The 55,771-nt window shown below is 73.2% G+C and carries 57 protein-coding genes (2 of these 57 cut by a window edge); 38 read left to right on the top strand and 19 right to left on the bottom strand.

What is annotated here, in order from left to right; genetic code table 11:
* The 3 genes from OG867_RS29895 to OG867_RS29905 form a co-directional block, all read left to right on the top strand.
* Window positions 1-133 carry the end of an ABC transporter substrate-binding protein gene (locus OG867_RS29895; RefSeq protein ID WP_328898839.1) on the top strand. Its footprint begins 908 nt before the window's first position, so 133 of the gene's 1,041 nt are visible here — the last part of the coding sequence; its start codon lies off the left edge, out of view; it ends in the stop codon at window positions 131-133.
* 128 nt (window positions 134-261) lie between these two features.
* Complete coding sequence (locus OG867_RS29900) at window positions 262-1,269, top strand: FecCD family ABC transporter permease (protein WP_406291221.1); 1,008 nt, start codon at window positions 262-264, stop codon at window positions 1,267-1,269.
* Entirely contained in the window at window positions 1,266-2,051 is a 786-nt protein-coding gene (locus OG867_RS29905; RefSeq protein ID WP_406290088.1) for an ABC transporter ATP-binding protein, read from the top strand. Before OG867_RS29900 ends, OG867_RS29905 begins: the two co-directional genes overlap by 4 nt.
* Window positions 2,052-2,136: 85 nt before the next feature.
* Here OG867_RS29905 and OG867_RS29910 read toward each other — a convergent pair whose 3' ends face one another.
* On the bottom strand, window positions 2,137-3,144 hold the full coding sequence (locus OG867_RS29910; RefSeq protein WP_406290090.1) for a PRC and DUF2382 domain-containing protein: 1,008 nt from the start codon (window positions 3,142-3,144) through the stop codon (window positions 2,137-2,139).
* A 234-nt stretch (window positions 3,145-3,378) separates the two neighbouring features.
* On the opposite strand from OG867_RS29910, the gene OG867_RS29915 reads away from it, so the two are divergent.
* From OG867_RS29915 to OG867_RS29955, 9 genes are all read left to right on the top strand, one after another.
* Complete coding sequence (locus tag OG867_RS29915; protein ID WP_406290092.1) at window positions 3,379-4,104, top strand: adenosylcobinamide amidohydrolase; 726 nt, start codon at window positions 3,379-3,381, stop codon at window positions 4,102-4,104.
* A 47-nt stretch (window positions 4,105-4,151) separates the two neighbouring features.
* Window positions 4,152-5,057 carry an NAD(P)-dependent oxidoreductase gene (locus OG867_RS29920; RefSeq protein WP_406290094.1) on the top strand — a complete coding sequence of 302 codons (906 nt, stop codon included), beginning with the start codon at window positions 4,152-4,154 and terminating at the stop codon, window positions 5,055-5,057.
* Window positions 5,058-5,298: 241 nt separating this feature from the next.
* Entirely contained in the window at window positions 5,299-6,216 is a 918-nt protein-coding gene (locus OG867_RS29925) for an NADP-dependent oxidoreductase (protein ID WP_406290096.1), read from the top strand.
* Window positions 6,213-6,956: a GNAT family N-acetyltransferase gene (locus OG867_RS29930; RefSeq protein ID WP_406290098.1), complete on the top strand. Its 744-nt coding sequence runs from the start codon at window positions 6,213-6,215 to the stop codon at window positions 6,954-6,956. Before OG867_RS29925 ends, OG867_RS29930 begins: the two co-directional genes overlap by 4 nt.
* A 159-nt stretch (window positions 6,957-7,115) precedes the next feature.
* Window positions 7,116-8,327, top strand: a complete 1,212-nt coding sequence (locus tag OG867_RS29935; protein ID WP_406290101.1) for a PP2C family protein-serine/threonine phosphatase — start codon at window positions 7,116-7,118, stop codon at window positions 8,325-8,327.
* Between the two features lie 79 nt (window positions 8,328-8,406).
* On the top strand, window positions 8,407-9,075 hold the full coding sequence (locus OG867_RS29940; protein ID WP_406290103.1) for a TetR family transcriptional regulator: 669 nt from the start codon (window positions 8,407-8,409) through the stop codon (window positions 9,073-9,075).
* On the top strand, window positions 9,072-9,842 hold the full coding sequence (locus tag OG867_RS29945) for an SDR family NAD(P)-dependent oxidoreductase (protein ID WP_406290106.1): 771 nt from the start codon (window positions 9,072-9,074) through the stop codon (window positions 9,840-9,842). Before OG867_RS29940 ends, OG867_RS29945 begins: the two co-directional genes overlap by 4 nt.
* An 80-nt stretch (window positions 9,843-9,922) precedes the next feature.
* On the top strand, window positions 9,923-10,963 hold the full coding sequence (locus tag OG867_RS29950) for an NAD(P)-dependent alcohol dehydrogenase (RefSeq protein ID WP_406290108.1): 1,041 nt from the start codon (window positions 9,923-9,925) through the stop codon (window positions 10,961-10,963).
* A gap of 68 nt (window positions 10,964-11,031) precedes the next feature.
* Window positions 11,032-11,346, top strand: coding sequence for a DUF6191 domain-containing protein (locus tag OG867_RS29955; RefSeq protein ID WP_406290111.1), 315 nt, complete (start codon window positions 11,032-11,034; stop codon window positions 11,344-11,346).
* On the opposite strand, the gene OG867_RS29960 is transcribed toward OG867_RS29955, so the two are convergent.
* The 5 genes from OG867_RS29960 to OG867_RS29980 all read right to left on the bottom strand — a co-directional run bounded on the left by OG867_RS29960 (window position 11,324) and on the right by OG867_RS29980 (window position 14,455).
* Window positions 11,324-11,836, bottom strand: coding sequence for an NUDIX domain-containing protein (locus tag OG867_RS29960; RefSeq protein WP_406290114.1), 513 nt, complete (start codon window positions 11,834-11,836; stop codon window positions 11,324-11,326). The two genes, OG867_RS29955 and OG867_RS29960, sit on opposite strands and share 23 nt — an antisense overlap.
* 67 nt (window positions 11,837-11,903) lie before the next feature.
* Window positions 11,904-12,308 (bottom strand): PTS-dependent dihydroxyacetone kinase phosphotransferase subunit DhaM, encoded by a 405-nt coding sequence (locus OG867_RS29965; protein ID WP_406290116.1) that lies wholly within the window; start codon window positions 12,306-12,308, stop codon window positions 11,904-11,906.
* Window positions 12,305-12,910, bottom strand: coding sequence for a dihydroxyacetone kinase subunit DhaL (dhaL, locus tag OG867_RS29970; RefSeq protein ID WP_406290118.1), 606 nt, complete (start codon window positions 12,908-12,910; stop codon window positions 12,305-12,307). The genes OG867_RS29965 and dhaL overlap by 4 nt, the downstream gene beginning before the upstream one ends.
* 28 nt (window positions 12,911-12,938) lie before the next feature.
* Window positions 12,939-13,931, bottom strand: a complete 993-nt coding sequence (gene dhaK, locus OG867_RS29975; RefSeq protein WP_406290120.1) for a dihydroxyacetone kinase subunit DhaK — start codon at window positions 13,929-13,931, stop codon at window positions 12,939-12,941.
* Window positions 13,932-14,059: 128 nt separating this feature from the next.
* On the bottom strand, window positions 14,060-14,455 hold the full coding sequence (locus OG867_RS29980; protein ID WP_328898824.1) for a helix-turn-helix transcriptional regulator: 396 nt from the start codon (window positions 14,453-14,455) through the stop codon (window positions 14,060-14,062).
* Window positions 14,456-14,544: 89 nt separating this feature from the next.
* Here OG867_RS29980 and OG867_RS29985 point away from each other — a divergent pair, with 89 nt between their 5' ends.
* The 6 genes from OG867_RS29985 to OG867_RS30010 all read left to right on the top strand — a co-directional run bounded on the left by OG867_RS29985 (window position 14,545) and on the right by OG867_RS30010 (window position 23,144).
* Complete coding sequence (locus OG867_RS29985; protein ID WP_406290123.1) at window positions 14,545-16,023, top strand: MFS transporter; 1,479 nt, start codon at window positions 14,545-14,547, stop codon at window positions 16,021-16,023.
* 10 nt (window positions 16,024-16,033) lie between these two features.
* Window positions 16,034-17,059, top strand: coding sequence for a glutathione S-transferase family protein (locus tag OG867_RS29990; RefSeq protein ID WP_406290125.1), 1,026 nt, complete (start codon window positions 16,034-16,036; stop codon window positions 17,057-17,059).
* 101 nt (window positions 17,060-17,160) lie between these two features.
* Window positions 17,161-19,380 (top strand): NADP-dependent isocitrate dehydrogenase, encoded by a 2,220-nt coding sequence (locus OG867_RS29995; RefSeq protein WP_328898821.1) that lies wholly within the window; start codon window positions 17,161-17,163, stop codon window positions 19,378-19,380.
* Between the two features lie 77 nt (window positions 19,381-19,457).
* A complete protein-coding gene (gene ctaD, locus OG867_RS30000; RefSeq protein ID WP_406290128.1) occupies window positions 19,458-21,284 on the top strand; it encodes a cytochrome c oxidase subunit I in 1,827 nt (608 codons plus the stop codon).
* On the top strand, window positions 21,281-21,649 hold the full coding sequence (locus OG867_RS30005; RefSeq protein ID WP_406290130.1) for a hypothetical protein: 369 nt from the start codon (window positions 21,281-21,283) through the stop codon (window positions 21,647-21,649). The genes ctaD and OG867_RS30005 overlap by 4 nt, the downstream gene beginning before the upstream one ends.
* 133 nt (window positions 21,650-21,782) lie before the next feature.
* Window positions 21,783-23,144, top strand: coding sequence for an NAD(P)/FAD-dependent oxidoreductase (locus OG867_RS30010; protein ID WP_328898818.1), 1,362 nt, complete (start codon window positions 21,783-21,785; stop codon window positions 23,142-23,144).
* Between the two features lie 24 nt (window positions 23,145-23,168).
* On the opposite strand, the gene meaB is transcribed toward OG867_RS30010, so the two are convergent.
* From meaB to mutA, 3 genes are read right to left on the bottom strand one after another with little or no spacing between them, the layout of a single operon-like run.
* Window positions 23,169-24,167, bottom strand: a complete 999-nt coding sequence (gene meaB / locus OG867_RS30015; RefSeq protein ID WP_406290132.1) for a methylmalonyl Co-A mutase-associated GTPase MeaB — start codon at window positions 24,165-24,167, stop codon at window positions 23,169-23,171.
* Between the two features lie 11 nt (window positions 24,168-24,178).
* Window positions 24,179-26,380, bottom strand: a complete 2,202-nt coding sequence (gene scpA, locus OG867_RS30020; RefSeq protein ID WP_406290134.1) for a methylmalonyl-CoA mutase — start codon at window positions 26,378-26,380, stop codon at window positions 24,179-24,181.
* Window positions 26,380-28,236, bottom strand: coding sequence for a methylmalonyl-CoA mutase small subunit (gene mutA / locus OG867_RS30025; RefSeq protein WP_406290136.1), 1,857 nt, complete (start codon window positions 28,234-28,236; stop codon window positions 26,380-26,382). Before mutA ends, scpA begins: the two co-directional genes overlap by 1 nt.
* A gap of 196 nt (window positions 28,237-28,432) precedes the next feature.
* On the opposite strand from mutA, the gene OG867_RS30030 reads away from it, so the two are divergent.
* From OG867_RS30030 to OG867_RS30040, 3 genes are all read left to right on the top strand, one after another.
* Window positions 28,433-28,861 carry a DUF6325 family protein gene (locus OG867_RS30030; protein ID WP_328898814.1) on the top strand — a complete coding sequence of 143 codons (429 nt, stop codon included), beginning with the start codon at window positions 28,433-28,435 and terminating at the stop codon, window positions 28,859-28,861.
* 49 nt (window positions 28,862-28,910) lie between these two features.
* Window positions 28,911-29,210, top strand: a complete 300-nt coding sequence (locus OG867_RS30035) for an SHOCT domain-containing protein (protein WP_328898813.1) — start codon at window positions 28,911-28,913, stop codon at window positions 29,208-29,210.
* A gap of 182 nt (window positions 29,211-29,392) precedes the next feature.
* A complete protein-coding gene (locus OG867_RS30040) occupies window positions 29,393-30,196 on the top strand; it encodes a tyrosine-protein phosphatase (protein WP_328898812.1) in 804 nt (267 codons plus the stop codon).
* A gap of 83 nt (window positions 30,197-30,279) precedes the next feature.
* On the opposite strand, the gene OG867_RS30045 is transcribed toward OG867_RS30040, so the two are convergent.
* The gene (locus OG867_RS30045) at window positions 30,280-30,846 is read right to left on the bottom strand and encodes a hypothetical protein (RefSeq protein WP_406290139.1); all 567 of its coding nucleotides are present in this window, start codon (window positions 30,844-30,846) and stop codon (window positions 30,280-30,282) included.
* Complete coding sequence (locus OG867_RS30050) at window positions 30,843-31,427, bottom strand: hypothetical protein (protein ID WP_328898810.1); 585 nt, start codon at window positions 31,425-31,427, stop codon at window positions 30,843-30,845. The genes OG867_RS30045 and OG867_RS30050 overlap by 4 nt, the downstream gene beginning before the upstream one ends.
* Window positions 31,428-31,643: 216 nt before the next feature.
* Here OG867_RS30050 and OG867_RS30055 point away from each other — a divergent pair, with 216 nt between their 5' ends.
* Window positions 31,644-32,048 carry a DUF1992 domain-containing protein gene (locus tag OG867_RS30055; protein WP_406290141.1) on the top strand — a complete coding sequence of 135 codons (405 nt, stop codon included), beginning with the start codon at window positions 31,644-31,646 and terminating at the stop codon, window positions 32,046-32,048.
* Window positions 32,049-32,093: 45 nt separating this feature from the next.
* A complete protein-coding gene (locus tag OG867_RS30060; RefSeq protein WP_406290143.1) occupies window positions 32,094-32,585 on the top strand; it encodes a GNAT family N-acetyltransferase in 492 nt (163 codons plus the stop codon).
* Window positions 32,586-32,596: 11 nt separating this feature from the next.
* Here OG867_RS30060 and OG867_RS30065 read toward each other — a convergent pair whose 3' ends face one another.
* Window positions 32,597-33,415: a VOC family protein gene (locus tag OG867_RS30065; protein ID WP_406290145.1), complete on the bottom strand. Its 819-nt coding sequence runs from the start codon at window positions 33,413-33,415 to the stop codon at window positions 32,597-32,599.
* Window positions 33,416-33,548: 133 nt separating this feature from the next.
* On the bottom strand, window positions 33,549-33,881 hold the full coding sequence (locus OG867_RS30070; RefSeq protein WP_328898806.1) for a DUF6479 family protein: 333 nt from the start codon (window positions 33,879-33,881) through the stop codon (window positions 33,549-33,551).
* A gap of 206 nt (window positions 33,882-34,087) precedes the next feature.
* Between OG867_RS30070 and OG867_RS30075 the strand changes: the two genes are divergently transcribed.
* The 7 genes from OG867_RS30075 (at window position 34,088) to OG867_RS30105 (ending at window position 42,959) form a co-directional block, all read left to right on the top strand.
* Window positions 34,088-34,480: a hypothetical protein gene (locus OG867_RS30075; protein WP_073865513.1), complete on the top strand. Its 393-nt coding sequence runs from the start codon at window positions 34,088-34,090 to the stop codon at window positions 34,478-34,480.
* A gap of 93 nt (window positions 34,481-34,573) precedes the next feature.
* Window positions 34,574-35,146: a 2Fe-2S iron-sulfur cluster-binding protein gene (locus OG867_RS30080; RefSeq protein ID WP_328898805.1), complete on the top strand. Its 573-nt coding sequence runs from the start codon at window positions 34,574-34,576 to the stop codon at window positions 35,144-35,146.
* Window positions 35,143-36,129 carry a xanthine dehydrogenase family protein subunit M gene (locus tag OG867_RS30085; RefSeq protein ID WP_328898804.1) on the top strand — a complete coding sequence of 329 codons (987 nt, stop codon included), beginning with the start codon at window positions 35,143-35,145 and terminating at the stop codon, window positions 36,127-36,129. The genes OG867_RS30080 and OG867_RS30085 overlap by 4 nt, the downstream gene beginning before the upstream one ends.
* 18 nt (window positions 36,130-36,147) lie before the next feature.
* A complete protein-coding gene (locus OG867_RS30090; protein WP_328898803.1) occupies window positions 36,148-38,247 on the top strand; it encodes a xanthine dehydrogenase family protein molybdopterin-binding subunit in 2,100 nt (699 codons plus the stop codon).
* A gap of 168 nt (window positions 38,248-38,415) precedes the next feature.
* Window positions 38,416-38,943, top strand: coding sequence for an ATP-binding protein (locus tag OG867_RS30095; protein ID WP_328898802.1), 528 nt, complete (start codon window positions 38,416-38,418; stop codon window positions 38,941-38,943).
* A 180-nt stretch (window positions 38,944-39,123) separates the two neighbouring features.
* Window positions 39,124-40,536 (top strand): NADP-dependent succinic semialdehyde dehydrogenase, encoded by a 1,413-nt coding sequence (locus OG867_RS30100; RefSeq protein WP_406290150.1) that lies wholly within the window; start codon window positions 39,124-39,126, stop codon window positions 40,534-40,536.
* A gap of 44 nt (window positions 40,537-40,580) precedes the next feature.
* On the top strand, window positions 40,581-42,959 hold the full coding sequence (locus tag OG867_RS30105; protein WP_406290152.1) for a phosphoketolase: 2,379 nt from the start codon (window positions 40,581-40,583) through the stop codon (window positions 42,957-42,959).
* A 70-nt stretch (window positions 42,960-43,029) separates the two neighbouring features.
* Here OG867_RS30105 and OG867_RS30110 read toward each other — a convergent pair whose 3' ends face one another.
* Complete coding sequence (locus OG867_RS30110) at window positions 43,030-44,145, bottom strand: chemotaxis protein (RefSeq protein WP_328898799.1); 1,116 nt, start codon at window positions 44,143-44,145, stop codon at window positions 43,030-43,032.
* A 150-nt stretch (window positions 44,146-44,295) separates the two neighbouring features.
* Here OG867_RS30110 and OG867_RS30115 point away from each other — a divergent pair, with 150 nt between their 5' ends.
* Window positions 44,296-44,862, top strand: a complete 567-nt coding sequence (locus OG867_RS30115) for a hypothetical protein (RefSeq protein ID WP_406290154.1) — start codon at window positions 44,296-44,298, stop codon at window positions 44,860-44,862.
* Window positions 44,863-44,895: 33 nt separating this feature from the next.
* Here the strand turns inward: OG867_RS30115 and OG867_RS30120 are convergent, their stop codons facing one another.
* Entirely contained in the window at window positions 44,896-45,714 is an 819-nt protein-coding gene (locus tag OG867_RS30120; protein ID WP_328898797.1) for an endonuclease, read from the bottom strand.
* A gap of 248 nt (window positions 45,715-45,962) precedes the next feature.
* On the opposite strand from OG867_RS30120, the gene OG867_RS30125 reads away from it, so the two are divergent.
* Together OG867_RS30125 and OG867_RS30130 are read left to right on the top strand one after the other, a co-directional pair.
* A complete protein-coding gene (locus tag OG867_RS30125) occupies window positions 45,963-46,163 on the top strand; it encodes a hypothetical protein (RefSeq protein WP_328898796.1) in 201 nt (66 codons plus the stop codon).
* Between the two features lie 84 nt (window positions 46,164-46,247).
* Window positions 46,248-47,390: a methyltransferase gene (locus OG867_RS30130; RefSeq protein WP_328898795.1), complete on the top strand. Its 1,143-nt coding sequence runs from the start codon at window positions 46,248-46,250 to the stop codon at window positions 47,388-47,390.
* On the opposite strand, the gene OG867_RS30135 is transcribed toward OG867_RS30130, so the two are convergent.
* Both OG867_RS30135 and OG867_RS30140 read right to left on the bottom strand, forming a co-directional pair.
* Window positions 47,380-48,297 carry an ADP-ribosylglycohydrolase family protein gene (locus OG867_RS30135; protein ID WP_406290157.1) on the bottom strand — a complete coding sequence of 306 codons (918 nt, stop codon included), beginning with the start codon at window positions 48,295-48,297 and terminating at the stop codon, window positions 47,380-47,382. The genes OG867_RS30130 and OG867_RS30135 overlap by 11 nt on opposite strands.
* 40 nt (window positions 48,298-48,337) lie before the next feature.
* A complete protein-coding gene (locus tag OG867_RS30140) occupies window positions 48,338-48,718 on the bottom strand; it encodes an MFS transporter (RefSeq protein ID WP_406290159.1) in 381 nt (126 codons plus the stop codon).
* Here OG867_RS30140 and OG867_RS30145 point away from each other — a divergent pair.
* Window positions 48,702-49,193, top strand: coding sequence for a hypothetical protein (locus tag OG867_RS30145; protein ID WP_406290161.1), 492 nt, complete (start codon window positions 48,702-48,704; stop codon window positions 49,191-49,193). The two genes, OG867_RS30140 and OG867_RS30145, sit on opposite strands and share 17 nt — an antisense overlap.
* Here the strand turns inward: OG867_RS30145 and OG867_RS30150 are convergent.
* Window positions 49,165-49,356 carry a hypothetical protein gene (locus tag OG867_RS30150; protein ID WP_406290164.1) on the bottom strand — a complete coding sequence of 64 codons (192 nt, stop codon included), beginning with the start codon at window positions 49,354-49,356 and terminating at the stop codon, window positions 49,165-49,167. The two genes, OG867_RS30145 and OG867_RS30150, sit on opposite strands and share 29 nt — an antisense overlap.
* Here OG867_RS30150 and OG867_RS30155 point away from each other — a divergent pair.
* The 3 genes from OG867_RS30155 to OG867_RS30165 are packed head-to-tail and all read left to right on the top strand — an operon-like array spanning window position 49,355 to window position 52,579.
* Window positions 49,355-49,576 carry a hypothetical protein gene (locus OG867_RS30155; protein WP_406290166.1) on the top strand — a complete coding sequence of 74 codons (222 nt, stop codon included), beginning with the start codon at window positions 49,355-49,357 and terminating at the stop codon, window positions 49,574-49,576. The genes OG867_RS30150 and OG867_RS30155 overlap by 2 nt on opposite strands.
* Window positions 49,577-49,619: 43 nt before the next feature.
* Window positions 49,620-50,555: an oxygenase MpaB family protein gene (locus tag OG867_RS30160; RefSeq protein WP_406290169.1), complete on the top strand. Its 936-nt coding sequence runs from the start codon at window positions 49,620-49,622 to the stop codon at window positions 50,553-50,555.
* Window positions 50,537-52,579: a protein kinase domain-containing protein gene (locus OG867_RS30165; RefSeq protein WP_406290171.1), complete on the top strand. Its 2,043-nt coding sequence runs from the start codon at window positions 50,537-50,539 to the stop codon at window positions 52,577-52,579. Before OG867_RS30160 ends, OG867_RS30165 begins: the two co-directional genes overlap by 19 nt.
* Before the next feature lie 67 nt (window positions 52,580-52,646).
* On the opposite strand, the gene OG867_RS30170 is transcribed toward OG867_RS30165, so the two are convergent.
* Complete coding sequence (locus OG867_RS30170; protein WP_406290173.1) at window positions 52,647-54,476, bottom strand: serine hydrolase; 1,830 nt, start codon at window positions 54,474-54,476, stop codon at window positions 52,647-52,649.
* Between the two features lie 176 nt (window positions 54,477-54,652).
* On the opposite strand from OG867_RS30170, the gene OG867_RS30175 reads away from it, so the two are divergent.
* Window positions 54,653-55,771, top strand: partial view of an acyl-CoA synthetase gene (locus OG867_RS30175; protein ID WP_406290175.1) — the 5' portion only. It continues 381 nt past the right edge of the window; 1,119 of the gene's 1,500 nt are visible here — the first part of the coding sequence; it begins with the start codon at window positions 54,653-54,655; its stop codon lies beyond the right edge, outside the window.

The raw sequence follows: 55,771 nt of genomic DNA on the forward strand, positions 1-55,771 counted from the left end.
GAAGAAGATGGACGCCGTACGCCACAAGCGCTACGTCCTGCTCAGCGGCCAGGCCATGAACCCGACCATCCGCACGGTCGAGGGCGTCGAGCTGGTGGCCGCCGGTCTGCGCGACCTCGGACTCGCGGGGTGACGGCCACCGACCGGCTCACCGCCCCAAGCGAAGAGGCCCCGCGCGAAGAGGCCCCGCGCGAAGAGGCCCCGCGCGAAAAGGCTCCGCGCGAAAAGGCCCCGGAAACCGCGCGCCCCCGGCCGCGCGGCCTGCGCGACGGCCTCCTGTGGACCGGCGGCCTCCTGCTGCTCGCCCTGTCCGTCGCCGTCGCCGTCACCATCGGACCGGCCCGGATCTCCGTCGTGGACGTCTGGTCCGCCGTCGCCGCCCACCTCGGCGTCGGCGAGGCCCGGCTCAGCCCGATCCGCGACGGCATCATCTGGAACCTGCGCATGCCGCGCACCCTGCTCGCCGCCGTCTGCGGGGCCGGCCTCGCGGTCTGCGGGACCGTCATGCAGTCCCTGCTGCGCAACCCGCTGGCCGACCCGTTCGTCCTCGGTGTCTCCTCCGGCGCGTCCACCGGCGCGGTCCTGGTCGTCGTGCTCGGCGTCGGCGGGGGAGCGGTGACGCTGCCGGCCGGGGCGTTCATCGGGGCGCTCTGCTCCTTCGCCCTGGTGATGCTGCTCAGCCACACCCTGGGCGGCTCCACCGACCGGGTCGTGCTGTCCGGGGTCGCCGCCATGCAGCTGTTCTCGGCGCTGACCTCGTTCGTCGTCATGACGGCCGCCGACGCCGAGCAGACCCGCGGGGTGCTGTTCTGGCTGCTCGGCTCGCTCGGCGGGGTCGGCTGGACCGATGTCCGGGTCTGCTCCGCCGTCCTCGCCGTCAGCCTGTTCATCTGCCTGGGCCACGCCCGTACGCTCGACGCCTTCGCCTTCGGGCAGGACGCGGCCGCCGCCCTCGGCGTGAACGTCGCACGCGTCCGGACCGTGCTGCTCTGCACGACCGCGCTGCTGACCGCCGCGCTCGTCAGCTCGGCCGGGGCCATCGGCTTCGTCGGGCTGGTCCTGCCGCACGCCGCCCGCGCCCTCACCGGCTCGGGCCACCGCAGACTGCTTCCGGTCACCGCGCTCACCGGGGCTGTCTTCCTCGTCTGGGTCGACACGCTCGCCCGGACCGTCCTCGACCCCCAGGAGGTCCCGGTGGGCGTCGTCACCGCCCTCATCGGCGTGCCCGCCTTCGTCGCCGTCCTCTACCGCACCAGGCGGCCCGCATGACCGGGACCGGGACGACGGCCGAGGGCCTGCGGGCCGAACGGGTCGGCCGCGAAGCCGGTGGCCGCCTCGTCCTCGACGGGGTGACCCTCGCCCCGGAACCCGGCACCACCGTGGGCCTGATCGGCCCCAACGGCTCCGGCAAGTCCACGCTGCTGCGCATCCTCGCCGGGGTCCTGGCCCCGCACACGGGCGTCGTCACCCTGGACGGCGAACCGCTGCTCGACGTCGGCCGGCGCGCGGTGGCCCGGCGCGTCGCGGTCGTGGACCAGCACGCCGCCACCCAGGACGAGCTGAGCGTCCTGGACGTCGTACGCCTGGGCCGCATCCCGCACCGCCGCGCCTGGGCCGCCCCGACGGGCGAGGACGCAGCGGCGGTGGACGAGGCGCTGGGACGCACCGGGCTCAGCGGCCGGCGCGACCAGTCCTGGCACACGCTGTCCGGCGGGGAGCGCCAGCGCGTCCAGATCGCCCGCGCGCTCGCCCAGCGGCCACGCGAACTCCTGCTGGACGAACCGACCAACCATCTGGACATCCAGCACCAGCTGGAACTGCTCTCCCTGGTCGCCGCGCTCCCGCTGACCGCCGTCGTCGCCCTGCACGACCTCAATCTGGCCGCCATGTTCTGCGACCGGATCGTGGTGCTGAGCGGCGGCCGGGCGGTCGCGGGCGGGACCCCGGAGCAAGTGATCACCGAGGAACTGATCGAGGAGGTCTACCGGGTGCGGTCCGTCGTCACCCCGGACGGCCCGCAGGGGCGGCCCTCGGTGCGCTTCCTGCCCTGACGGGCCCGGGCACGCGAGAGGGCGGGCCCGTCGGCGGGCCCGCCCTTCGCTTGTGGTGCGGTGCGGCAGTCATGCCGGCGGGGGGTCAGCGGTGGCGTCCTCGGCCCATGTCGCCGCCGGTGTCCTTGCCGCCCATGTCCTTGCCGCCCTTGGTGGTGCCGTCCGCGTAGTCGATCTGCTCCTTGCGCAGCTCGGCGGAGACCTCCTTCTGCTCCGTCACCCTCTGGGTTTCCATCCGGACGCGCTCGACCGGGACGGTCTCCTTGCGCATCGTGGCGCGCTCCGCGTGCAGGGTGACCTCCACGTCCTGCTCCGTCAGGTCGCCCGCCCGCGTGGACGTCTTGTCGCCCGGCTGCAGCGGCTCACGGACCACCCGTACCTCCTCGTGCGAGACCGGCACGCTGCGTGTGACGTTCTCGGTGACGACGTACTTGTGGAGGCGGGCCCTGCCGCTCTCGTACTCCTCGGTGCCGATGTGCAGCTGCTCCTCGGAGCGGATCATCTCCTCCTTGCCGCCCAGGTCGGCCCCGGACCGGGTGCCCGCGCCGGCTCCGGCCAGCGGACGTCCCGCGCCCGTGCCCGCCGCCTCGGTGTCCCGGTGCCTGCCGGTGCCGGCCGCCTGCGTGCGGTCCGTGCCGGAGGTGCCGGCCGCGCCCATGGTCCCGGCCCCTGCTCCGGCTGCCGCGCCGGTCCCGGCCGCGCCCATGGTGCCGGTGCCCGTCGTGGTCGGTGCGTTGGTCCCGGAACTGTCGCCCAGCTTGCCCCGGGTGTTCCTGGTCAGGCCGTAGTGCCGGTACAGCTCCTCCTCCTCCGACACGGACAGATGCGCGTCCGCGTCCACCCCGGGGGCGTCCTTGACCTGGTCCTTGCCGTGGGAGATGTGCAGGTCGGAGCCCACTCGACGGGCTCCGGCGAGAGGCACGAAACTCTCCTTCATGCCGAACAGGCCGGTCTTCACCGTGATCCAGTCCGGGCGGCCGGTGTTGTCGTCGACATACACGCGGCCCACGTTGCCGATCTTCTCGCCCTCGGTGTCGTACACCGTCAGGCCGTCGAGCTCTCCGGAATCCGTGAAACCGTCAGCGGCTCCCATATCCGAATCCTCCTCGCCCGGGCGCGTCCTGTGGGTGGGTCCAGCAGAGACGGCGCGTCCGGATTCCATCGCGCCTCACCCGGATGGACGCTGCAACCGCCCGGCCACCGGGCACGGCGCGCGGCATCCGCCCCGGACCGTTGCAGCCCCCGCCTCAAGCGGCTGCGCGGCTCTCGCGCCCGTTACGCCATCCGGGTGAACGGGCCGGGCTCGGACGCCCCCGCCCAGGCACATATGATCAACCCACGCCGACCGGCGTCCCGCCGCGCCACCCGGGGGTGCCCCATCCGTTCCGTACGCAGTCGGCTCCCCGTCCAACGCGGCGAACTGCTCGCCCGGCGCGAGGACGGCACGGAGCTGCACCACCTCGTATGGCGGCTGGGACCCGGCTGGCGGGCGTGCAGCAGCGCGGTCCTGGGCGGCGGCATCGGCCCGCGCGAGTGGATCCTCAACGCCCAGGTCCCCGGCGGCTACCCCCGCATGGACCCGGACCGGCACCTCGCCGAGATCGCCGCCGCCGCACACCTCGCCGGCCCAGGCGCCGGTCTCATGACCGCCGCCGACGTCACCGCGTACACCACCGCCGACGACGAGCACGTGCACGCCACCGCCACCTGCGGTCTGGGTGTACGCGGCTGGGCCGCCGCACCGGCCGAGGGCACCGTCGGACCGCCGCGCCCCGGCACCGTCAACATCGTGGTGACGTTCCCGGTGCCCCTGTCCGACGCCGCCCTGGTCAACGCCGTGGCCACCGCCACGGAGGCCAAGGTGCAGGCGCTCCTGGACGCCGGACTCGACTGCTCCGGCACCCCCACGGACGCCGTCTGTCTCGCCGCGCCCGAACCCGGGCCGGAGACCGGCGCCGCCGAACCGTTCGCCGGTCCGCGCTCCCGCTGGGGCGCGCGACTCGCCAGAGCCGTACACGCCGCCGTGCTGGAAGGCGCGCTGCGGCACCCCTGAGAAGCCGAAACCGCCGCGCCCGGAGCGCGGCCGACGAAGGGAACCCCATGACTTCAGCCATCCCCGCCGCACCCCAGCAGCCCGTCGTCGCCGTCCTCGGTGCCGGGATCATGGGCGCGGCCATGGCCCGCAGCCTGCTCCGCGCCGGTCTGGAGGTCCGGGCCTGGAACCGCACGCAGGCCAAGGCCGCCCCGCTCGCCGCCGACGGCGCCACCGTCACCGCCACGGCGGCCGAGGCCGTGCGCGGCGCCCACGTCGTGCTCACCGCGCTCACCGACACGACCGCCGTCGCCGCCGCGCTCACCGCCGCCTCCGAGGGGCTGCACCGGGGCCAGGTGCTCCTCCAGACCTCCACGGTCGGCCCGGACGGCGCCGTCGAGCTGGCCCAGCGCGCCGCCGACCTCGGGCTGATCCACCTCGACGCCCCGGTCTCCGGCACCCGGCAGCCCGCGGAACAGGGCACGCTGACCGTCCTCGTCTCCGGGCCCCTCGCCGCCCGTGCGGTGGTCGAACCCGTGCTGGAGGCGATCGGGCAGCGCACCATCTGGGCCGGGGAGGAGCCGGGCACGGCCTCCCGGCTCAAGCTCGTGCTCAACGCCTGGGTCGTCAACATGGTCGGCGGCGTCGCGGAGTGCCTGAACCTCGCCGAAGGGCTCGGCGTCGACCCGCGTACGTTCCTCGACGTCGTCAAGGGCGGCCCGCTTGACTCGGGGTACCTCCAGGCCAAGTCCGCCGCCGTGCTCGACGGCGACCTCACGCCCAGCTTCGCCCTGTCCACCGCCCTCAAGGACACCCGGCTCGTCCTCGACGCGGCCGCTCAGGCCGGGGTCCGGCTGGACCTGACCGCCGCGTCGGCCGCCCGCTTCGAGCGCGCGGAGGCCGCCGGACACGGCGAGGAGGACATGGTCGCCACCTACTACGCGGGCCGGGCGCCCGAGCGGGACGGCGACTGACCGGACCGGGACACCGGCCCCGTAACGCCGCGAGACCGCCCCACCGGTACGGGGGAGCCCGGTGGGACGGCCGCCCTCAGCGTGCCACAGGACGGCCCGCCGCAGGGGTGGGCCGGCGCGGACCGGGCCGTGATTGAGTCGAAATCGACGGTACGGGAATACCCGCGCGCCACGCGTCCTTGCCGCAGCTGTGGCGCCCGTCAGCGGGGCGCCGGCGCACGGAACAGGGGAGAAGGAGCTCATGCCGAAGGCGTACGTGTTCACCCGCAACGGCGGACCGGAGGTGGAGGGCCTCACCGAACGGGAACGGCCGAAACCCGGCCCCGGCGAACTGCTCGTCGCCGTCCGCGCGGCGGGCGTCAACCCGGTCGACTGGAAGCTGCGCACCGGCTACACCCGGCCCGGCAGCGAGCCGCAGCCGTTCCCGGCCGTCTTCGGCAGCGAGGCCGCCGGCACCGTCGTGGAGACCGGCCCCGGAGTGGAGGGCTTCGCCCCCGGCGACGAGGTGTTCGGCAACCCGCTGACCGGCGGATACGCCGAGTACACGCTCATGCCCGTCGCGGTCACCGCCCACAAGCCGGCCGCCCTGTCCTTCACCGACGCGGCGGTCCTGCCCGTCGCCGCCGCCACCGCCTACGACGGGCTGCGCCAGCTCGGCCTGGGCCGCGGCGCCACGCTCCTGGTCACCGGGGCCGGCGGCGGCGTGGGCAGCGCGGCCGTCCAGCTGGCCCGCCACGCGGGCCTCCGGGTCCTCGGCGTCGCGAGCGAGGCCAAGAAGGACTTCGTGGAGTCCCTGGGCGCCGAGCACATCCCGTCCGGCGCCGGCCTCGCCGACCGGGTGCGGGCAGCCGCCCCCGAGGGCGTGGACGCCGTCTTCGACCTGGTCGGCGGCGACACCCTGCGCGAGGCGGCAGGGCTGACCGACTCGGCCGCGCTCATCAGCGCCGGTGGCAAGCCCCTGGTGACCGAGCTCGGCGGAGCACCCGTCCGGCGGGCCCGTACCGCCGCCGTCCTCGACGAGGTGGCGCGGCTGACCGTCGAGGGAGTCCTGCGCACCCACGTGACCCGGACCGTGCCCCTCGACCGGGCGGCCGAGGCGCTGCGCGCGGTGGAGGACGGCCACGCCCTGGGCAAGACCGTGATCGAGGTGACCGCGTGAACACGTATCCGGACCCGGGCCACCCGCTGGACGACCCGGTGGGCACCGCGCTGCGCGGCCCGCACGCCCACTTCGCCGAACGCCGGGGCCGCGTGCTGCGCTACCCCTCCGCGGTCGCCCCCTGGGCCGCTCTCCCACCGGACCCCGGGCCCGCCGACTGGGCCGACGTGGCGGCGCTCACCGGGCCGGGCGGAGCCATCACGATCACCGCGTTCCGGGAGCCCCCGCCCGCCGACTGGGAGATCACCTTCCATGCCGCCGGCGTCCAGCTGGTGGACGCCGGCGTGGCCGCGGCGCCCCTCCCCGAAGCGGTCCGGCTGGGCCCCGCCGACGTACCGGAGATGCTCGACCTGGTCGCCCGCACCCGGCCGGGCCCCTTCGAGCCCCGGACCGTCGAGCTCGGCACCTACCTCGGGGTGCGCCGGGACGGGGTGCTCGTCGCCATGGCCGGTGAGCGCATGCGCCCGCCGGGCTGGAGCGAGATCAGCGCCGTCTGCACCGACGAGTCGGTACGCGGCCAGGGTCTCGGCGGCGGGCTCGTGCGCGCCGTCGCCCACGAGATCCGGCAGCGCGGCGAGACCCCGTTCCTGCACGCGGCCGCCGCCAACACCGGAGCCGTCCGGCTCTACGAGTCGCTCGGCTTCGAGCTCCGCCGGCGGATCGCGTTCCTGGCCGCCCTCGTACCGGCCGGGGCGCCCGCGCCCGGCCGTCCCGCCGCCACGACCACGCCGGCGCGCTGAGCGCGCGGTGTCCCCGGGCCAGGAGACACCGCCCCGGCGCTTTACGGGACCTTCGGCCGGGCCCCCGGGGCCGTAAGCCTCGTGTGCACCACCCCCCTGACCGGGTCGAATGGAGGTACGCGCCGGCATCCGGCCGGCAGATCCCGGAAGGAGAGGGCCTTGACGTTCGGACTCCTGAGCCGGCCCGCGCCCCGCGTGACGCTTCCCGGCACCGACCTCGGAGAGGCCGCCGTGCGCGCCCCCAGGGTCGGGAACGGGGTGCTGTTCGGCGCGCTGGCCCTGCTGACCGCCGCGATCGTCTCCCTGGACGTGCTCACGGGCCAGGATCTGCGTCTGGTGCCCCTGCTGGTGGTGGTACCGGCCTTTGTCTCGGTCTTCGGCACGATCGCCCAGACCACCGGTGTCGCCGCCCTCGTGATGGCGGTGGCCGTCGCCTCGCGCCTGGTGGCCGGGGGGAGCAACTGGGACATCGCGAGCAGTGTCGTCTTCACCGTCCTGGCGTGTCTCCTCGGTATCGGCGCCTGTGTCCTGCGCATCCGGCACGCCACCGAGGTCGCCAGACTCCGTTCCGCCTCCGTCGCCCTCCAGCGCCAGATCCTGCGCCCCCTGCCCATTCCCACCGACCAGATCACCGCCCACGGCTCGTACACGCCGATCGAGGAGGACCATCTGGTCGGCGGGGACATCTACGAGGTCGTGCAGTCGCCCTACGGCACCCGGGTGATCATCGGCGACGTCCAGGGCAAGGGGCTCCCCGCCATCGGTGTGGGCTTCGCCGTCCTCGGCGCGTTCCGCGAGGCGGCCATCCGCGAACCCTCCCTCATCGGTGTCGTGGACCGGCTGGAGGACGCCGTCGCCCGGCAGAACGCCTTCGCCGCCCAGACCGGTGACGCCGAACGCTTCGTGACCGCGCTCGTCCTGGGGTTCGACGGCGACGGCCGGGCGCGGGCCGTCAACTGCGGCCATCTGCCGCCCCGCCTGGTGTACGACGGAGTCGCCGTCACCGTGCCGCTGCGCCGGACGTCGGTACCGTTGGGCCTGGCGGAACTCAGCACCGAGGGCCGCACCGCGGAACGGCTCGACTTCCCGCCCGGCGCGACGCTCCTGATGTTCACCGACGGGGTCACCGAGGCCCGCGACGCGGAGGGCCGCTTCTATCCGCTCGACGCCCGGCTGAGCCGCTGGGCACGCCGGGGCCCCCGGGAACTGCTCGACGCGCTCGGACGCGACCTGGAGGAGTTCTCCGGCGGCGTGCGGCGCGACGACATCGCCGTACTGGCCCTGATCCGGGTCTCCGAGTCGGCCTCCGCCTCGACCGAGCCGACGGTGTACGAGGCGATGCGGCCCGTTGAGGCGCTCAGCGGACGGTGATCCGCGCAGCTCACAGGCCCTCAATGTCCCGACGAGACTTCTGTCGCGTCGGGACATTTTCGGGTGTACGGTGAAAGACATGCAAGCGGAACGGAAGATTCCGGACAGGCGGGGCCGCAAGGCCCGCCGGACCCGGGACACGCTGGCCGGAGCCGCGTTCGAGCTCGTGCTCGACCGGGGGCTCAGGGAGGTCACGGTCGAGGAGATCGCGGAACGCGCCGACCTGGACCGCCGCACCTTCAGCCGGTACTTCGCGAGCAAGGAGGACGCCGTCCTGGACTCGGTCCGGGGCGACGGCCACCGCATCAACGAGGCCCTGCGCGCCCGGCCGGCCGATGAGCCCCCGCTCACCGCCTACCGCCGGGCCGTCCAGGACTGGCTCGCGGACCCCGGGGTCCCGGCCTGGCACCGCCGCCCGCGCGTCTACGAGCTGCTGGTCCTCGCCGAGCGTGAACCGACCCTCTACGCGGCCTTCCACCACATCCGGGTGGACGCCCAGTCGGACTCGGTCGCCATCGTCGCGGACCGGCTCGGCACCGACCCCCTCAGCGATCTGCGGCCCGCCGTCACGGTCGCCGCCGGAGCCGGCGCCCTCCTGGCCGCCCAGGCCGTCTGGGTCCGCGGAAACCGCCCCGACGAGCTGCCCCGGCTCGTGGAACGGGCCTTCGACGCCCTGGCCGGCGAACTGTTCACCGGCCCCGCGCCGCACAGCACCACCAGCACCACGGAAGGAAACGGCACACCATGAGCACCACCACCCCCACCGACCAGGAGTTCGCCGGCCGTACCGCCCTCGTCACCGGAGGGGCCTCCGGCATCGGCCTGGCCCTCGCCCACCGGCTCGCCGGCGCGGGCGCCTCGGTCGTCGTCGCCGACTACAACGAGGCGAGCGCCCGCGAGGCCGCGGCCGCGCTGGAGAGCGCCGGCGGCCGGGCCGCCGCCGTGGCCATGGACGTCACCGACCCCGCGTCCGTCGAGGCGGGCGTGCGGTTCGCCGTCGACACCTTCGGCGCCCTGCACCTCGCCGTGAACAACGCCGGCATCGGCGGCCCCAGCAATTCGACCGGCGAGTACGCCGTCGAGGACTGGGACCGGGTCGTCGCGACCAACCTCAGCGGCGTCTTCTACTCGATGCGCTACGAACTGCCCGCCATCGTCGCCGCGGGCGGCGGCGCCATCGTCAACATGTCCTCGATCCTGGGCACCAACGGCTTCGCCGGCTCGCCGGCCTACGTCGCCGCCAAGCACGGCGTCGTCGGCCTCACCAAGACCGCCGCCCTGGAGTACGCGGCCCAGAACGTCCGGATCAACGCGGTGGGCCCCGGCTTCATCGACACCCCGCTGCTGCGGAACACGGAGGGCCCGGCCCGCGACCACCTCATCTCGCTGCACCCGGCGGGCCGCCTGGGCACGTCCGAGGAGGTCGCGGAGCTCGCCGCGTTCCTGCTCTCCGACCGCGCCTCGTTCATCCACGGCAGCTACCACCTGGTGGACGGCGGCTACTCCGCCTCCTGAGCGGGGGAGCGGACGGGGGCACGGGGGCAACGGGGGTTTCGGGGGTCAGCACACACGCCACAGAGGTCGAGGAGGACCCCATGAAGGCAGTTCAGTACCGCGAGATCGGCGCCGCACCCGAGGTCGTCACCGTGCCCGACCCCGAGCCGGGCCCCGGGCAGGTGCTGCTGAAGGTCACGGCGGCGGGCGTCTGCCACTCCGACATCGCCGTGATGAGCTGGACCGCGGACCAGTTCCCGTATCCGCTGCCGCTCACCCTCGGCCACGAGGGCGCCGGCACGATCGCCGCGCTCGGTGACGGCGTCACCGGCCTGGAGACCGGCCAGTCCGTCGCCGTCTACGGCCCCTGGGGCTGCGGCACCTGCGTGAAGTGCGCCGAGGGCAAGGAGAACTACTGCCTGCGCGCCGCGGAGCTCGGCATCAACCCGCCCGGCCTCGGTTCGCCCGGCGCCATGGCCGAGTACATGATCGTGGACGACCCGCGCCACCTCGTGCCCCTCGGCGACCTCGACCCGGTCCGGACCGTGCCGCTCACCGACGCCGGCCTCACCCCGTACCACGCCATCAAGCGCTCCCTGCCGAAGCTGGTGCCCGGGGCCACCGCCGTCGTCATCGGCACCGGCGGCCTCGGCCACGTGGCGATCCAGCTGCTGCGCGCCCTCACGGCCGTCCGGGTCATCGCCCTGGACGTCACCGAGGACAAGCTGGCCCTCGCCCGCACCGTCGGCGCGCACGAGACCGTCCTGTCCGACGAGCACGCGGCCGCCCGCATCCGCGAACTGACGGGCGGCACCGGCGCCCAGGTCGTCCTGGACTTCGTCGGGGCCCCGCCGACCGTCGCCACCGCCGGCGCGGCGGCCGCCATCGACTCCGACGTGACCATCGTCGGCATCGGCGGCGGAGCGCTGCCCGTGGGCTTCGGCGCCCTTCCGTTCAACACGACGGTCACCGCCCCCTACTGGGGATCGCGCTCCGAACTGGCCGAGGTGCTGGACCTGGCCCGCACGGGAGCGGTGGACGTCCACGTCGAGACGTACCCGCTGGACGAGGCGCCGCTCGCCTACGAGCGCCTGCACGCCGGCAAGATCAACGGCCGGGCGGTCATCCTCCCGCAGAGCTGACCGCGCGGGGCACCGTTGTACGGGAGCGACCGTTGCGCCGGCCGCTCCCGTACGACGAGACTGGCCGTATGGGATTCCTCGTACTGATGACGCTGCCCGGCCTGGTCATCGGCCTCACCCTCGCGGCCTTCCTCGATCAGCTGCTGTTGCGCGCCGGGCGTGCGGGGCTGCTGCCGTGGCGCAACAGCGCCCGCCAGGGCCAGATCTCGGCGACAGGCTTCGAACAGCTGCACGCCGCGTTCTCGCCCGGGAAGCAGAGCGAGCTCAAGGAGCGGCAGAGCGCCCTGCTGCTCCGCGACGACGAGGAGGACGGCGCCCCGCCGCACCGCTCCACCGTCGACCTGGACGGCGGTCCGGCCGTCATCCGCCTCCACCCGCACTGACGGCCCCGCCCTCCGCCAGATGCTCGCGCAGCCGGTCCACGAAGACCCGCTGCCCCTTCACCAGCCGCTCCGCCGCCTCCTCGGGCGTGCACCAGGCGAACCGGTCCATCTCCGGGAACTCCCGCAGCGTCCCCGACTTCCGGGGCCACTCCATCGAGAACGTGCCGGGCACCGCCGTCGCCGGGTCGGCATCGCCGTCCAGCGCCCACACGGTCACCGTCTTCCCACTGGCCTGACGCGCCTCGCCCAGCGCCACCCACGCACCGTCCGGCGCCGGATGCCCGAACTCCTCCTCGAACTCCCGCCGCGCCGCCGCCCACGGCTCCTCGTCCGGGGCGTACTCGCCCTTCGGCACCGACCAGGCGGCGTCCTCGCGCCCCGCCCAGAACGGCCCGCCCATGTGGCCGATGAACACTTCGAGGCCGCGCCCGGCACCGGTGCGGAACAGCAGGAGCCCCGCGCTGCGGCGGGTGGTCTTCTTGCCCGTCATACCGTCAAGTGTGCGCGGCCTCCGGTGTCTACGCCTTATGCCGTCAAGTGTGCGCGGCCCCCGGGGTCTACGCCTTGCGGTAGTCGTACGCCTCCGCGGCCGCCGCCTCCACCGCGTCGAGGCCGCCGCCCGCCGACGCCGTGACCACCGCGGCCACCGCGCCCTCCACGAACGGGGCGTCCACCAGCCGCGTCCCGGCCGGTAGTTCGCCGTCCTCCGCCAGCATCGCCTTGACCGTGAGGACCGCGCTCCCCAGATCGACCAGGACGGCGATCCCCGCCCCGCCGTCCACCGCCCGGGCGGCCCGAGCGATCAGCTCCGTACTCGTCCCGAGCCCGCCCGCCCCGGTGCCGCCCGCCGCGGCCACCGGAGCCGTCGCCCCGCCCGCCGCCAGCCCCCGGGCCAGCTCCGCCACGGACTCGGCCACCGGCCCGCTGTGCGAGACCAGCACGATGCCCACCTGCGCGCTCACGCCGCGCCCCCGTCCGTCTCCGCCAGCGCGGCGATCAGCAGCGCCGCCGACGTGGCCCCCGGATCCTGGTGCCCGACGCTCCGCTCGCCCAGATAGCTCGCCCGGCCCTTGCGCGCCCGCAGCGGCACGGTCGCCTCGGCGCCCGCGGCCGCCGCGTCCCGGCCCGCCGCGAACGAGCTCCCCAGCGCCTCCACGGCCGGCAGCAGCGCGTCGAGCATCGTCTTGTCACCGGCCTGCGCCCCGCCCAACTGGGACACCGCCGCGACGCCCTCGCCGAGCGCCCGCGCCAGATCGGCGGGGGACACGGCCGCCGCGTCGCCCAGCGCCTTGCCCGTGCGCCGCAGCAGCGTCCCGTACAGCGGGCCCGAGGCGCCGCCGACCGTCGAGATCAGCTGCCGTCCGGCGAGGGCCAGCACGGCCCCCGGGGTCTGCGGCGGCTCCTCCGCCAGCGCCGCCGAGACCGCGGCGAAACCGCGCCGGAGGTTGCTGCCGTGATCGGCGTCCCCGATCGCGGAGTCCAACTCCGTCAGACGATCCGCCTCGCGGTCGACCAGAACGGCGGCCGCGGTCATCCAGCGATGGAAGAAATCGGCGTCCAGCACCTGCACTCCTCGGTCCGTCACGTGCGGATCACCGGCCCCAGCGCAGCGCCGGCGTCTCGACCGGCGCGTCCCACAGCCGCAGCAGTTCCTCGTCCACCTGGCACAGGGTCACCGAACAGCCCGCCATGTCGAGCGAGGTCACATAGTTGCCGACGAGGCTACGAGCGACCACCACGCCCCGTTCGCGCAGCACCCGGTGCACCTCGCCGCCGAACCCGTACAGCTCCAGCAGCGGGGTCGCGCCCATGCCGTTGACCAGGGCGAGCACCGGGCCGCCGGGCCGCAGGTCGTCCAGGACCGCGTTCACGGCGAAGTCCGCGATCTCCCCGGAGGTCATCATCGCCCGCCGCTCCCGGCCCGGTTCGCCGTGGATGCCGATGCCCAGTTCGAGCTCGCCGGCGGGCAGGTCGAAGGTGGGGGAGCCCTTCGCGGGCGTCGTGACGGAGCTGAGGGCCACGCCGAAGCTGCGCGAGGACTCGTTCACCCTGCGGGCGATCGCGGCGACCCGGTCCAGCGGGGCGCCCTCGTCGGCCGCCGCACCCGCGATCTTCTCCACGAACAGGGTGGCCCCCGTGCCCCGGCGCCCGGCGGTGTAGAGGCTGTCGGTCACCGCGACGTCGTCGTCCACGAGGACCCGCTCGACGCGCAGCCCCTCCTCCTCGGCGAGCTCGGCGGCCATCTCGAAGTTGAGGACGTCCCCGGTGTAGTTCTTGACGACGAAGAGCACGCCCTCGCCGCTGTCCACGGCCGCCGCCGCCCGCACCATCTGGTCCGGCACCGGAGAGGTGAAGACCTCGCCCGGACATGCCGCCGACAGCATTCCCGGGCCGACGAACCCGGCGTGCAGCGGCTCGTGCCCCGAGCCGCCGCCGGAGACCAGGGCCACCTGCCCGGCCACGGGCGCGTCCCGGCGTACCACGACCCGGTTCTCCACATCCACGGTCAGCCCCGGATGGGAGGCGGCCATCCCGCGCAGCGCGTCGGCCACCACGGTTTCGGGGACGTTGATCAGCATGCGCAACGGAATCTCCCAGGAGAGCTGTCGGACCCGGACGGCGTGAACCGTTCCCACCGTAGGCCGTGATCGCGCCGCTGCGAAGACGGCGGTGCTCCGCTGTCGGCGACCGCCGCCGGCTGAGGGCCGACCGGTCAGGCCCGGTCGATGTGCACGCTGGTCGACTTCACCCGGGCGGTGGCCTGCACGCCGACCTCCAGGCCCAGTTCCTCCACGGCCTCCCTGGTCAGCAGGGACACCAGCCGGTGCGGTCCCGCCTGGATCTCGACCTGCGCGGCCACATCGCCCAGCTTCACCGCGGTGACGATGCCCGCGAACGCGTTGCGCGCGGAGGTGTACGAGACCTCCTCGTCGCCCGCGCCGTTCTGCGCGACCTCGACGGAGAACGCGGCCAGGTCGCGGCCGTCGATGAGGCGGCGTCCGCCCTCGTCGCGATGGGTCTCGACGCGCCCCGCGTCGGCCCAGCGCCGGGCGGTGTCGGGGCTGACGCCCAGGAGCCGGGCCGCCTGCCCGATCGTGTACGACTGCATGCGCCGTACCCTAACCGGCGCACCGCCCCGCACGGCCGGGTGGACCAGCCGGGATGAGGAATCCGGGCACGCGTCCTAGGGTGCGAACCATGGCAGACAGCGCGGGGGACCGGGGTTCCGACGGGCACGACACGCCCGATCCGCGACGGTGGCAGGCGCTCGCGGTCTGCCTGGTCGCCGGGTTCATGACCCTCCTGGACGTCTCGATCGTCAACGTCGCGCTCCCCTCCATCAAGGAGGGCCTGCACACCCCGGAGTCCGACCTGCAATGGGTCCTGTCCGGTTACGCCCTGGCCTTCGGCCTGTTCCTCATCCCGGCCGGGCGGCTCGGCGACGCACGCGGCCGGCGCGCCGTGTTCATGGCGGGGCTCACGCTCTTCACGCTGTCCTCCGCGGCCTGCGGCGCCGCCCAGTCCAGCATGTGGCTGGTGATCGCCCGGCTGGTCCAGGGGCTGGCCGGCGGCATGGTCTCGCCGCAGATCTCCGCCCTCATCCAGCAGATGTTCCAGGGCCGGGAACGCGGTCGCGCCTTCGGCATGTTCGGCACGGTGGTCGGCATCTCGACCGCCGTCGGCCCGCTGCTCGGCGGTCTGCTGATCCAGGCGGCCGGAGCGGAGGAGGGCTGGCGCTGGGTGTTCTACGTCAACCTGCCGCTGGGCCTCGTCTGCCTCCTGCTGGCCCGCCGCCTGCTGCCCGACACCCCCTCCGCCGGTCCGGTCCGGCTGCGGGACCTCGACCCGCTCGGCGTGCTGCTGCTCGGCTCGGGGGTCCTGGCCCTGCTGCTGCCCTTCGTCCAGTCCCGCCAGTGGCCCGGTGACGAGAAGTGGCTGCTGCTGATCCTGGCCGCGGCGCTGCTCGCCGCGTTCGTCGGCTGGGAGTCCCGGTGCGGCCGGCGCGGCACCCAGCCGGTCCTGGACCTCCGGCTCTTCAAGGTGCGCTCGTACTGGCTGGGCTGTCTGCTCATCCTGCTCTACTTCGCCGGATTCACCTCGATCTTCTTCATCACCACCCTCTATCTCCAGAGCGGTCTGCACTACACCGCCCTCCAGGCCGGTCTGGCGATCACCCCCTTCGCCCTGGGCTCCGCCGTCGCCGCCGGCCCCGGCGGCCGGCTCGTCGGACGCTTCGGCCGCCCCCTCGTCGTCGTCGGCCTGGCCGCCGTGGCCATCGGGCTCGGGGCCACCGCGCTCGCCGTCCACCTGGTGCCCGGCCGGGGCGCCGGCTGGGCGATGGCCGCCCCGCTGCTCTTCGCGGGGCTCGGCAGCGGTCTGGTCATCGCGCCCAACCAGACCCTGACCCTGTCCGAGGTGCCGGTGGCCACCGCGGGCAGCGCCGGCGGCACCCTCCAGACCGGGCAGCGCGTCGGCTCCGCCATCGGGATCGCCGCCGTCGGAGCGGTGTTCTTCGCCCAGGTCGGCGGGGACGGCTGGTCCGACGCGTACGACCACGGGCTCATCGTCTCCGTCGCCTTCGTCGTCGGCGCCCTGCTCGTCGCGGTCGCCGACGTGGGCGGCGGCCGGCGGGGCAGACGCCGTGCACAGCACTCCCCACCCGCAGCCGCCTCCTGAGGAGAACGCGATGAACGACTCCGCCGGCACCGACGGCAACAGCTCGTACGGACACAAGCCCTTCAAGCGCTCCCGCAGCCACTTCGCGGACCGCGTCACCGCCGACGGCCGCGACGGCTGGCCCGTCGAGGCGGGCCGCTACCGGCTCGTCGCCAGCCGGGCCTGCCCCTGGGCCAGCCGCGCCCTGGTCTCCCGCAGGCTCCTCGGCCTGGAGGACGCGCTCTCGCTCGGCGTCGCCGACCCGCTCCAGGACGACCGCAGCTGGCGTTTCACGCTCGACCCGGACGGCCGGGACCCGGTGCTCGGCATCCGCTACCTCAGCGAGGCGTACGACGCCCGCGAGCGGGACTACCCGGGCGGCGTCAGCGTCCCGGCGATCGTGGACGTACCCAGCGGCAAGCTGGTCACCAACGACTACCAGCAGATCACCCTGGACCTCGCCACCGAGTGGACCGCCCTGCACCGGCCCGGCGCGCCCGACCTCTACCCCGAGCCGCTGCGCGCGGAGATCGACGAGGTCATGGAGGGCATCTACCGGGACGTCAACAACGGGGTGTACCGCGCCGGGTTCGCGGACGGCCAGGACAGCTACGAGGAGGCGTACGAGGCACTGTTCCGCCGCCTCGACCAGACGTCGGAACGGCTCGCGGACCGGCGCTACCTCGTCGGGGACACGATCACCGAGGCCGACATCCGGTTCTTCACCACCCTGGTCCGCTTCGACCCCGTCTACCACGGCCATTTCAAGTGCAACCGCCGGAAACTCTCCGAGGACCCGGTGCTGTGGGCGTACGCCAGGGACCTCTACCAGACCCCCGGGTTCGGGGACACGGTCGACTTCCACCACATCAAGCAGCACTACTACCGGGTGCACACCGGCATCAACCCCACCGGCATCGTGCCCGCGGGCCCCGACCTCTCAGGCTGGCCGGCCCCGCACCACCGCGAACAGCTCGGCGGCCGACCCTTCGGCGACGGCACCCCGCCCGGACCCGTGCCCGCCGGCGAGGAGATCCCGCCCGGGAGCCGCGCTTAGCGCGGGATCCGGCCGGTGCGGGGCAGGGCCCTGTCGAGCCCGCGCCGCTCACGAGATATCTTGATGTCAAGCAATGTTGCAGACGTGGAGCGGAGCACAGGGTGACTGACTCGACCATCATCTATACACACACCGACGAGGCCCCGGCCCTGGCGACGTATTCGTTCCTGCCCGTGATCGAGGCGTACGCCTCCAAGGCCGGCGTCACCGTCGAGAGCCGGGACATCTCCCTGGCGGGCCGGATCATCGCCGGCTTCCCGGAGCGCCTCCGCGAGGACCAGCGCATCGACGACGCTCTCGCCGAGCTCGGCGAGCTGGCCACCACTCCGGGCGCCAACATCATCAAGCTGCCGAACATCTCGGCCTCGATCCCGCAGCTGAAGGCCGCGATCGCCGAGCTCCAGGCCCAGGGCTACGCCCTCCCGGACTACCCGGACGACCCGAAGACCGACGAGGACAAGGACGTCCGCGCCCGTTACGACAAGGTCAAGGGCAGCGCCGTCAACCCGGTCCTGCGCGAGGGCAACTCCGACCGCCGCGCCCCCGCGTCGGTCAAGAACTACGCCAAGACCCACCCGCACCGCATGGGCGCCTGGACCGCCGACTCGAAGACCAACGTCGCCACCATGGGCGTCGACGACTTCCGGTCCACCGAGAAGTCCGCGGTCATCGCCGAGCCCGGCACCCTGCGCATCGAGCTCGCCGGTGACGACGGCACCACCACCGTCCTGCGCGAGTCCGTCCCGGTCCTCGCGGGCGAGGTCGTGGACGCGTCCGTCATGCGCGTCGCCGCCCTGCGCGAGTTCTTCACCGCCCAGATCGCCCGTGCCAAGGCCGAGGGCGTCCTCTTCTCCGTGCACCTCAAGGCCACGATGATGAAGGTCTCCGACCCGATCATCTTCGGCCACGTCGTACGCGCCTTCTTCCCGAAGACCTTCGCCGAGTACGGTGACGTGCTCGCCGCGGCCGGCCTGACCCCGAACGACGGTCTGGGCGGCATCCTCAAGGGCCTGGAGGCCCTGCCCGAGGGCGCGAAGATCAAGGAGTCCTTCGAGGCCGAGATCGCCGAGGGCCCCGCCCTCGCCATGGTCGACTCCGACAAGGGCATCACCAACCTGCACGTCCCCAGCGACGTCATCGTGGACGCCTCCATGCCGGCCATGATCCGCACCTCCGGCCACATGTGGGGCCCGGACGGCAACGAGGCCGACACCATCGCCGTCCTGCCGGACAGCAGCTACGCCGGTGTCTACCAGGTCGTCATCGACGACTGCCGCGCCCACGGCGCCTTCGACCCGGCCACGATGGGCTCCGTGCCCAACGTCGGCCTCATGGCGCAGAAGGCCGAGGAGTACGGCAGCCACGACAAGACCTTCGAGATCCCGGCCACCGGCACCGTCCGCGTCGTGGACGCCGCCGGCAACGCCGTGCTGGAGCAGGCCGTCGGCGCCGGCGACATCTTCCGCATGTGCCAGACCAAGGACCTGCCGATCCAGGACTGGGTCAAGCTCGCCGTCACCCGCGCCCGCGCGACCGGCAACCCGGCCGTCTTCTGGCTCGACGCGGACCGCGCGCACGACGCGCAGCTCATCGAGAAGGTCAGGACGTACCTCGCCGAGCACGACACCGAGGGTCTGCAGATCGAGATCATGACCCCGGAGAAGGCCACCGCCTTCTCCCTGGAGCGCATCCGCCGCGGCGAGGACACCATCTCCGTCACCGGCAACGTGCTCCGCGACTACCTGACGGACCTCTTCCCGATCCTGGAGCTCGGCACCAGCGCGAAGATGCTCTCCGTCGTCCCGCTGATGAACGGCGGCGGCCTCTTCGAGACGGGCGCCGGCGGCTCCGCGCCGAAGCACGTGCAGCAGCTCGTCAAGGAGGACTACCTGCGCTGGGACAGCCTGGGCGAGTTCCTGGCCCTGGCCGTCAGCTTCGAGCACCTCGCGCAGACCACGGGCAACGCCCGCGCCCAGGTCCTCGCCGACACGCTGGACCGGGCCACGGCCACGTTCCTCAACGAGGACAAGTCGCCCTCCCGCCGCCTCGGTGGCATCGACAACCGCGGCAGCCACTTCTACCTGTCCCTGTACTGGGCCCAGGAGCTGGCGCAGCAGACCGCCGACGCCGAGCTCGCCGCCGCGTTCGCCCCGCTCGCCAAGACGCTGGCCGAGCAGGAGCAGACGATCGTGGACGAGCTGATCGCGGTCCAGGGCAAGCCGGCCGACATCGGCGGCTACTACCAGCCCGACCCGGCCAAGGCCGCGGCCGTCATGCGTCCGTCCGCGACGTTCAACCAGGCGATCGCGAGCCTCGCCTGACCCGAAGGTCACCCGACGCCCCGGCCGGCTTCCGCCGCGCCGGGGCGTCGGCGTTCCGTAACCCCCCTGACGGGTGAATGTCGCGCCCCGGCGGGTGCCGGGCCGCGCGACGGGCCCGCTTCGCTGCTTTGCTGCATCCGGTAACACGGATGCACAAGCGAAGGAGCGGCCCCGTGACGACGACGGGCACACCAGGTACGGCCGAGGACGAGGAGTCGTACTCCAACGAGCTGCCGGTGCGCGGCCGGGAACCCGGCAACGTCGTCATCAAGTGGGCGACCACCACCGACCACAAGACGATCGGCAGCCTCTACCTGGTCACCTCGTTCGCGTTCTTCCTCGGCGGCGGGCTGCTCGCCCTGTTCATGCGCGCCGAACTGGCCCGGCCCGGCATGCAGATCATGTCGAACGAGCAGTTCAACCAGGCGTTCACGATGCACGGCACGATCATGCTGCTGATGTTCGCGACGCCCCTGTTCGCCGGCTTCGCGAACTGGATCATGCCGCTGCAGATCGGCGCGCCCGACGTGGCGTTCCCCCGGCTGAACATGTTCGCGTACTGGCTCTACCTCTTCGGCTCGCTCATCGCGGTGGCGGGCTTCCTGACCCCGAACGGCGCCGCCGACTTCGGCTGGTTCGCCTACTCGCCGCTGACCGACGTGGTCCGCTCGCCCGGAATCGGCGGCGACCTGTGGATCATGGGTCTGGCCTTCTCCGGCTTCGGCACGATCCTCGGTTCGGTCAACTTCATCACCACGATCATCTGCATGCGCGCGCCCGGCATGACGATGTTCCGCATGCCGATCTTCACCTGGAACGTCCTGCTGACCGGTGTGCTGGTGCTGCTCGCCTTCCCGGTGCTCGCCGCCGCCCTCCTGGCGCTGGAGGCGGACCGCAAGTTCGGTGCGCACGTCTTCGACGCGGCCAACGGGGGGGCGCTGCTCTGGCAGCACCTCTTCTGGTTCTTCGGGCATCCCGAGGTGTACATCATCGCTTTGCCGTTCTTCGGCATCGTCTCCGAGATCATCCCGGTCTTCAGCCGCAAGCCGATCTTCGGCTACATCGGTCTGGTGGCCGCGACGACCGCCATCGCAGGGCTCTCGATCACGGTGTGGGCGCACCACATGTACGTCACCGGCGGGGTGCTGCTGCCGTTCTTCTCGTTCATGACGTTCCTCATCGCGGTGCCCACCGGGGTGAAGTTCTTCAACTGGATCGGCACCATGTGGAAGGGCTCGCTCTCCTTCGAGACACCGATGCTCTGGTCGGTCGGCTTCCTCGTCACGTTCCTCTTCGGCGGACTGACCGGGGTGATCCTGGCGTCCCCGCCGCTCGACTTCCACGTCTCCGACTCGTACTTCGTGGTCGCGCACTTCCACTACGTCGTCTTCGGCACCGTGGTCTTCGCGATGTTCGCCGGGTTCCACTTCTGGTGGCCGAAGTTCACCGGGAAGCTGCTGGACGAGCGGCTCGGCAAGATGACCTTCTGGATGCTGTTCGTCGGCTTCCACGGCACGTTCCTGGTGCAGCACTGGCTCGGTGCCGAGGGCATGCCCCGCAGGTACGCGGACTACCTCGCCGCGGACGGCTTCACCGCGCTGAACACCATCTCGACCATCTCCTCCTTCCTGCTCGGCCTGTCGATGCTGCCCTTCGTGTACAACGTCTGGAAGACCGCCAAGTACGGCAAGCAGGTCACGGCCGACGACCCGTGGGGCTTCGGCCGTTCGCTGGAGTGGGCGACGTCCTGCCCGCCGCCCCGGCACAACTTCGTCACCCTGCCCCGTATCCGCTCCGAATCCCCGGCGTTCGACCTCCACCACCCCGCCGTGCGCGAGCTGGAGGAGGCCGCCACCCGGCCGCAGACCTCCGTGACGGTGGCGCCGGGGGACAAGCACGAGTGAGCGGCGAGAAGAGGCGGGCACCGGCCGACCCGGACGCCGAGAGCGCCCGGGGACTGGCCCAGATGGAGGGCTACCTGCTGTGGAACGCTGAGGTCGAGCAGGCACGCGGGCTCGCCCGGCGCTTCACCGACCAGCTGCCCTGGCTCACCACCGCCCAGCGCGAGGACGTGGAGCGGGTCTACACCGCCGAGCGGACCGCCGAATCCCGGGTGATGCTGGCGCGGATCTCCGCCCGCGCCCTGCAACTGCGCGGCGAGTACACCGAGCGCTACCGCAGGCTGCGGGCCCGCTGTGTCGCCGCCGCCGTGGTCTGCGCGGGCGCGGCGGGCGGCGCCTGCGGGGTGGTCACCTACCTGGCCAGGTGATCCGGCACGGTCGTCCGTTCTGCCTTCCCAGCAGGCGCGCTCGCCCACCGGTCGTGAAGATGAGAGGTGACGGGCGCGTGTGACGGGGCAGGCGAACGGACGACCGTGCAGACCCCCAGAAGGGACGATCACTGTGGCACGACCCAGGATTCTCGTAGTCGGAGCCGGTTTCGCCGGGGTCGAGTGCGTACGCCGTCTGGAGCGGGGGCTGCGGCCCGGTGAAGCGGACATCTCGCTCGTCGCCCCGTTCTCGTACCAGCTCTACCTGCCCCTGCTGCCCCAGGTGGCGTCCGGAGTGCTGACCCCGCAGTCCGTCGCGCTCTCGCTGCGCCGCAGCAGCCGCCACCGCACCCGGATCATTCCCGGCGGGGCCATCGGTGTGGACCCCGAGGCGAAGGTGTGCGTGATCCGCAAGATCACCGACGAGATCGTCGACGAACGGTACGACCACCTCGTCCTCAGCCCCGGCAGCGTCACCCGGACCTTCGACATCCCCGGGCTCCTCGACCACGCCCGCGGCATGAAGACGCTGGCCGAGGCCGCCTACGTACGCGACCACGTCATCGCACAGCTCGACCTCGCGGACGCCAGCGACGACGAGGAGGAGCGGGCCTCCCGGCTCCAGTTCGTCGTGGTCGGCGGCGGGTACGCCGGCACCGAGACCGCGGCCTGCCTCCAGCGGCTCACCACCAGCGCGCTGCGGCACTACCCCCGCCTCGACCCGAAGCTCGTGAAGTGGCACCTGATCGACATCGCCCCGAAGCTCATGCCCGAGCTCGGCGACAAGCTGGGCGCCAGCGCCCTCAAGGTGCTGCGCGACCGGGGCATCGAGGTGTCGCTCGGCGTGTCCGTCGCCGAGGCCGGGCCCGACACCGTGACGTTCACCGACGGCCGGGTGCTGCCCTGCCGGACGCTGATCTGGACCGCCGGGGTCGCCGCCAGCCCGCTGGTCGGCACCTTCGACGCGGAGACCGTGAAGGGCCGGCTCGCCGTCACGCCCGAGATGGTGCTGCCCGGCCACGACGGCATCTTCGCGCTCGGCGACGTGGCCGCCGTGCCCGACCTGGCCAAGGGCGACGGAGCGTTCTGCCCGCCCACCGCACAGCACGCGCAGCGCCAGGGCCGCAAACTCGCCGAGAACCTCCTCGCGAAGCTGCGCAACCAGCCGCTTCAGCCGTACGTCCACAAGGACCTCGGGCTCGTCGTGGACCTCGGCGGGAAGGACGCCGTGTCCAAGCCTCTCGGCATCGAGCTGCACGGCATCAGCGCCCAGGCCGTGGCGCGCGGCTACCACTGGTCGGCGCTGCGCACCAACGTGGCCAAGGCCCGCGTCATGGCGAACTGGCTCATCAACGCCGCCGCCGGTGACGACTTCGTCCGCACCGGCTTCCAGATGCGCAAGCCGGCGACGCTGCGGGACTTCGAGTACACCGACAGCTACCTCACCCCGGAACAGGTCCGGAAGCACACCGCCGCCCTCCACACCCGGATGTGACCGGGAGCGGCGGGCGGCGGCCGCTCAGACCGACGGGCCGGACCCCCGGAACGCGTGGAGGATCTCCTCGGCGGCCAGCGTCGCCGGGAGCGTCCCCTCCCGCACCCGGCGCTCCAGGTCCGGCGCCACCGCCCGCACCCCGGGGTGGCCGCGCAGGCTGTCCAGGAGTTCGTCGCGCACCATCGTCCAGGCCCAGTCCACCTGCTGCTCGCTGCGCTTGGCGGCGAGCCGGCCGGTCGACTCCAGGAGCGCCCGGTGCTGTTCCAGCCGCTCCCACAGCGTGTCGAGACCGGTCGACTCGCGGGCGCTGCACGTCAGGACCGGCGGGGTCCACGCCGCGTCCGCCGGGTGCATCAGCCGCAGCGCGCCCGCGAGTTCACGGGCGGCGGCCCGCGCGTCGCGCTCGTGCGGGCCGTCCGCCTTGTTGACGGCGATGGCGTCCGCGAGTTCCAGGACGCCCTTCTTGATGCCCTGCAACTGGTCACCGGTGCGCGCCAGCGTCAGCAGCAGGAACGTGTCGACCATGTGGGCGACCGCGGTCTCGGACTGGCCGACACCCACGGTCTCCACCAGCACCACGTCGTAGCCGGCCGCCTCCATCACCACGATGGACTCGCGGGTCGCCTTCGCCACCCCGCCCAGCGTGCCGGCGGTGGGGGAGGGGCGCACGAAGGCCGCCGGGTCCACCGCGAGCCGTTCCATCCGGGTCTTGTCGCCCAGGATGGAACCGCCCGTCCGGCTGGACGACGGGTCGACCGCCAGCACGGCGATCCGGTGCCCGAGCCCGGTGAGCATGGTGCCGAGCGCGTCGATGAACGTCGACTTGCCGACCCCGGGCACCCCGCTGATGCCGACGCGGCGGGCGTGGCCCGAGTGCGGCAGCAGCCGGCGCAGCAACTCCTGCGCCAGCGCCCGGTGGTCGGGGCGGGTGGACTCGACCAGGGTGATGGCGCGCGCGATGTGCGCGCGCTTCCCGTCGAGCACGCCCTTCACATAACTGTCGAGATCGATCCTCGGGGCCATCGCTCAGCGGCTCACAGCTCGTGTCCGAGCGCGGACCCGAGCCGCGTCACCAGGTCGTGGGCCGCCTCCGGGATCACCGTCCCGGGAGGGAACACGGCCGCGGCGCCCGCCTCCAGGAGCGTGTCCACGTCCTGCGGCGGAATCACCCCGCCCACCACGATCATGATGTCCTCGCGCCCCTCGGCGGCCAGCTCCTCGCGGAGCGCCGGGACGAGCGTGAGGTGACCGGCGGCCAGCGACGAGACGCCCACGATGTGCACGTCCGCCTCGACCGCCTGCCGGGCGACCTCGCCCGGCGTCTGGAACAGCGGGCCGACGTCCACATCGAAGCCCAGGTCGGCGAAGGCGGTCGCGATCACCTTCTGGCCGCGGTCGTGCCCGTCCTGGCCCATCTTGGCGACCAGGATGCGCGGACGCCGCCCCTCGGCCTCCTCGAACGCGTCGACCAGTGCGCGGGTGCGGTCCACGGACGGCGACTCCCCTGCCTCGTTGCGGTACACACCGGAGATCGTACGGATCTGGCCCGCGTGCCGGCCGTAGACCTTCTCCAGGGCATCCGAGATCTCGCCCACGGTCGCCATCGCGCGCGCCGCGTCCACGGCGAGGGCCAGCAGATTGCCCTCCAGGCCGGGGCCCGGGGCGCGCTCGGCGGCCGCGGTCAGCGCGCGCAGCGCCTCCTGGCACGCCTGTTCGTCGCGCTCCTCGCGGAGTCGGCGCAGTTTCTCGATCTGCTGGGCGCGCACCGAGGAGTTGTCGACCTTGAGGACGTCGATCTGCTCGTCGGTCTCGACCCGGTACTTGTTGACCCCGATCACCGGCTGACGGCCGGAGTCGATGCGGGCCTGGGTGCGGGCCGCGGCCTCCTCGATGCGGAGTTTCGGGATGCCCGCGTCGATGGCCTTGGCCATGCCGCCGGCGGCCTCGACCTCCTCGATGTGCTGCCAGGCGCGCCGCGCCAGGTCGTACGTCAGCTTCTCGACGTACGCGCTGCCGCCCCACGGGTCGATGACGCGGCCGGTGCCGGACTCCTGCTGGAGCAGCAGCTGGGTGTTGCGGGCGATGCGCGCGGAGAAGTCGGTGGGCAGGGCCAGCGCCTCGTCGAGGGCGTTGGTGTGCAGCGACTGGGTGTGCCCCTGCGTGGCGGCCATCGCCTCGACGCAGGTGCGCGTGACGTTGTTGAACACGTCCTGCGCGGTCAGCGACCAGCCGGAGGTCTGCGAGTGCGTGCGCAGCGACAGCGACTTCGCGTTCTTCGGCTCGAACTGCTGCACGAGCTTGGCCCAGAGCAGCCGGGCGGCGCGCAGCTTCGCGATCTCCATGAAGAAGTTCATGCCGATCGCCCAGAAGAATGACAGCCGGGGCGCGAACGCGTCGACGTCGAGCCCCGCGTCCCGTCCGGCGCGCAGGTACTCGACCCCGTCGGCCAGGGTGTACGCCAGCTCCAGATCGGCCGTCGCCCCGGCCTCCTGGATGTGGTAACCGGAGATGGAGATCGAGTTGTAGCGCGGCATCTTCTGCGAGGTGTACGAGAAGATGTCGGAGATGATCCGCATCGACGGCTTCGGCGGGTAGATGTAGGTGTTGCGGACCATGAACTCCTTCAGAATGTCGTTCTGAATGGTCCCGGCCAGCTTTTCCGGCGGTACGCCCTGCTCCTCGGCGGCCACGATGTACAGCGCGAGGACCGGCAGCACCGCGCCGTTCATCGTCATCGACACCGACATCCGGTCCAGCGGGATGCCGTCGAAGAGCTGACGCATGTCGTAGATCGAGTCGATCGCCACGCCCGCCATGCCGACGTCGCCCGTCACCCGGGGGTGGTCGCTGTCGTAACCGCGGTGCGTCGGCAGGTCGAAGGCGACCGACAGGCCCTTCTGCCCGGCCGCCAGATTGCGCCGGTAGAAGGCGTTGGACTCCTCGGCCGTGGAGAAACCCGCGTACTGCCGGATCGTCCAGGGCTGGTTGACGTACATCGTCGGGTACGGGCCGCGCAGATACGGCGCGATCCCCGGGTACGTACCGAGGAAGTCCAGGCCCTCCAGGTCACGCCCGGTGTACAGCGGCTTGACCGCGATGCCTTCGGGGGTCTCCCACAGCAGGTCGCCGGCCGAGCTGCCGGAGGACTCCTTGACCGCGGCGCGCCACTGGTCCTCGGTGACCTCGGAGGCGCCGCCCGGCCCGAGCCCGATGTCGGAGAAGTCGGGGATACGCATTACGCCACACCCATCCGGTCGAGAAGGGAAGAGAGCACGGCCACCGCGTCGCAGCCGGCGGAGACGTACTCGTCCACGCCGTCGTACGCGCCGGGCCGCCCCGCCAGATACACGCGCCGCGCGCCCGCCGCGACCAGCGCCGCGGCCACCTCCGCCGCCTGTTCGGCGTAGAGCGCGTCGCTGGAGCACAGGCACGCCACGTCCGCCCCCGAGGCGGCGAACGCCCCGGCCACCGACGACGCGTCCACCCGCACCGGCTTGTGGACCGGCTCGACGCCGCCCGCCTGGAACAGGTTCGCGGCGAAGGAGACCCGCGCGGTGTGGACGGCCGCCGGGCCCAGCGCGGCGATGAACACGCGCGGCCTGCTCCCGGTCGCCGCGAGATGGGCGTCCGAGCGGGCCCGCAGCGCCTCGAACGCCTCGTCGCGCCGCACGACCGGAAGGCCGCCCCGGGCCGGGGCCGCCGGGAACGGCTCGCGCTCCACCGTGCGCTCGGCCAGCAGCGGGAATTCGCTCACCCCGGTCACCGGCTCCCTGCGCCGCGCCAGGTCCTCGCCGCGCGCCGCCCAGGTCGCCGCGATCCGCTCCGCGACCAGCCCCGAGCCCAGCGCGGCGGCCTGGCCGCCCGCCCGCTCGATCTCCTGGAAGAACGACCAGGCGGCCTCCGCGAGTTCGTCGGTCAGCCGCTCCACGTACCAGGAGCCGCCCGCCGGATCGATGACCCGGGCGAGGTGCGACTCCTCCAACAGGATCGTGGAGGTGTTACGGGCGATGCGCCGGGCGAACGCGTCGGGCAGGCCCAGCGCGTGATCGAACGGCAGCACGGTCACCGCGTCGGCCCCGCCGACACCCGCGCCGAGGCTCGCGAGGGTGGTCCGCAGCATGTTCACCCACGGATCGCGCCGCGTCATCATGACCGGCGACGTCACCGCGTGCTGCCGCTGCGCCCCGGCGCCGGGAGCCCCGCAGACCTCGGCGACCCGCGCCCACAGCCGGCGCGCCGCCCGCAGCTTGCCGATGGTCAGGAACTGGTCGGCGGTCGCCGCGTAGCGGAACTCCAGCTGCCCGCACGCCGCTTCGACGCCGAGCCCGGCCTCGGTCAGCGCCCGCAGATAGGCGACGCCCGTGGCCAGCGAGGCGCCCAGCTCCTCGGCCGCCGAACCGCCCGCCTCGTGGTACGGCATCGCGTCCACGACGACCGCGCGCAGCCCGGGGTACTCCTCGGCGCACCGCCGTGCCCAGCGCACGGCCTCCGTCAGGTCCGGCTCGCCGCCCTCGCGCGCGGCCCGGCCCAGCGGATCGGCACCGAGGCTGCCCCGTACCTCTGCGGCCGGGACACCGCGCTCCGCGTGCAGCCGCAGCAACTCGGTGGCGGCGGCGTCGACTTCCGCGCCCGCGTCCAGGACGATCGGCGCCAGGTCGAGCAGGACGCCGTCGAGCGCCCGGTCCAGACCGGAGACCGGCACGCCAGCGGTGCCCCCGACGGCCAGCCACAGCGAGGTGACGCCGTTCTCCAGGTCCGCGAGCACGGCCTCGTTGAGCCGGCCGGGGTCGGTGAACGCGTGCCGCTGGCGTACGCCCCAGCCGCCCGCCGTGCACCCTTCGGGCTTGCTGCCGCGGGTGAACGGGGCGAAGCCCGGGAGACCGGCATCGGGCGCGTCGTCGCGCGAGGTGTAGAGGGGCCGGGTGATGAGCCCGTCCTCCACCGTGGTGGACAGTGCTTCCTCGGCGGCCGGTCCCGACACGTCCTTGCCCGATTTGCGCAGCACACCTTCGACAAGGCTCTGCCACTGCTCATGGGCGGGGTCGGGGAATCCGGCGGCCAGTGGAAGCCCGTCAGCAGGCTGGACCGTCATGGCCCAGATGCTAGGACAGCTTCCCGGGGGAGGAGCAGTGCGTCGGCCTGTGACCTTGCCCTCCCCCAGCGCACTTGATCCTTTACGTACTGTCGCGTAGCCGTGGGCCTTGGTTATGCGGTTGTTTGTCGCGGTGCGGGCAGTAATGCCCGAAGTTATGCTGCTGCCAATCCATTCATACGGAGAGGACGCACCCGTGACCGTGGGACCAGTGGAATACCTCGTCGTCGCGTTTCCCGGCAGTCGGTTCACCGGCGCCATCGCGCCCGCGCTGGCCGACGCCGTCGCCTCGAAGGCGGTACGCATCCTGGACCTGACCTTCGTGCAGAGAGCCGAGGACGGCACGATCCAGGCCGTCGAGCTGGACGATCTCGACCCCGACGACCTGGTCTCCTTCGAGCCGGTCGAGGGCGAGGTCAGCGGCATGCTGAGCAGCGAGGACATCCGGCTGCTCGGCGAGCGCGTGCCGCCGGGAAGCTCCGCCGCGCTGATCGTGTGGGAGGACCTGTGGGCCGTCCCGCTGGCCGAGGCCGTCCGCGCGTCGGGCGGGCAGGTCATCGCCCACGAACGGATTCCCGCCGAGGTCGCGGAGGCCGCCGCATCCGCCGCCGGCCACGCCGGCTGACGCCCGCACCGGAAGGGGAACACACATGCCGATCTTCCGAGGACCCGGAATGAACCGCCGCGGACCCGGCCTCATCGGGGCCGCCGCGCGTACCGCCGTCATCGCGGGCACCGCGTCCGCCGTCACCGGGCGCGTCCAGCAGCACCAGCAGAACAGGTTCGCCGAGCAGGAGGCGGAGCAGTACGCGGCCCAGCAGCCGCCCCCGCCCGCTCCGCAGCCCGCCGCACCGCCGGCGGCGCCGGGCGGAGACGTGGTCGGGCAGCTGGAACGGCTGGCCGCGCTGAAGCAGCAGGGCATTCTGACCGAGGCCGAATTCGAGGCCCAGAAGGCACGGCTGCTCGCCGGATGAGGAAGAGGGGTCGCGGGGCGCCTGCCCCGTAACCCCGCTTTCGCCTGCGCGCATGACGGCGACGCCCGGCCGTTCGATGATTCCCGGCGTTTTACTTTGTCGATGTGACGACATCATGCGACTTTTGATCCGGCCAGGCCGAAGTCACTTCGGATGCGCGCCGGGAAAAGAGGAAATCCATCGTGCAAACCGTCAGGGCCGTTCCGACCTCTTCCGCCCTCAATCTGCGCGATCTCGGCGGCATCACGCTGGGCCCGGGCCGGCAGGTCCGGCCGGGTGCGGTGCTGCGCTCCGGCCGGCTCGGCGGACTCGACCCGGTGGACGCCGCGGCCGTGGCCGCGCTCGGCATCCGTACGGTCGTCGACCTGCGAACCGCCGACGAGCGGGGCTCGGCCCCCGACTCCCTGCCGCCCGGCGCCCGGCTCTTCGTCGCCGATGTGCTGGGCGACAACCCGGGCGTGACCCCCGCCCGGTTCCGCGCGCTGCTCGCCGACCCCGTCGAGGCCGAACGGCTGCTGGGCGACGGCAAGGCGGAGGAAGCGGTCGCCCGGTCGTACCGGCAGCTGGTGCTCTCACCGGGGGCCGCGGCCGCGTACCGCGCCTTCATCGACACGGCCGCCGACCCCGCCGCGCGGCCGGTGCTCTTCCACTGCGCCACCGGCAAGGACCGCGCCGGCTGGGGGGCCGCCCTGCTGCTGCTGATCCTCGGTGCCTCGCGCGATGTCGTACGGCAGGAGTTCCTTGCCGTGAACCCGGTGCTGCGGGTCGTCGGGCGGCCGTACGTGCAGGGCTTCCTGGACGCCGGCGGCGACCCGGCGATCGCCTCGGCGATCATCGAGGTCCGCCCCCGGTACCTCGAAACGGCCCTGGCCGCCATGGACGAGCGATGGGGCGGTCTGGACGGCTACGTACGCGACTGCCTGCGCGTGCCCGGCCCCACGCTGCGCCGGCTGCGCGGCGAACTGGTCGTCTACACCGGCCAGTAGCTCCCCGCACAGCACACTGCCCCGGCACGCTCGGTGCCGGGGCAGCCTTCGTCTGAGAGCTTCGTGTCAGACCTTGCTTCGTGTCAGACCTTCAGGAGCCGTTCCGTGAGGTCGCGGTAGTGCTGGAGCGTGATCCGCAGCTCCTCGGTCCGCGCCCCGGGGTCGCCGCCGTCCCCCTCGCCGACGTGCAGGGAGCTGCGGCGCTCCTTGAGCGCGTCCGTGAGCCCGGCGACCACCGCGTCGAACGTGGACTCGGCCTCCTCCACCGCCCGGTGCGGGCTCTCCACGAAGTCGGTCACCGCCTGGTGCAGCCGGTGGGCCAGCTTGTCCTGGTCGCCGGCCGGGAGGAGGCGGTCGGTGCCGCTGTGCGCGGTGTGCGCCCGGCCGTCGCGGTCCGGGGTGTGCGGCCGTTCCGTAACGCCCGTGCCCTTGTCCACGTCCTTGTCCGTGTCCTTGCGACCGAGGTCCTTCTCGGCGAGGGGGACCGGGGCTGCGGCGGGCGGGGGAGTGGAGGGCGCCGTCCGGGGCGGACGGGCCGAGGTGTCGTCGGAGAAGTACGAGGAGGCGCCGGGGGCGGTCCGGTCCTCGGTGGCCGGACGGCTCGTGGGCGCGGCCGGGGGCCGCGGGGTGGGATCGGTGTCCTTGGTCATGCCGTGCCACTTCCTTCCGCGTGATGCTTGTCCCGGCGGACCGGGCGGTCCGTGCCGTTGGATACGAGGACGTCGAAGAGGCCGCGGGCCTCGACCAGCGCCGTCCGCAGCTGCTCGGTGTCGCCCTCGCCGCGCTTGGCGGCGTGCACACGCCGGTAGCCGTGGACGTGCTTGGCGTGGTGGACGGAGAGCGCGTCGCTCTGCTCCTCGAAGTCCTTGCCGTCGGGGAAGCCCATGTCCCGGGCCAGCTCCGCGAGGAGCGTGTCGGCCTCGGCCACCGCCTGCTGCGGCGCGTCCACGAACCGGTCCTGGACCTGCGCCCAGCGGGCGAGGTAGCTCTCACGTTCCTCGGGCGTCAGCGCACGCTCGTCCAGCGAGCCGTGCCGCTTCAGCCGTTCGTTCAGTTCGTGTTCGGCGGCCTTGGTGTCGCCGTCGTGCCGGGCCACGGCACGCTCGTACTCCGGTCCGAAACGCCGCCGCAGTCCGTGGCCGCCGTTCTTCCGGCCGAAGACGAGGAACGCTCCGGCTGCCGCCACCACGACGACCGCGAGGATGATCACGAGGGTCGTCATCGTCACCACCCCCGGCGGTAGTCGGTCTGCGGGTCTCTGTGTTCCACTCCCACCACCCCTTCGGGTTCGTTGCCCGGCGTGCCTTCCGGCCGGGCGTGACGCTCGTGTACCCCGGCGAACGCGTTCGAGTCGTGGCGGTTCCGACATCCGTGGCCGGCGGGCCCCGGAGGCCCCGTCGGTAGGGTGGGAGGCGCCGCAGCAGGCGTACTCCGAGAGGGGATCACGGTGACCGAGCGCAAACCCGCGGGTGTCAGCTTCGAATCATGGGTGGACCAGCAGATCCGGGAGTCCGAACGGAAGGGCGACGTCTCGAAACTGCCCGGGTTCGGGAAGCCGATCGAGGCGCTGAGTGCCCCGTACGACGAGACATGGTGGATCAAGTCGAAGATGCAGCGCGAAGGGGTGTCCGTGCTCCCGCCGGCGCTGGCGCTGCGCAAGGAGGCCGAGGACGTCGTCGCCGCGCTGCCGGGGATCCGGACCGAGGCGGAGGTCCGCCGGGTACTGGACGAGGTGAACGAGAAGATCCGCGAGGCCGTCCGCAGGCCGCCGCCGGGCCCGCTGCTGAACCTGCGCCCGTTCGACGTGGACACCCTGGTGGCGGAGTGGCGCACCGGGCGCGCCGCCTCCTGAAGGGCCCGGGACCGTCCCCCGCAGGGATGCGTAATACTCGCCCCCATGAGATCAAGCGTTACGCCGACGGGCCGCCGGGCATCCGGCGGCCCGGTCCGCGTCAGGCGGGCGACCGCGCGCGACGCCAGGCGCCTCACCCGGCTGGTCCGGTCCTCGCGCGCCTACGAGGGCCCCTACGCGCCGATGGTCGCCGGGTACCGGGTGGGGCCGGACTACATCGAGGCCCATGAGGTCTTCGTGGCCGTGCAGGAGGCGACGGACCGTGTGCTCGGCTTCTACGCGCTCATCCTGGACCCGCCCGAGCTGGACCTGCTCTTCGTCGCGAACGACGCCCAGGGCACCGGCACGGGGCGGCTGCTGATCGGCCAACTGCGGGCGGAGGCGGAGGCGCGGGGGCTGTCCGGCGTCCGCGTCGTCTCGCATCCACCGGCGGAGGGCTTCTACCTGACCATGGGCGCCGAGCGGACCGGCACCGTACGCGCCGCACCCCCGGCGGTGATGTGGGACCGGCCCGAACTGCTCCTGCCGGTCGCCTGAAACGCGCCCCCTCAGGCGTCCGACGCCCGGTGGACGTCCGTGACGGTGAAAAGCCCGCCGTCCGGGTCCAGGAGCGTCGCCTCCCGGCCCTCGGGGTGTGACAGCTCCTCCACCAGGGAGCCCCCGTGCTCGCGGGCCCGCTCCACGGCGAGGGTCACGTCGTCCACCGGGAAGTTGACCTGCCAGTGCGGCCGGACCAGCGGATCGGGGGCGGCCTCGATCGCGCCGGAGCTGATCCGGGCCAGCTGGCGGCCCCCGCACTGGACGATCACCTCGTCCTTCGCGTACGACACCTCGCAGGCCCCGGGCCGCCCGCTCGCCCAGTCCAGTACCTCGCCGTAGAAGATCGCGGCGTCGAAGGCGCTCCGGGTGCGCAGCCGCAGCCAGGCGTGCGCGTGGCCGTCCGGGGCGGGCGGGGACGTCGTCGGCGCGGTCCGCTCCCAGATGCCGAACCCGGCCCCGTCCCGGTCGGCGGCCAGCGCGCCGCGCCCCTTGCCGAGCGTCAGCGGCCCCACCGCCACCGTGCCGCTGCGCTCCCGGATGCGGGAGGCGGCCACATCGGCGTCCCGGACGGCGAAGTAGGGCGTCCAGGCCACCGCGACCCGGAAGGCGGTGGCCACGGCCCCGATGCCGGCGACCGGCACATCGCCGCGGCGGGCCACCGAGAAGTCGTCGCCGAGCCGGCCCGGGCGGAAGCTCCAGCCCATCACCGGGCCGTAGAACTTCTGGGCGGACTCCAGATCGCGGGTCATCAGATTGACCCAGCAGGGCGCGGCGGACCCGGTCAGGGCCGCACGCGCGGGCGCCGTACCGGAGGTGCTTGGGGTCATGGTGCCACTGCCTTCATGGGGGGTGCGGCAGATGTGCCGACGGGCTTCGGGGCCGTCACCAAGACTCGCCGGGGGCGGCCGCTCCCGCAAACGCGACGCCGCCGCCCGCCCCCGCGCCCCCGGGCGGGGCCGGTCAGTCGCGCTTGTCGTCGTCCTCGTGGCGGATCGGCTCGTTGCCGTGCTCACCGAGCTCGTACGGGGACAGGCCCCGGCCGTCGTCCGGGAAGCGGTCGTCACCGTGGACGTCCGGCTTCTCCTCGTGGCTGCGGTGCTCGGGGCCGACCGGCTGCTCGTCCGGCCGGGGCGGGGGCAGCTCCTGGTCGTGCCGTCGCTTGCCCAGCAGGAAGGCACCGATCAGCATGATCACCAGGAGCACACCGATCACGCCCATCACGACGCCCGTCGCGCCGCGTCCGTCCGCGAGGGTGACCGCCAGGGAATTCAGGGCTCCATCCGAAACGTCCATGCTTGCCGGATACCCCAGGACACACGCGTCACTCGGTACGGCGATCGAATTCATGTTTTAAGTGGATATGGGCGCCGAAAATGTTTCGAGGGTGTGAGCCCCGGCCGCGCCGGGCACGCGGGGGAGTCCGGGCCGCTCCTGTCGCCGCCGGTCGCGCGCGGGGTCAGCCTGGTAATGACGGCAATGCCCTTTCGGAAGGAGCCCCGGTGAACAGCGCACAGGACAAGCGACAGGCCACGGAGGACCACCACGACCAGGAGGTGTCGGTCGTCCTCAGCGAATGCCCCGAGGAGGACGCGCGCACCGTCTTCGACGTGCTGAGGGCCGCCTTCACCACCGACCGCGCCTCCGCCGACGTGCCCCACGAGACCGCGGGCAGGCGGCCCACGGCGTGGGCCGCGACCGTCGACGTGTCCGAGGCCCGGGTGGTCTCGGGGTCCGTGACCCTCGGCGTCCCCGTCACGCTCGATGTGCAGGGCGGGTACCACGCGGTGGACCGGCTCAGGGGCGGACTGGCCGACGCCTTCGCCGTCCGGGTGGTGGGCACGGTGTCGGGGGACCAGGAGGAGGAGGTGCGGCTGCGCCTGGAGAACAAGTAGGCCGAACGCCTCGTGCGGGGTCGCGAGTGCCCCGAGGCGCCGTCCGCATCTGGTAGAAATCGGACAAAGTGACCTCTCTGAAAGGTGTCGCGCGTGGATCCGGCCAGTTCGTGGGAGGGCGGCGCCGCAGAATCGCCGGCGCCCGGCGACCTCCCCTCCGCCACCCTGACCCTGCACATCAACGGCACCGAGCACACCGTCACCCTCGATCACCGCACCACCCTCCTGGACGCCCTGCGCCACCACCTGGACCTCACCGGGGCGAAGAAGGGCTGCGATCACGGCCAGTGCGGCGCCTGCACCGTCCTCGTGGACGGCCGCCGCGCCAACAGCTGCCTCCTGCTGGCCGTCGCCCACGACGGCTCGCGCGTCACCACGGTCGAGGGTTTGGCGGACGGCGACCGGCTGCACCCCCTCCAGGAGGCGTTCCTGGAACGCGACGCCTTCCAGTGCGGTTACTGCACACCGGGCCAGCTCTGCTCCGCCGCCGGCGTCCTCGCCGAGGCCGACTCCGGCCACCCCTCGCACGTCACCCCGCACGACGCACCCGTCGCCACCCCCGCCCGGCTCGGCCCGGAGGAGATCCGGGAGCGGATGAGCGGCAACCTCTGCCGGTGCGGCGCCTACCCGCGCATCGTCGAGGCCATCGAGGACGTGGCGTCGTGAAACCCTTCGCCTATCTGCGCGCCGATACCGTCACCGACGCGGTGCGCGCCTGCGCCGCCCACCCGGGCGCCAAGTTCCTCGGCGGCGGCACCAACCTGGTCGACCTGATGAAGCTCGGCGTGGAGACCCCCGGCATGCTGGTCGACGTCAGCCGGCTGCCGCTGGACCGGATCACGGACACCGCCGACGGGGGCCTGCGCATCGGCGCCACCGTACGCAACAGCGACCTGGCCGCCCACCCCGCCGTACGCACCCGCTACCCCGCCCTGTCGCAGGCCCTGCTGGCCGGCGCGTCCGGGCAGCTCCGCAACATCGCGACCACCGGAGGCAACCTCCTCCAGCGCACCCGCTGCCTCTACTTCCAGGACACGTCCAAGCCCTGCAACAAGCGCGAACCCGGCACCGGCTGCCCCGCCCGCGAGGGTGCCCACCGCGACCTCGCCGTCATCGGGCACTCCGAGGACTGCGTCGCCACCCACCCCTCCGACATGGCCGTGGCCCTCGCCGCGCTCGACGCGGACGTCGTGCTGCACGGGCCGGAGGGCGAACGGACCGTCCCGGTGACCGACATCCACCGGCTGCCCGGCGACAACCCCGACGCCGACACGGTCGTCCGGCCCGGCGAACTCGTCACCGACGTGACGCTGCCACCCCTGGCCGACGGCACGGTCTCCCTCTACCGCAAGGCCCGCGACCGCGCCTCGTACGCCTTCGCGCTGGCCTCCGTCGCCGCCGTCCTGCGGGTTCGCGACGGGCACATCGAGCACGCGGCCCTCGCGTTCGGCGGGCTCGCCCACCGCCCCTGGCGGGCCCGAGCCGCCGAGGAGATCCTGCGCGGCGCACCCGCCACCGACGCGACCTTCCTGCGGGCCGCCGACGCCGAGCTGGCCGGGGCCCGCCCGCTGCGCGACAACGCGTTCAAGGTCCGACTCGCCCGGCATCTGGCCGTCGACGCCCTCGCCGAACTCACCGCCCGCACCTGAAGAGCCGAGGATCCCGCCATGAGCCACGCCCCCCAGCCGCTCGGCGCGCCCGCCGTCCGCCGCGAGGGTCGCGCCAAGGTGACCGGCGCCGCGCGCTACGCCGCCGAACGCGGCCTGCCCGGCTGCCTGTACGCCTGGCCGGTGCCCGCCTCCGTGCCGTCCGGCCGGGTCACCGCCGTCCGCACCGTCGACGCCCTCGCCCACCCCGGCGTCCACAGCGTCCTCACCCACGACAACGCGCCGCGCCTGGCCGAGCCGGACGACCCGATCCTCGCCGTCCTCCAGGACGACCGGGTGCCCCACCGGGGCTGGCCCGTCGCGCTCGTCGTCGCCGACAGCCTCGCGAGTGCCCGGGCCGGCGCGGCCGCCCTGCACATCACCTACGAGACGACCCCGCACGACGTCGTGCTCACCGAGGACCACGCGGGCCTGTACACCCCGGAACAGGCCAACGGCGGCTACCCGGCCGTGCGTGAACGCGGCGACTTCGACCGGGCCTTCGAGGCGTCGCCCGTACGCGTGGACGCCACGTACACCCTGGAGGCGCTGCACAACCACCCCATGGAGCCGCACGCCTCGACCGCCCACTGGTCGCCCGACGGGCACCTCACCGTGTACGACTCCAGCCAGGGCGCCACCAAGGTGCGCGACAGCCTCGCCGCCGCCTTCGGTATCGGGGCCGACCGGGTCACCGCCGTCTCCGAACACGTCGGAGGCGGCTTCGGCTCCAAGGGCACCCCGCGCCCGCAGACCGTGCTCGCCGCGATGGCCGCCCTGCACACCGGCCACCCCGTCGAACTCGCCCTGCCCAGGCGGCAGCTGCCCGCGCTCGTCGGACACCGGGCGCCCACCGTGCAGCGCGTCAGGCTGGGCGCCGAGGCCGACGGCACCCTCACCTCGGTCGCCCAGGAGGTCATCACCCACACCTCCCGGATCAAGGAGTTCGTGGAGCAGGCCGCCGTCCCCGCCCGCGTCATGTACGGCTCACCGCACAGCCGCACCACGCACCGGGTCACCGCCCTCGACGTGCCCAGCCCGTCGTGGATGCGCGCCCCGGGCGAGGCCCCCGGCATGTACGCCCTCGAATCCGCCATGGACGAACTCGCGGCGGAACTGGGCGTCGACCCCGTGGACCTGCGGCTGCGCAACGACCCGGCCGAGGAACCCGACTCCGGCAAACCCTTCAGCAGCCGGGGCCTGGCCGCCTGTCTGCGAGAGGGTGCCGCGCGCTTCGGCTGGCAGGACCGCGATCCCGCCCCCGGCGTCCGCCGCGAGGGTGCCCTGCTGCTCGGCACGGGCGTCGCCTCGGCCACGTACCCCGTCTACGTCAGCGCGGGTCACGCCACCGCGCACGCGGCCCCCGACGGCACCTACCGGATCGCTGTCAACGCCACGGACATCGGCACCGGTGCCCGTACGGTCCTCGCGCAGATCGCCGCCGAGGTGCTGGGCGCACCGCTGGACGACGTGGCCATCGACATCGGCGACAGCGACCTGCCCGACGCCTCGCTGGCCGGCGGCTCGTCCGGCACCGCCTCCTGGGGCTGGGTCGTGCACAAAGCCGCCTCCGGGCTCGCGGAAGAGCTCGCCGCGCGCGGCGGGCCGCTGCCCGCCGAAGGGGTGACCGTCACCGCCGACACCATCGAGGAGACCGCCGAGCAGTCCCCGTACGCCCGGCACGCCTTCGGCGCGCACTTCGCCGAGGTCGCCGTGAACACCCGCACCGGCGAGGTCCGGGTGCGCCGGATGCTGGGGGTCTTCGCGGCCGGCCGCATCCTCAACTCCCGTACCGCGCGCTCTCAGTTCATCGGCGGCATGACCATGGGCATCGGCATGGCGCTCACCGAGGGCTCCACCATGGACCCGGTCCACGGCGACTTCACCGAGTGCGACCTCGCCTCGTACCACGTCCCCGTCTGCGCCGACGTGGCCGCCGTCGACGCGCACTGGATCGAGGAGGACGACCCCCACCTCAACCCCATGGGCAGCAAGGGCATCGGCGAGATCGGCATCGTCGGCGCCGCCGCGGCCGTCGGGAACGCCTTCCGGCACGCGACCGGAGTCCGGCTGCGCACCCTGCCCCTGACACCCGACCGGGTGCTCACCCATCTGGCCTGACGCGAAAGCGCCGGTCACCCCGGGTGCGCGGCCCGATATGTTGCGCGACCGGCCCAGCGGGGTCACCCTGTGGAGTGACCCAGAAGAGACATCTGCTCACTCTTCGTATTCGGGGGTCGTTGGTTCAACGAGGCGAAGTCGTGGGCCTCGATGTGAGGAGCCTCGACGATGACCGTTCCACTCGACCGGCACTATCTGGTCGAACTCCAGGTTTCCGCAGAGCGTGTGGACCAACTGCGACGCATAATCGCGGCCCACCTGCGCCACTGGAGTCTCGAACTCCACGTACGGCCCGTGTGCCGTGCCGTGGAGGAGCTGCTGACCAATGTCCACCGGCATGTCGGTGACGACAACCGCTGCGTCGTCGAACTCCGGTGGTCCGGACGGCATCTCACGGTCTCCGTCGCCGACAACGGCTCCGAGATGCCGCGACTGCTCCACGAGGGCGGCGGCCTGAGCCGGGTCATGGCCCTCAGCGACAGCTGGGGCACCTGCCGGACCTCCGAGGGCAAGGTCGTCTGGTTCACCCGGTACGCCCAGGAGCCGCAGCACATCGAGCTGGTGCCGCTGCCGCCGCTGCCCGGCGTCCGCGAGTCCCGCCGCCCGCCGGCCGCGGTCGCGGAGATCCCCGAGCCGGTCCCGGCCGCCGCCGACGAGACCGTCCCCGTCCCCGACGCCGCCCCGGCGCTCGTCTGAGACCTACGGCCCCGCCCCCGCAGCGCAGGCCCCCGGCCGGCGCGGATCGCATGTCCCGAGCATGCATGATCCGCGCCGGCCGGGTATGCGAGGGCGGGGGCTGCGCCGTGTCACGGCCCGCGTTGCGGGCGGACCCGCCGCGCGGCACGGTCGAAGTACCGAGGCAAGGAGGCCACAGTCATGCCCATCGCGACGGTCAATCCCGCGAACGGCGAGACGCTCAGGACGTTCGACGCGCTGAAGGACGACGAGATCGAGAAGCGGATCGCCGCGGCCGACGCCGCCTTCCGCGCGTACCGCACCACCACGTTCGCCGAACGGGCCCGGCTGCTCAACCGCGCCGCCGACCTCCTGGACGAGGACCAGCAGGACATCGCGCGCACCATGACCCTGGAAATGGGCAAGCCCGTCACGGCCGCCCGTGCCGAGGCCGCGAAGTGCGCCAAGGCGATGCGCTGGTACGCCGCCCGCGCTGAGGAACTGCTCGCCGACGAGCACCCTTCCGCCGCCGATGTGAAGGACTCCGGCGCGGTGCGCGCGTACGTCCGCTACCGGCCGCTCGGCCCGGTCCTCGCCGTGATGCCGTGGAACTTCCCGCTGTGGCAGGTCGTGCGCTTCGCCGCCCCCGCCCTGATGGCCGGTAACACGGGCCTGCTGAAGCACGCGTCGAACGTGCCGCAGACCGCGCTGTACCTCGGCGACCTCTTCCACCGCGCCGGCTTCCCGGCCGGCTGCTTCCAGACCCTGCTGGTCGGCTCCCAGGCCGTCGAGGGCATCCTGCGCGACCGCCGGGTGGCCGCCGCGACGCTCACCGGCAGCGAACCGGCCGGCCGCTCCGTCGCCGCCATCGCCGGTGACGAGGTCAAGCACACCGTCCTCGAACTCGGCGGCAGCGACCCCTACCTGGTCCTGCCCTCGGCGGACGTCGCCAAGGCCGCCCGCACCGCCGTCACCGCCCGCGCCCAGAACAACGGCCAGTCGTGCATCGCCGCCAAGCGGTTCATCGTGCACACCGAGGTGTACGAGGAGTTCGCCGAGCGCTTCACCGTCGGCATGCGCCAGCTGACCGTGGGCGACCCGCTGGAGGAGTCCACCGACGTCGGGCCGATCGCCATGGAACAGGGCCGCGCGGACCTCGCGGAGCTGGTGGACGACGCGGTGAGCCGAGGCGCCGAGGCGCTGTGCGGCGGCGGACGCCCCGAGGGCCTGGGCGGCGGCCTGGAGAACGGCTGGTTCTACGCGCCCACCGTCCTCGCCGGCATCACACCCGAGATGCGCATCCACCGCGAGGAGACCTTCGGCCCGGTCGCCACGCTGTACCGCGTGGACAGCCTGGACCAAGCCGTCGAGGTCGCGAACGACACCTCCTTCGGGCTCAGCTCGAACGTCTGGACCCGGGACGCCGACGAGGCCGACGCCTGCGTCCGGGACCTCCAGGCCGGCGGTGTCTTCTTCAACGGCATGACCGCCTCCCACCCCGCGCTGCCCTTCGGCGGGGTGAAGCGCTCGGGCTACGGGCGCGAGCTCGCCGGACACGGCATCCGCGAGTTCTGCAACGCCACCACCGTCTGGTACGGCGCCGAGCCCCGGTGACCGTGCGCGCGACGCCCCCGAACCCGCCCCGCCGAGAGGTGACCATGAGCGACGCCCCACCGCCGCCCGGCCCGTCCGACCAGGAACTCGACGCGCTGGACGCGCACTGGCGGGCCGCCAACTACCTGGCCGTCGGGCAGATCTACCTGAGGGACAACCCCCTGCTGACCCGGCCGCTGGCCCCGGAGCACATCAAGCCCCGGCTGCTCGGCCACTGGGGCACCTCGCCCGGGCTCAACCTCGTGTACACCCACCTCAACCGCCTCATCGGCGCGCGCGGAACACCGGCACTGTGCATCTGGGGCCCCGGCCACGGCGGGCCCGCCGTCCTCGCCGGCTCCTGGCTGGAGGGCAGCTACTCGGAGGCGTACCCGGACGTCAGCAGGGACGCGGCGGGCATGGGCCTGCTGTTCAAGCAGTTCTCGTTCCCCGGCGGCGTCCCCAGCCACGTCGCCCCCGAGACCCCCGGCTCCATCCACGAGGGCGGCGAACTCGGCTACTCCCTCGCCCACGCCTACGGCGCCGCCCTCGACCACCCCGAACTGCTGGTCACCTGCGTCATCGGCGACGGCGAGGCGGAGACCGGACCGCTCGCCGGGTCCTGGCACGCCAACAAGTTCCTCGACCCCGTCCACGACGGGGCCGTCCTGCCGGTCCTCCACCTCAACGGCTACAAGATCGCCAACCCCACGGTCCTCGCCCGCCTCCCGCACACCGAGCTCGACGCGCTGCTGCGCGGCTACGGACACGACCCGCTCTACGTGGAGGGCGACGAACCACGCGCCGTGCACCGGGCGATGGCCCTCGCCATGGACCGCGCCGCCGACCGCATCGCGGAGATCCAGGCGGCCGCCCGCACCGGCGGCGACACCGAACGCCCGCGCTGGCCGATGATCGTGCTGCGCACCCCGAAGGGCTGGACCGGGCCCGCCGAGGTCGACGGGCTGCCCGTCGAATCCACCTGGCGCGCCCACCAGGTCCCGCTCCCCGGCGTCCGCGACAACCCGGACCACCTGCGCCAACTGGAGGCGTGGATGCGGTCCTACCGGCCGGACGAGCTCTTCGACGCGGAGGGCCGCCCCACCGCACAGGTGCTGGCCTGCGTCCCCGAGGGCGCCGCCCGCCTCGGCGCGTCCCCGTACGCCAACGGCGGCCTGCTCCTGCGCGACCTGCCCGTCCCGGACCTCGACGGCTACGCCGTCCCCGTGGACCGCCCCGGCACCACACTCCGCGAGCCCACCCGCGTCCTGGGCGGTCTCCTCGAAGCGGTCATGGCGGCGACGGCGGACCGCAGGGACTTTCGGCTCGTCGGACCCGACGAGACGGCCTCCAACCGGCTCGACGCCGTCTACGAGGCCAGCGGCAAGGCATGGCAGGCCCGCACCCTCCCGACCGACGAACACCTCGCCCGGGACGGCCGGGTCATGGAGGTCCTGTCCGAGCACCTGTGCCAGGGCTGGCTGGAGGGCTATCTGCTGACCGGGCGGCACGGGCTGTTCTCCTGCTACGAGGCGTTCGCGCACATCGTGGACTCGATGGTCAACCAGCACATCAAGTGGCTGCGCACCTCGCGCCGCCTCGCCTGGCGCCGCCCCATCGCCTCGCTCAACTACCTGCTCACCTCGCACGTCTGGCGCCAGGACCACAACGGCTTCTCGCACCAGGACCCGGGCTTCGTGGACCACATCCTCAACAAGAGCCCCGAAGTCGTACGCGTCTACCTGCCGCCCGACGCCAACACCCTGCTCTCCGTGGCCGACCACGCCCTGCGCAGCCGGGACTACGTCAACGTCATCGTGGCCGGCAAGCAGCCCGGCTTCGACTGGCTCACCCTCGACCAGGCCCGGGTGCACTGCGCGCGCGGTGCCGGTCTCTGGGAGTGGGCGGGCACGGAGGACGGCAGCCGCGAGCCCGACGTCGTCCTCGCCTGCGCCGGTGACGTACCCACGCTGGAGACCCTGGCGGCAGCCCAGCTGCTGCGGCGCCATCTGCCGGAGCTGGCGGTGCGGGTGGTCAACGTGGTCGACATGGCCCGGCTCATGCCGCACTCCGAGCACCCGCACGGCATGCCGGACTCCGAGTACGACGCGCTGTTCACCCGGGGCAAGCCGGTCATCTTCGCGTACCACGGCTACCCGTGGCTGATCCACCGGCTGGCCTACCGCCGCGCCGGCCACGGCGAGCTGCACGTGCGGGGTTACAAGGAGGAGGGCACGACCACCACGCCCTTCGACATGGTCGTCCGCAACGACCTCGACCGCTACCGGCTGGTCATGGACGTCATCGACCGGGTCCCCGGCCTGGGCGTACGCGCCGTGGCGGTGCGTCAGGAGATGGCGGACACCCGCACCCGCCACCACGCCTGGATCCGCGAACACGGCACCGACCTGCCCGAGGTCGCCGACTGGACCTGGGAGGGCTGACCCGCCCCAAGGCGTACGGTGAGGGCCCGGACGGAATCCCGTCCGGGCCCTCACCGCGTACCGCGCGGGCTCAGAAGCGCAGTTCGGCCGCGATGCGGCCGTGCCCCTTGAGCGAGTCGTCCGCGACGAAGAACACCTCCGCGCCGCTGTCCAGCGCCGCCTCCACCAGCTCGTCCACGACGTCCTCGCGGACGCTCGCGTCGGACGGGTCCACCACATCGTCGGTCACCGGCTTCAGGTGCTCCTGGTCGACCCGTACCGTCTGCTGGTAGTGCTCCTCCACGGCCACCAGGCCGGCGCGGCCCTCGTGCACCGCGGCCCACACCTCGTCCAGACCACCGGCGAACGCCTTGCGGCCGCGCGCCGCGTCCAGCCGCCCCTCGATCTCCTTCGCGAAGTGCTCGCGGCGGGCGTCCAGGGCCGGGCGCAGCTCGGTGAGCAGGTCGCGGGGCGCGTTGTCGGCGGGCGCGCCCTTGGTGACCCGGCCGACCGCGTCCTTCGCGCACTCGCTGACCTCGTCGAACAGGGCGAGCGCCGGCGCGATGCCCACCAGGTACAGCGGGCGGGGGTCGGTGGCCAGGACGGCGCGCAGCTTCTCGTCCACCGTGCGCAGGAAGTTCCGGGTGTCCTCGCTGGCGAAGTTGCTCGCCGTGTCCCCGATCCGCTCCATGCGCTGCGGGTTGAACTCCTCGCGCGGGGCGGCCAGCGGGAAGCCGTCGACGTGGGCCTCCTGCGCGGACTCGGTGGTGCCGCTGAAGAGGGCGGCGTGGTCGGCGGCCACGGTCAGCGCCCAGAAGGGGCGGGCCTGCGCCTTCGCGGCGACCAGGTTGCGGGTGAGGTAGCTGTCGCTCAGCACCACCCGTTCGGGTGCGGTACGCGGCAGCCGCCAGATCTGGTACTCGTCGGCGGTGGCGAGGAGCACGAGCGCGTCCAGGGCCCGGCGCTGGTCGAGTTCGCCGGCCGCGCGGTCGAGCTGCCGCTTGATCGCGGCGCACGCCTCCCGGTCGGCCTGCGGATCGGCTTCCAGCCGGTTGTGGGCCTCGGACAGCAGGTTGCGCAGCCGTACGGCGTCCTGGGCGTTGTCCGGGGCGCGCCGGTGGGTCGGCATGGTCAGGGACAGGGCCGGATAGGGCCTGGTCCGGCGGAGCTCCTGCAGCAGGCCGGCGGTCAGGGCGTCCGTGTCCATCAGTTCCCTCCCGGGGAATTGCGCGCACTGCGTGCGGGGCGGGTGATTCAACGAGTCAATTCATACCTTTTGATCCTAATATGGGCGAGTTGGTCATCCCGGGTGCGGGAAGCACCGCTTCCCCGTGCCCGCTTCGTGGACGGAGCGTTTGTGAACCGGACCGGCCCCGCGCGGCGTCCCTTCCGAGGCCGCGTCATCCGCGGTCTGACCCCCGCCGCGGTCGTCGCGGTGCTCGTCGCCGGGGCGGCCGCCTGCGGCGACTCCGACACCCCGTCGGCGGGTGCGGCCAGAAGCACCCGCACGATCTCCGCCGAACCGACGGCCAGCCCGAGCCCGGCCCGTGGCGAGCGCACCCAGGACGAGTTCGCCGCCTCGGTGTCCGCCGACGCCGAGCGCAACCGGCAGAAGGCCGTGGCGACCCTGAAGGGCGTCGACGGCAAGGGCGACGCGAGGGACGACGTCTCCGTCAACGGCATCGCGGTCCAGCCCGGGGAGCGGTTCCGCAGCGCCCTGGTGCGGGTGACCAACCGGAGCGGCGAGGAGGCGTTCTTCGCGGTGCGCGTCGAGTTCGTGGACGCGTCGGGCACGGTGCTGGACTCCGTGGTGCTCGGCTTCCCGGACGCGCCGACCGACAAGACCGTCAGTCAGCACGCCAACAGCCGCAAGGCCGCCGGCGTCAAGTCGTTCCCCCGGATCGCCCAGGCGGAGCGGAGCTGACGGCCGACGGCCGGTGTCAGAGGCGCGGGTCCGTCACCAGATGGCCTCCACCCACTCGGGGTGGTCCACGAACGGGTTCCGGTTGTGCTGGTAGTCCTCGTATATGACGTCGTTGCGCCGCTTCTCGAAGGCGTCCGGCGGGTCCTGCTCGCTCCATGTCTTGAGTACGGAGAGCCGGCCGATGTGCGGTGAGGAACCGTTGGACACGCTGTCGTTGGGTTCCAGGTCGGGGAACGCGTCGTCGCCCTCGTAGCGCACGGCCATGTAGAGGATCATCCGCGCCACGTCGCCCTTGACGGCGTCGCGCGGTTCGAAGGAGTCGGAGTCGGTGTAGTTGCCCGGGGCGTCGCCCAGTTCCGTACCGCCGTTGTCGAAGTCCTTGTTCCCGCGCGTGGAGTTGACCTGGACGTCGGACGGGCGCAGGTGGTGGATGTCGGTGCCGGGGCCGGTGGCCGTGCCGAAGTCGCCGTGGGACTTGGCCCAGACGTGCTCGCGGTTCCACTGGCCGACGCTGCCGCCGTTGTCGCTCTTCGGCTCGGAGCGCCCGGTGTACAGCTCGATGATGTTCGAGGAGTCGGCCGGGTCCTCGTCGGTGTCCTTCAAGGCGTCCCAGACCTGGCTGTAGGTGAGCCTGCTCTGGTCGCTGATGATCGTGTGCAGGGCGCTCTTCAGCGCGGCGCCGGTCTTGCCGGTCGCGTCCTCGTAGTACGTGTCGTCCAGCGCGGAGAGCGCGGAGGCGGCGGTGGGCGGTGGCGTCGGGAGGGGGGCGGCGGCGGCCGTGCCGCTGAACACCACGAGGGCGGCGAGCGCGGCGGGCAGTGCGTGGCGCGCGGGAAGGTGACGACGGGACATGTGGGGTGTCCTCTCCGGGAATACGCGCACCGCGGCGCCGTCACGGGGTGGGGGACGGCTCCGCGGTGGTCGTGTCCGCTATGTGTACGCGGGAGCCTTCCATGCGGACCGTCACGATGTGTGAACCCCGCGTATCTATCATGTGCAGGTCAAGTGAGGGCCCGGAACCCGTCCCGGAACCCCGCCCCGGTCTCGGATGCGGGAGCGCCGGGGGCGGGCGAGAATGACGGGAAGGACAAGGAGGCGGCATGAGCGACGAGTCCGATTCCGTATCCAGTACCCGGGGCCTGACTCCGGACGACCTCTTGCACACCGGCGCCACGGACAACCCGTCCGCCGAGGACCTGGTGCTCGCGTCCGGGCGGGACCTGACCCCGGCGAACCTCGCGTGGGCGGAGCGCACCCTGGCCAGGGAGGGCCGGGCGGCCATGGACAAGCGACTGCCGTAGCCGGCGGTACGGCGCGGCGGCCGCGGCCGCCGCGCCCGCCGCGGGTACGGGCGCCGGGCGCCGCTCGGTTAGCCTGAACGCACAATGAACCGTTTGACGACGTCAGAGGCCGGATACGACCTCGCCCGCTTCCCCGAGGACCCCCGCGACCCGTTCCGTGCCTGGGACGCGGCCGACGCCTATCTGCTCCAGCACCTGGAGGAGGCGGTCGACGTCTCGGGGAACGTCGTCGTGCTCGGCGACCGCTGGGGCGCCCTGAGTACGGTCCTGGCCGCGCACCACCCCGTACAGATCAGCGACTCCTACCTCGGGCAGCGGGCCACCGCCGCGAACCTGGAGCGGAACGGGCTGCCCGCCGGTGCGGTGCGCCTGCTGTCCCCCCGTGACACCCCGCCGGACCGCGTCGACCTGCTCCTGGTACGCGTACCCAAGAGCCTCGCGCTCCTGGAGGACCAGCTCCACCGCATCGCGCCCGCCGTGCACGCCGGCACGGTCGTCGTCGGCACCGGGATGGTCAAGGAGATCCACACCTCCACGCTCAAGCTGTTCGAGCGCATCATCGGCCCGACCCGGACCTCGCTCGCCGTCCGCAAGGCCCGGCTCATCCACAGCACCCCGGACCCCGCCCTGCCCCGCACCCCCAGCCCCTGGCCGCTGCGTTACGAGCTGCCCCCGCACGCCGGGGCGGCCGCCGGGCGCACCGTCACCAACCACGCCGGGATCTTCTGCGCCGACCGGCTCGACATCGGCACCCGCTTCTTCCTCACGCACCTGCCGGACCGCAGCGGCCCCGACCGGGTCGTGGACCTCGGCTGCGGCAACGGCGTCCTCGGCCTCGCCGCCGCCCTCGCCAACCCCGAGGCCACCCTCACCTTCGTCGACGAGTCGTACCAGGCCGTGGCATCGGCCGAGGCGACCTTCCGCGACAACACCGGGCCGGACGACCGGGCCCGCTTCGTCGTCGGGGACGGCCTGGCCGGCGCCGAGCCCGGGAGCGCGGACCTGGTCCTCAACAACCCGCCGTTCCACTCCCACCAGGCCACCACCGACGCGACCGCCCGGACCATGTTCCACGGAGCCCGGCACGCGCTGCGCCCGGGCGGCGAGCTCTGGGTGGTCGCCAACCGGCACCTGGGTCACCACACCACCCTGCGCCGGGTCTTCGGCAACTGCGCGACGATGGCGGGCGACCCGAAGTTCGTCGTCCTGCGCGCGGTCAGGCGCTGAGCGCCGCCCACTCCGGCAGCGGCTCGCGGGCCGTGTGCCAGGCCGGGGGCAGGGCGGCTACGCCGGTACGGGCGGCGATCACGCCTCCCGCGATGGCGCAGGTGGTGTCGATGTCACCGCGTCCCGCCACCGTGCGCCACAGCCCCTCCTCCAGGTCGTCCAGGTGCCCCGCCGCACACCACAGCGCGAAGGGGACGGTGTCGGGCCCGGACATCCGGTAGCCGGAGCCCAGGACCTCCGCCGCGTGGCGGACCGAGGTGTGGGCGGGCATCCGGGACGCGATGCGGATGCCCGAGCGCACGTCGCTGTCGGACAGGTGCGCGGCGACCTCCTGGAGGAACACGGCACGCTCGGGCGCCGGAGCGCCCCGGCCGCGCACGGCCAGCGCCGCGGCGACGGCGACCGCCACCGCCCCGGCGGCCGCCTCCGGGTGGTGGTGCGAGACCGCGCTCTGGCGGGCGGCCTGCTCGACGGCCGTGTCCAGGTCGCCGGCGTGCCACGCACCGAGCGGGGCGGCGCGCATCGCCGCCCCGTTGCCCCAGGAGCCCATGCCCTCGAACTGCTCGGTCACCAGCTCCTGCCAGGGCTCGCCCGCGCCGATCCGGCGCAGCACGTCGTGCATCGAGGCCCCGTAGCCGCGGTGCGGGTCGGCGGCGTACTCCTCGGCCAGGCGCCGGGCGAACCGGTCCTGGTCCACGGTGCCGTCGCCCTCGGCGAGTTCGCGGACCAGGACCAGCGCCTGCGCGGTGTCGTCGCTCCACCGCCACACGGGTTCCTGAGGCAGCGTCCGCGCCTCCAGGGGCTCGGGACCCTCGCGGCGCAGGATGCCGAACCAGCGGTCGCCGAAGGCGTCACCGAAGGCCAGCCCGGCCAGTGAGTCGAGTGCGGGGACGGGTGCGTCGGTCATCGGAGCAGTATGACAAGCCGGGTGCTCCGCCCGCTTGGGCTCAACCCGCTTGATTCGCCGCCCCGCGCCGCGCGGCGGCCGCCGCCACGGCCGCGCCCGCGGAGAGCAGCGCGCACAGCAGCCAGACCGCGACGTACCCGGACTCGCTCACCGCCTCCTGGGTGTCGGAGACGGGGCTCCCGGTCTCCGACGCCGGGGTCGCCAGGATGACCGCGACGACCGCTCCGGCGACCGCCCCGCCCAGAGTCTTGACGTTGTTGTACAGGGCCGTGGTGATCCCCGTACGGGAGGGGGCACCGGCCTCCGCGATCACCGTGGGCAGCGCGCCGAGCGCCACGCCGATCCCGGCGCCCGCGAGCACCTTGGCCACCACCAGCTGCCAGATCGCCGTGTGGAACGCGGCGGTGGCCAGGAAACTCACGCCGATCAGCCGCCTGGACGCCGACCGGGCGCTCGCCCACCGGTGCGAGGTGGCGCGGTCGCTCTCCGGCTGGCCGGTCTCGGTCTCGTACTGGGCGGCGGTGCCGCAGAGCCGGGCGCCGCAGCTCGCGAAGAGCATCAGCCAGATCCGCGAGATCCGGCTCTGCGCCTCGCTGACCGGCCCGCACAACCTGCTCCTGGCCGCCTGGCTGCGCTCGGTGGACGACATCGGCGCCTTCGAGTCCCGGCTCACCGCCCGCCACCCCGAACTGACGGTGGCCGACCGGGCGCTCACCCTCTGGCCGATGAAACTCGCCGGCCACCTCCTCGACCCGCGGGGCCGCCACCTGCGAGCCGTCCCCCTGACCAGCTGGGAGGGCGCGCACTCCGACACCGCGGAGGCGGCCCTCCTGGACCGCCTCCGGACACCGCCGGCCCGCCAAGACTTCACTGCGCCCCGCGCGCGAACCGGGTGAAGTACGCGAGCGCCGAGAAGTCGTCCACCGCCTCGCGGCCGGCGATCTCGTCGATCGCGGCGCCCTGGAGCAGCCGCTTGACCGGCGCCTCCAGCTTCTCGCTGCACGACGAGTTCGACCTGCTCGCCGAGGCCGGTCTCGCCCCGCCGGCCATCCTGCGCATGACGACGACCGAGCCCGCCCGGTTTCTCGGCGAGGCGGGGTCGTCCGGACGCGTCGCCCCCGGCATGCCCGCCGGCCTGGTGCTCCTCGCCGAAAACCCGCTGACGGACCACACCGCGCTGCGCCGGATCGCCGGGGTGCTGCGGGAGGGCTCCTGGTGGTCCCGCGCCGACCTCGGTACCGTGCTGGAACGCGTCGCCGCCGCGCCCGGCGCCCGCTGACGTCCGCACCGGCCGGAACGCCCCTGGCGGGAGGGACACGTACATGACGGAAGCCGACCCCGGGCTCTTCGGACCCGCATCGGTCACCTGGCAGCTGCACGGCGACCCGATGATGTGGATCGCCGGGGTGCGGGCCCTCTACCTCCAGGCGCTCCACCCCCTCGCCGTGCGCGGCGTGATGCAGAACTCCGACTTCCGCGAGGACGCCTGGGGCCGGCTCATGCGCACGGCGGACTTCGTCGGCACCATCACCTACGGCACCACCGAAGCCGCCGAGAAGGCGGGCGCCCGGGTCCGGAAGATCCACGCCCGCCTGAAGGTCACCGACCCGGCGACCGGGACCATCCACGGCGTGGACGAGCCCGAGCTGCTGCTGTGGGTGCACTGCGCCGAAGCCGACTCCTACCTCCAGGTCCTGCGCCGCTCCGGCTACCCGCTCACCGCCCGGCAGGCCGACCAGTACCTCGCCGAACACCGGCACGGCGCCCGGCTCGTCGGCCTCGACCCGGAGGACGTGCCCGCGACGACCGCCGAAATGGCCGACTACTTCGCCCGGATGCGGCCCCGGCTCGCCCGGACCCCGGAAGCGCTGGACGTCGACAGCTTCCTGCGCCGCCCGCCCGTGCCCCCGCTCCTCGTCCCCGTACGCGCCCTGCTGTGGCGGCGCGTCGCCACCCTCGCGTACCAGTCGCTGCCGCCGTTCGCCCAGGAGCTGTACGGGAGGACGGCGCCGCCGCCCGCCGCCGTGGACCGCCGGCTGCGCGCCGCCGGGGTGCTCCTGCGCGCCGTCCCCGCACGGCTGCGCCGGCGCCTTCCGCCCGGTCACATCAAGAACGCGATGGCGCGGCTCGGACCCGGCAGCCGCCCCACCCCGTACACACTGAAGAGGCAGGCAGCCATACTGGACGCACCTGGGAGGGTGCGGCGACAGCGGGCTGAACGACGGGGGCGGCAACAGGGATGGCGGAAACCAGGCTGATCCAGAGCCGGTACCGGCTGCTCGACCTGATCGGTCGCGGCGGCATGGGCGAGGTGTGGCGCGCCCGCGACGAGGCGCTGGGCCGCCAGGTCGCCGTGAAGTGCCTCAAGCCGATGAGCGCCCAGCACGACGAGGACCACACGCGCATCGTCCGCGAACGCTTCCGCCGCGAGGCCCGGGTCGCCGCCGCCCTCCAGCACCGGGGCGTGACCGTCGTCCACGACTTCGGCGAGTACGAGGGCGTGCTCTACCTCGTGATGGAGCTGCTGGACGGCCGCAACCTCAGCCAGCTCCTGGAGGACAACGAGCAGCACCCGCTGCCCGTGGACGACATCGTGGACATCGCCGAACAGGTCGCGGACGCCCTCGGTTACACCCACCAGCAGGGCATCGTCCACCGCGACCTCAAGCCCGCCAACATCATGCGGCTGTCCGACGGCACGGTGAAGATCTGCGACTTCGGGATCGCCCGGCCGGGCCACGGCATCCCGGTCACCTCCCGGCTCACCGGCGTCGGCATCGCCATGGGCACCCCGCACTACATGTCGCCGGAGCAGATCAGCGGCGGCCAGGTCGACCACCGCAGCGACCTCTACTCGCTGGGCTGCGTGCTGTACGAGATCGCCACCGGGGCCCCGCCCTTCGACCTGGAGGACTCCTGGGGCATCCTCGTCGGCCACCGCGACACCCCGCCCGAGCCGCTGCGCTCCCACCGCGCCGAACTCCCCGGGTTCTTCGACCGGGTCGTCCTCGACCTGCTCGCCAAGACCCCCGAGGAACGCCCGGCCGACGCCCACGACCTGCGCCGCCGCATCGCCGTCGGCCGCACCGGCGAGCAGCCCTTCCTCGGCCCGGCCGGCGAGGCGCCGCCCGCCCCCGTCACCCTCTCCGGCCCGACGCCCGCCCCCGCCGCGCCGCTGCCCGCCTGGGCGCACACGATGACCGGCGGTCACAAGGCGACGGGCGCGGTGACGCCACCCGACCACTCGGCGGGACTCACCCTCGCCTGGACCACCGGAACCGCCCCACCCGACCGCCAGGCGCCGAGCCCCGGCCGCACCCGCAAGGAGCGGGCCGAGAACGCGCTGCGCGAGTTCGGCCGCATCGCCGAGGACCGCGCCGGCGCCCTCGGCCCCGAGCACAGCGAAACGCTTGCCGCCCGGCAGCAGATGGCGTACGCGCTCGGCCGCCTCGGCCGGCACACCGAGGCCCACGAACTGCACGCCGCCGTGCTCGCGTCGCGGGAGCGCGCGATGGGCCCCGACCACCCCGACACCCTGCGCTGCCGCCACAACCTGGCCTTCAGCCTCAGCAGACTGGGGCGCCTGGAGGAGGCGTACCGCATGGCCCGCGACGTGGCCGCCGCCCGCGCCAGGGTGCTGGGGACCGACCACCCGGACACCCTGGTCACGCTCTACGAGGTCGGCTACACGCTGGGCCGCCTCGGGCGCTGGACGGAAGCCCTGCACACGTACCGCCAGGTCGCCGAGGCACGGACCCGGCTGCTCGGCTCCGACCACCCGGACACCCTCGCCACCCGTTACGAGGTCGGCATCAGCCTGGGCCGCCTCGGCCGCAGCGCCGACGCCCTGGAGCTGTACCGCGCGCTCGTCGCCGACCGCACCCGGGTCAACGGCCCCACCGACCCGGAGACCCTGCGCGCCCGCCACGGACTGGGCGTCAACCTCGGCCGGCTGGCCCGCTGGGACGAGGCCCTGGCCGAGGCGCAGGCGGTGTGCGGCGCCCGGGAACACGCCCTGGGCCCCGATCACCCCGACACCCTCGTCAGCCGCCGCGAGGTCGCCGTCGCCCTCGGCTGGCTGGGGCGCTGGACGGACGCGCTCGCCGTGTACCGGCAGGTCGCCGACGCCCGGACCCGGCTGCTGGGACCCGCCCACCCGGACACGCTCGCCGGCCGCGACGACGAGGCGCACTGCCTCGAACAGCTGGGCCGCGCCCGCGAGGCCGCCGACCTTTACCGCGAGGTGGCGGCGCTCCGGCAGCGCGGCCACGCGCCGGCCTGACGGAGGCCGGGTACGCCGGAGCGGGGCGGGCGGCCGGGCCCGCCCGCCCCGCGTTCCGGGGGGCCGGTCAGTCGGCCGAGGCGGCCCAGCCCTCCGCCGCGATCCGCCGGGCGTCCGACGGCCGGCCCTCGTCGAAGACCGTACGGCCGCCGTCCGCGACCCTGATGGCGTCCACGTACACGCCCCGGCCCGCGTACAGCTGATCCGTGGTGTAGCGCCACCTGAGCAGGACTCCGGCGCCGCGCACCCCGGCGAGGCCGGCGTCCAGGCGGTGCCAGACCCGGCCCGACCAGCCGGAGAGCGAGCCGTCCGGGTGCTCCTCGGGGCGGGGGTGCCCGCCCTGCCCGGTCGGGGTCGTGGTGAACGGGACCTGCTGCCAGGTGGCGCCGGCGTCCGTCGAAGCCTCCAGGTACAGGAAGTCCGACGCCGGTTCGGTGTCCCACCACAGCGCGCAGCTCAGCCGGGCCCGCGAGGAGGCGAGCGGCAGCGAGGGAAGCGCCAGGGTGGCCGTGGACGCGCTCGCCATCCCGGAGAACCAGGCGGTACGGCCCCGGGCCGGGCGGACCGCGACGGCCCGGGCCAGCTGGTTGGCGGTGGCCACCCGCGGCGCGCTGCCGGACCGCCAGTTGCGCACCGGGTGCACCGAGTTGCCCAGCACGATCAGGAACGAGTCCGTGCTCGGGTCCAGGACCAGGCTGGTCCCGGTGAAGCCGGTGTGCCCCGCCGTCCGGGGCGTGGCCATGGCGCCCATGTACCAGTGCTGGTAGAGCTCGAAGCCCAGCCCGTGCGCGTCACCGGGGAACGCCGTGTTGAAGTCGGTGAACAGCAGGTCGACCGATTCCTCCGACAGGATGCGGGCCCGTCCGTAGACCCCGCCGTTGAGCAGGGTGCGCGCCAGGATGGCGAGGTCCCAGGCGCAGGAGAACACCCCGGCGTGCCCGGCGACCCCGTCCAGGCTGAACGCGTTCTCGTCGTGCACCTCGCCCCAGACCAGGCCGCGGTCGAGTCCGGACCAGGGGAGCCGGGCGTCCTCGGTCGCGGCGATCTTCGGCTTCCAGGAGGCGGGCGGGTTGTAGCGGGTACGCCGCATCCCGAGCGGGGCGGTGATCCGCTCGCGCAGCAGGACGTCCAGGGTCCGCCCGGTCAGCTTCTCCAGGACGAGTTGGAGCGAGATCAGGTTGAGGTCGGAGTAGAGGTAGACCGTGCCCGGCGGGTTGGCCGGGACCTCGTTCCACATCAGCTCCAGCTTCTCTTCCCGGGTCGGCGCCTTGTACAACGCGATCGTGGCCCGGAACCCGGAGGTGTGGGTCAGCAGCTGACGGATCGTGATGTCCTTCTTGCCGCCGCCGGCGAACTCGGGCAGATAGGAGGCGACCGTCGCCTCCAGCTCCAGCGTGCCGCGCTCGATCTGCTGCACCGCCAGGAGCGAGGTGAACAGCTTCGAGATGGACGCCAGGTCGAAGACGGTGTCCTCGGCCATGGCGATCTGCTGGCCCTCGGGGAACTCCACCCCGGTGTCGGTCGTCTCGTCGTACGCCGAGTAGCGCACCGCCTTGCCGATCGGATGGTGCAGCGCCACCGTGCCGCCCCGGCCCGCGAGCAGCACCGCGCCCGCGTACCACGGGTGCTTCGGCGAGGCGTCCAGATAGCGTTCCGCCTCGGTGACCAGCTGGTCGAGCGGTTCCTGCAACAGTCCGGCACGGGCGGCGGAACCACGTTGCAAGGTTGGCTTGGCGCCCCGGCCCGCGTGCATCTCCGACGCCCCTGCCCCCGACTCCGCGGCAGACGCCGTGCCCGCGAACGGGATCGGCGCCAGGGCGAGTGCTCCGCCCAGGGCCAGCATCCCACCACCGAGCCTCCGTCGGCTGATCTCCCCGGCCACCGTGTCCTCCGTCATGCACAACTCCTTGCCACCGTCTGAAAGTAACTTTCGAAATCTCTTACGGGCATGAAACTTCTTGCCGAGCAGAGAGTACTGTCAGGACCCGCCGTGCCGTAGGGGCGGGAGGTGTAAAGAATCTGATGTCGCGTCAGGACCTTGACCCCGGGGTCCCGGCCGCACAGGATCACGCCATGACCGGTGTACGCAGCAGCACAGTCGACGGCGTTCTGACCCGCAGCGCACGGCGCACCCCCGCACGGACCGCCTTGCGGTACGCCGGCCGGGTCTGGACCTACCGCGAGCTGGACGAGGCCGTCAGCACCGCGGCCGCCGCCCTCACCGAGGGCCACGCGCTGCGCCCCGGCGACCGGGTCGCCGCCTACGCCCACAACTCGGACGCGTATCTGATCGCCTTCCTCGCCTGCGCCCGGGCCGGGCTCGTCCATGTGCCCGTCAACCAGAACCTCACCGGCGACGACCTGGCCTACATCCTGCGCCAGTCCGCCAGCTCCCTGGTCCTCACCGACCCGGCCCTCGCGGACCGTATCCCCGAGGGCTTCGCCGTACGGGCGCTGCGCGACGACGAGGGGTCGCTGCTGGCCGGGCTGGGCACCCCGCGCCCGTTCACCCCCGCGCGCGAACCGGCCGCCGACGACCTGGTCCAGCTGCTGTACACCTCCGGGACCACCGCGCTCCCCAAGGGCGCGATGATGACGCACGGCGCCCTCGTCCACGAGTACGTCAGCGCGATCACCGCGCTCGACCTGCGCGCCGGGGACCGGCCCGTCCACGCGCTGCCGCTCTATCACTCGGCGCAGATGCACGTGTTCCTGCTGCCCTACCTCGCGGTGGGCGCCGAGAACACGGTCCTGGACGCACCGGACGCGGCCCGGATCTTCGACCTGGTCGAGTCGGGGCAGGCCGACAGCCTCTTCGCCCCGCCCACCGTCTGGATCGGCCTCGCCAACCATCCCGACTTCGCGGCCCGTGACCTCGGCGGCCTGCGCAAGGCGTACTACGGGGCGTCGGTCATGCCCGTCCCCGTGCTGGAACGTCTCCGCGACCGGCTGCCCGGACTGGCCTTCTACAACTGCTTCGGGCAGAGCGAGATCGGCCCGCTGGCCGCCGTGCTCGGACCGGACGAGCACGAGGGCCGGATGGACTCGTGCGGCAGGCCCGTCCTCTTCGTGGAGGCCCGGGTCGTGGACGAGCACGGCAAGGAGGTCCCCGACGGCACCGCGGGCGAGGTGGTCTACCGTTCGCCCCAGCTGTGCACCGGCTACTGGGACAAGCCGGAGGAGAGCGCGGAG

Source organism: Streptomyces sp. NBC_00209, from assembly GCF_045206345.1.
Classification (GTDB): domain Bacteria; phylum Actinomycetota; class Actinomycetes; order Streptomycetales; family Streptomycetaceae; genus Streptomyces.

Excerpts from the sequence above, each read along its gene's own strand:
- OG867_RS29910 (WP_406290090.1), bottom strand. The coding sequence starts at position 3,144 with ATGGGAGCCGCTGACGGTTTCACGGATTCCGGAGAGCTCGACGGCCTG.
- OG867_RS29915 (WP_406290092.1), top strand. The coding sequence starts at position 3,379 with ATGATCAACCCACGCCGACCGGCGTCCCGCCGCGCCACCCGGGGGTGC.
- OG867_RS30060 (WP_406290143.1), top strand. The coding sequence starts at position 32,094 with ATGAGATCAAGCGTTACGCCGACGGGCCGCCGGGCATCCGGCGGCCCG.
- OG867_RS29950 (WP_406290108.1), top strand. The coding sequence starts at position 9,923 with ATGAAGGCAGTTCAGTACCGCGAGATCGGCGCCGCACCCGAGGTCGTC.
- OG867_RS30065 (WP_406290145.1), bottom strand. The coding sequence starts at position 33,415 with ATGACCCCAAGCACCTCCGGTACGGCGCCCGCGCGTGCGGCCCTGACC.
- OG867_RS29955 (WP_406290111.1), top strand. The coding sequence starts at position 11,032 with ATGGGATTCCTCGTACTGATGACGCTGCCCGGCCTGGTCATCGGCCTC.
- OG867_RS30135 (WP_406290157.1), bottom strand. The coding sequence starts at position 48,297 with ATGACCGACGCACCCGTCCCCGCACTCGACTCACTGGCCGGGCTGGCC.
- OG867_RS30070 (WP_328898806.1), bottom strand. The coding sequence starts at position 33,881 with ATGGACGTTTCGGATGGAGCCCTGAATTCCCTGGCGGTCACCCTCGCG.
- OG867_RS29920 (WP_406290094.1), top strand. The coding sequence starts at position 4,152 with ATGACTTCAGCCATCCCCGCCGCACCCCAGCAGCCCGTCGTCGCCGTC.
- OG867_RS29940 (WP_406290103.1), top strand. The coding sequence starts at position 8,407 with ATGCAAGCGGAACGGAAGATTCCGGACAGGCGGGGCCGCAAGGCCCGC.
- OG867_RS29905 (WP_406290088.1), top strand. The coding sequence starts at position 1,266 with ATGACCGGGACCGGGACGACGGCCGAGGGCCTGCGGGCCGAACGGGTC.
- OG867_RS29980 (WP_328898824.1), bottom strand. The coding sequence starts at position 14,455 with ATGCAGTCGTACACGATCGGGCAGGCGGCCCGGCTCCTGGGCGTCAGC.
- OG867_RS30090 (WP_328898803.1), top strand. The coding sequence starts at position 36,148 with ATGAGCCACGCCCCCCAGCCGCTCGGCGCGCCCGCCGTCCGCCGCGAG.
- OG867_RS30120 (WP_328898797.1), bottom strand. The coding sequence starts at position 45,714 with ATGTCCCGTCGTCACCTTCCCGCGCGCCACGCACTGCCCGCCGCGCTC.
- meaB (WP_406290132.1), bottom strand. The coding sequence starts at position 24,167 with ATGGCCCCGAGGATCGATCTCGACAGTTATGTGAAGGGCGTGCTCGAC.
- ctaD (WP_406290128.1), top strand. The coding sequence starts at position 19,458 with ATGTCGCGCCCCGGCGGGTGCCGGGCCGCGCGACGGGCCCGCTTCGCT.
- OG867_RS30130 (WP_328898795.1), top strand. The coding sequence starts at position 46,248 with ATGAACCGTTTGACGACGTCAGAGGCCGGATACGACCTCGCCCGCTTC.
- OG867_RS30035 (WP_328898813.1), top strand. The coding sequence starts at position 28,911 with ATGAACCGCCGCGGACCCGGCCTCATCGGGGCCGCCGCGCGTACCGCC.
- OG867_RS30165 (WP_406290171.1), top strand. The coding sequence starts at position 50,537 with ATGGCGGAAACCAGGCTGATCCAGAGCCGGTACCGGCTGCTCGACCTG.
- OG867_RS30160 (WP_406290169.1), top strand. The coding sequence starts at position 49,620 with ATGACGGAAGCCGACCCCGGGCTCTTCGGACCCGCATCGGTCACCTGG.
- OG867_RS30095 (WP_328898802.1), top strand. The coding sequence starts at position 38,416 with ATGACCGTTCCACTCGACCGGCACTATCTGGTCGAACTCCAGGTTTCC.
- mutA (WP_406290136.1), bottom strand. The coding sequence starts at position 28,236 with ATGACGGTCCAGCCTGCTGACGGGCTTCCACTGGCCGCCGGATTCCCC.
- OG867_RS30100 (WP_406290150.1), top strand. The coding sequence starts at position 39,124 with ATGCCCATCGCGACGGTCAATCCCGCGAACGGCGAGACGCTCAGGACG.
- OG867_RS29925 (WP_406290096.1), top strand. The coding sequence starts at position 5,299 with ATGCCGAAGGCGTACGTGTTCACCCGCAACGGCGGACCGGAGGTGGAG.
- OG867_RS29945 (WP_406290106.1), top strand. The coding sequence starts at position 9,072 with ATGAGCACCACCACCCCCACCGACCAGGAGTTCGCCGGCCGTACCGCC.
- OG867_RS30125 (WP_328898796.1), top strand. The coding sequence starts at position 45,963 with ATGAGCGACGAGTCCGATTCCGTATCCAGTACCCGGGGCCTGACTCCG.
- OG867_RS29960 (WP_406290114.1), bottom strand. The coding sequence starts at position 11,836 with ATGACGGGCAAGAAGACCACCCGCCGCAGCGCGGGGCTCCTGCTGTTC.
- scpA (WP_406290134.1), bottom strand. The coding sequence starts at position 26,380 with ATGCGTATCCCCGACTTCTCCGACATCGGGCTCGGGCCGGGCGGCGCC.
- OG867_RS30105 (WP_406290152.1), top strand. The coding sequence starts at position 40,581 with ATGAGCGACGCCCCACCGCCGCCCGGCCCGTCCGACCAGGAACTCGAC.
- OG867_RS29990 (WP_406290125.1), top strand. The coding sequence starts at position 16,034 with ATGAACGACTCCGCCGGCACCGACGGCAACAGCTCGTACGGACACAAG.
- OG867_RS30150 (WP_406290164.1), bottom strand. The coding sequence starts at position 49,356 with ATGCGCAGGATGGCCGGCGGGGCGAGACCGGCCTCGGCGAGCAGGTCG.
- OG867_RS30155 (WP_406290166.1), top strand. The coding sequence starts at position 49,355 with ATGACGACGACCGAGCCCGCCCGGTTTCTCGGCGAGGCGGGGTCGTCC.
- OG867_RS30110 (WP_328898799.1), bottom strand. The coding sequence starts at position 44,145 with ATGGACACGGACGCCCTGACCGCCGGCCTGCTGCAGGAGCTCCGCCGG.
- OG867_RS29985 (WP_406290123.1), top strand. The coding sequence starts at position 14,545 with ATGGCAGACAGCGCGGGGGACCGGGGTTCCGACGGGCACGACACGCCC.
- OG867_RS30170 (WP_406290173.1), bottom strand. The coding sequence starts at position 54,476 with ATGACGGAGGACACGGTGGCCGGGGAGATCAGCCGACGGAGGCTCGGT.
- OG867_RS30045 (WP_406290139.1), bottom strand. The coding sequence starts at position 30,846 with ATGACCAAGGACACCGATCCCACCCCGCGGCCCCCGGCCGCGCCCACG.